This is a genomic window from Edaphobacter sp. HDX4, from assembly GCF_036877565.1.
Taxonomy (GTDB): Bacteria; Acidobacteriota; Terriglobia; order Terriglobales; family Acidobacteriaceae; genus Edaphobacter.
Map to the genome: position 1 here is coordinate 1 of NZ_JAEDXW010000032.1, position 49,296 is coordinate 49,296.

Here is a 49,296-nt window from a genome sequence, read left to right on the forward strand (position 1 = left end):
GCGCGCCCGTATGATCCCCCGGCTGCACAACCCTGACCTCTTCTCCCTCCGTCAGAGAATCCGGAGGATTGGCAATCACCGGCTGCCCCTCAGCCAGTCCGCTCAAAATCTCCACCGTGGCTCCGAAATCGCGACCCGGCGTCACCCGCAGAATGTGTGCGTGATGGCTGTCATCCACCGTGGCGATATGCAGCCCGTCCGGTTCCAGGATCAGCGCGCTCACGGGAACAATCAACGCGGGTGCCGCTCGTGACACATTCAGATGCACCTGCGTATAGCTGCCTGGCAGCAACTCTCCCGACCGATTCTCCACGTCAACCTCGGCCAGCAGAGTCCTCGTCGCCGGGTCCACCGAATCCGATGTGCGAACCAGCTTGCCCTTGAACACGCGTCCCGGATACTGCGGCAGCGTAAGCGTCGCGGTGACGCCCTTCTTGGCATCGGGAGCATAAATCTGGGGAACATTAACGAATACCCGGAGCGTATTGATCGCCGAGATATCGAAGATCTCCCGGTTGCTTCGCACCGTCCCCGCACCAGCCGTATTCGTGCTTCCATCCGCGCTGATCAGCTGACCGATGTCAATGTTACGAGCCGTAATCACGCCATCGAAAGGAGCCACGATACGCTCGAACGATACCAGCTCTTCCAGCCTGCGAACATTTGCCGCAGCGGATGCGACCTCTGTATTTCTCGCCTGCAGCTGGCTCACAGCATTGTCGGTATCCTGCTGCGAAACAGCACTGCTGCTCACAAGATCCTTGTATCGTTCAGCCGTCGTATTCGCCAGATGCGCATTGCTCGACGCCGTCGCCAGATCCGCCTTCGCCGACGCGAGCTGCTGATCCAGCTCAGGCGTCTCAATCACCGCCAGCAACTCGCCTTTCTTCACGCGCGAGCCGATGTCGTGGTACCAGACCTTTACGTATCCTGTGGTTCGAGCGTAGATGGGAGCCAGCGTAAACGCCTGCATGTTACCGGGCAGCACTATCTCCGAAGCATTCTGCTGCAGCTTCGGCTCCTGCAGCGAAACCGGAGGAGCGGCATTCGCCGTCGTGTACTTCGTAAGGTCTTCGTTGCTGTGCCTGCGTCGAACAATTCCGAAGACTGCCAGTGCGGCAGCAACCAGCAGGACGACAACGACAACTACCATCAGAGAGCCGCCGGAAGGCTTGTGCGCGTCCTGTCGCACAGCATCCGTGGCAGGCTCCTTCCCTCGCTGCGATTCAGCGTGGCCAGCCCGCCTGTTTTGGTCTTCGCTGCTCATCGATTCTCTCCCTCTATGCTCTCATCCCGAAAACCATCAAATCCCGCCGCCTCAAGCCTCATAGATAATCTTCACTTCCGTCAGTGCCCTGGTCTCTCGTCAGTGGCGCATCGTTGCGATGCATAAATGCGAAGAACGTCGGCACAAAGGTCAGCGTCCCGAAGGTCGCCAGCAGCAATCCGCCAATAACGGCCCGGCCCAGAGGAGCATTCTGCTCGCCACCGTCGCCCAGCCCAAGCGCCATCGGAACCATGCCGATAATCATCGCCAGCGCCGTCATGATGACCGGGCGGAATCGCGTAAAGCCTGCCTCCAGTGCAGCCTCTGTCGAGTTCATCCCCGCTTCCATCTGTTCTTTCGCGAAGCTCACCACCAGGATTGAATTGGCTGTGGCCACGCCGACGCACATAATCGATCCCGTCAGTGCCGGGACGCTGATATGCGTTCCCGTCAGAAACAGGAACCAGACGATACCCGCCAGTGCACCCGGCAGTGCCGCGATAATGATGAAGGGATCGAGCCAGCTCTGAAAGTTCACCACAATCAGCGCGTAGACCAGGACGATGGAGAACAGCAATCCCGAAACCAGCCCCACGAACGACGTCCGCATCGTGTCGATCTGTCCACGGATAAAGATCTGCGACCCTCGCGGGAGGTTCTTCTTGTTCGCCGCTACAATCTTGTCGATCTGCTTGGCTACCGAAGCCAGGTCCGTCCCTTCGACAGAACCGTAGATATCGATAAGTGGGCGCGCGTTGTAGTGGCTCACCGTACCCTGTTCGGAGCCCCTGTCGATTGAGGCTAGATTACCCAGAATCTGCGGCTCCGCCGGATTCGTCGAAGCGATCGGAAAGTTCTGGAGATCCTGCAGGCTCTTCACGTCATACTGGGGCGTCTGCACTGCGATGTTGTAGCTCACACCGTTCTGCGGATTCAGGTAGAACGTCGGCGAGGTCTGGAAGCTTCCACTCAGGGCAATCAGCACATTGGTCGCGACATCGCGCTGGCTGTATCCCACCTGCTGGGCTCGCGTCCGGTCCACGTTGATCGTCCACTTCGGCAGGTTGAACGGCTGCTGAATCCGCAGGTCGGTCGTTCCGGTGACGTGGCTGATCTGCTGCATCACCTTCTCAGCCAGATCGCGATTCTTCTCAAGCTGCAGCCCGATAAACTGCACATCGATCTGCGCAGGCAAGCCAAAGTTGAGAATCTGGCTGACCATGTCGGTCGGAAGATAATAGAACTGGGTGCCCGGGAACTTCTCCGTCAGCCTCTCCCGCAGCCTCGTTGTATACTCCGCCGTCGGCCGGTGCTTCTCTGCGAGGGATACGAGGATATCGGCGTCTGCCGTACCGACCGGAGCCGAATTCGAATACGAAAGATTCAAACCCGAATACGGAACACCGACATTGTCGATGATCGTACCCAGTTCGTTAGCCGGAACCTCCTCCCGGATCACATTCTCAATCTGATCGCATAGTCTGGCTGTATCTTCAATTCGAGTGCCCGTATGCGCCCTCACATGCAGCTTGAACTGTCCTCCATCGATCGATGGAAAGAAGTCCTGCCCCAGCCACGGATAAAGAATCGCAATCGAGAGCACCCAGAACGCGACGATCGACAGAAGAAACAATCCACGGCGCTCCAGGCAAAGCTGCAGCAGGCCGTGGTACCAGTTCCTCAGCTTCTCGAAATAGTGCTCGAACGCACGCTGAAAGAGGAGGAACGGATTCCGGCTCCTGCCCGCATCCGCGTCAGGCCGGTGGGGCTTAAGCAGATACTTCGCCATCGTCGGCACGATCGTTCTCGACAGCAGATACGAGGCCAGCATGGCGAAGACAACCGCTTCCGCCAGCGGCACAAACAGGTAGCGGGCCACGCCCCCGAGGAAGAACATCGGGACGAATACGATACAGATCGAAAGCGTCGAGACAAACGCCGGAATCGCAATCTGCGCGGCGCCATCCAGAATCGCCTGCTCGACCTCCTTGCCCTCTTCCAGATTGCGGTTGATGTTCTCAATCTCAACCGTCGCGTCGTCTACCAGGATTCCCACCGCGAGCGCCAGTCCACCCAGCGTCATAATATTGATCGTCTCACCCAGCGCCGCCAGCATCAGCAGCGAGCAGATCACCGAAAGCGGAATCGAGACCGCAATGATGATCGTCGATCGCCAGCTGCCCAGGAAGATCAGGATCATCGCCGCTGTCAGGCAGGCCGCAATCATGGCCTCGCGAACAACACCGCTGATTGCTCCCCGTACGAAGACCGACTGGTCGGCAATCGGTGCTATGCGAAGTGCAGCCGGTAGCTGCGCCGCAATCTGAGGAAGCTGCGCCCGCACGTTCGCAATAATGTCGAGCGTCGAAGAGTTACCCGTCTTCTGGATCGTCAGCAGCGAAGCTCGCTGCCCATCCACACGAACGATATTCGTCTGCGGGGGAAACCCGTCACGCACGTTTCCGACATCGTGGATATAGATGGTCGCGCCGTTCACCGTCTTGATCGGAAGGTCGTTGAGAGCCGCAATTGACGTCGGTGCACTGTTCGTCTCTACCGGATAATCGACATGCCCGATCTTGACATTGCCTGCAGGCAGAATGATGTTCTGGGCACTGATTGCATTGACAACATCCTCCGCCGACAACCCGAACGCCTGCAGCTTCTGCGTGCTGATATCGACCTGAACCTGGCGCTGCTTCCCGCCGTAAGGGAAAGGAATGGAAGCACCCTGCACCGTTGCCAGCTGGGTGCGGATAAAGTTCTGTCCGAAGTCATTCAGCTGCTGCTCCGTCAGTCCGTTTCCCGACAGGCCCAGCTGCAGCACCGGTACGCTCGATGCGCTGTACTGAATCACAAGCGGAGGTGTTGTTCCCTGCGGGTACTGCCGCAACGCCGTCTGTGCGATCGCCGAGACCTGAGCCACTGCCTGTGAGATATTCACCGATGGACGGAAGAAGATCTTGACCACAGAGACGCCGTTCAGCGTCTGCGACTCCGTGTGCTCAATGTCGTTAACCGTGGTCGTCAGGCTTCTCTCAAAGGGAAGCACAATGCGCTGGCTCAGCTGTTCAGGAGACAATCCCGCATAGTTCCACACCACGGAAACGACTGGAATATCGATGTTTGGGAAGATGTCAACAGGAGTCCGGAGCACAACGAGAGGCCCAATAATAAACAGAAGCAACGACAACACAACGAACGTGTAGGGTCTTCTTAATGCAAGCCGGACAATCCACATTGGAACTCCATCGAAAAGGTGTTGCAGAGAGCTGACACGCAAGGTCAGCCGCGTAGTCGCCCAGTGCCAGCCCTACTCCCTGGCGAAAATACTAGACAAGTAGTTTAGTATTGGACGTTAGAAATAGAGTGAAAGACTCAGGACTTTGTTGGCAGCATTCAGCGGGCGCGACCGCCAACCTTTTCCGAACGATCGTTCGCCGAAGGCCGCAAACCCCTGAATATAGTCTTTACCATAGCGCTGGACTCTTCGTTCGTTAAGGCCCCGTGTCCCGCCAGCAGCCGGAAGATCATCGGACCGTAGATAAGGTCCAGCACCATCTCCGGATCCACGTCGCTGGATATCTCGCCCCGATCGACGCCACGGCGCCACATGATCCGTGCCGCCACCCTCCTCGGATACAGAAAGCGGTCCCGAAACAGCGCGCTAAACTCAGGATCGCTCTGTCCCTCGGCGATAAACTGCCCAAACAGCCTTCCCAGCGGCGAACTGTAGAACGCCATCACCGAATGCAGCTGCTGTGTGAAATCCTGTTCCGCCGACCCCGTGTCCGGCATCGGGACTCGTTCCGTCATCCCCGCCAGGAAGGCATCCAGCGCCACCATGCTCTTGTTCGGCCACCATTTATAGATGGTCGCCTTACTTACCCCGGCCTCATCGGCAATCGCGTCGGCCGTCACCTTCCGCAGCGGCTTGTGCTCCAGCAGCCGCAGCGCAGCCTTCAGAATCGCCTCCTCCGCCTCGACGCTCCTGTGCCGTCCCCGTCCCCTCGGCTCCATCGGCGCCTCCTGCAATCTCGCCGGCAAACTCTCTGTGCGTATATCGTCCAAATCCAGCCCCCCCGCTCCAGCTTCCCTGCTTCCGGGATCTCCGCCGCCTCCCACCGAAGCGGCTGCGCTTCCCCGAAGCTGTGCCTCGCATACAAACTCTACACGCAGCAGCTTCTCCCAGAGGAGATGTCTCGCCCAGCCTGCACAATAAACTTGTCCCTCAAGTCTCCTGATAATTGTCGCCAGCAGCGGTAGCCACATCGCCAGCCGGTATCGACCGGTTCGCCAGTAAATAGTGAACTGTCGTCTGCCTCCTCGCAAAACGAACGCCGATGCCAATCAGGCACGCCATGTAACCGGCGATCACCACAAGATCCAGAACCCGCATCGCCTATACCCTTGCCGCTTGCGTCCACCGGTGATGCGCCATCGTGACCGCCATCCGGATCGCCGCCTTCATATTCGCTTCGCTCGCAAGGTTCTTTCCCGCGATGTCGAACGCCGTTCCATGATCCACAGAGGTGCGGATAATCGGTATCCCCAGCGAGACATTCACCGTCGCCTCAAAGTCCAGAAGCTTCATCGGGATATGTCCCTGATCGTGGTACATCGCCACGATCAGATCGTGCGATCCCCTCGCCGCCTTGAAGAAGATCGTGTCCGGAGCCACCGGGCCCTCGCACGCAATCCCTCTCGTCCTGCACGCCTCCACCGCAGGCTTGATAAACTCCTCGTCCTCCCTGCCAAACAGGCCATGCTCTCCTGCATGAGGATTCAGCCCGCACACCGCAATCCGTGGCGTCGCCCTTCCCAGCAGCTTCATCGCCTCATTGCCCAGCTCAATCGTCTCCACGATCCGTGTCGTGTCCAGATTGCAGGCCTCTCTCAGGCTTACGTGGGTCGAAACATGAATCACGCTTAGCTTCGTTCCCGCCAGCAACATCCGCGAGCCCTTCACGCCACACAGCTCCGCGATGTACTCCGTGTGGCCCGAGAACGCCATCCCATTCAGCGTCACCGCCTCTTTGTTCAGAGGCGCCGTTACCATAGCGTCTACTTCGTCATTCAGGCACATCATCGTCGCGTCGTGGACGTAGCGCACCGCGGCTCTTCCATACTCCGCACGCAGCTCTCCATACGCGATCGGTTCTTTCCCGAGCGCGCCGCACTCGCGCAGCTCCACACCCAACCCTTCAAAGCTCACGCCCGTGCTGGCTTCGGCTGCATCAATCGCCGCCCGGTCCCCGATCACAATCAACTCCGCAGACGACGCAGTCTCCGGATCGGCCAAAGCCTTCAGGATGACCTCGCCTCCCACTCCCGCCGGATCTCCCAGCGTCACAGCTATCTTTGGCAGACCTGTCTTCATAACCCCTCCCTGCCACCTGCAAAACGATCCGCCACTCCGCACAGAACGTCTTCACTTCCAAAGCCGCCCGACTTCAACACGACCGTCACACCATCCAGAACACCACCGACAGCAACGCCCTGCGGCAGCCCCGGCGCATACTCCTCGGTCAGACGCAGCGATCGCATCCCCAGTGCTCGGCATACCAGCGCAGCCGTGTCGCCCCCCGTCATCACACAGCATCCAATCCGTTCTCCCGCTGCGTTCGCGACCACTTGTCGTATCTGCTCCTCCGTCGTCAGCCCCCGGGTCACCTTCAGAATGACCGTCTGCGCTGCAATCTCATCGGTCGCTTCTTCCACCGCCATCTCCACCGCCGCCGAGCTTCGCTTCAACGCTGAAATCTGCCTCACCGTGACATCGTGATCGCTTCCCGCAAACAACAGAACTCTGCCACCCGTCTCCTTCGCCGGAGGCTTCGCTGTCACTGCCGGCATCTCCGCCGCAAGCGCATGCGCCAAACCTCCGGAACCGATCCAAAGCACACTTGCACTGGCCATCCGCACCGCCGCGACCAGCGTTCTCAGGTCTTCATCACATTCCGCGTCGCAGACCGCCAGCCTGCATCCCGTCCCCATCATCCGGAGCAACGTTTGGCTCAGTTCATCCGCGCCGCCCCCTGGGTGAACAACGGAGACATCCTTTACACCCGCCCTGCGCAACCCCTCGCGCAGATCAATCCTGCGCTCGCAGTCCTTAATATGCAGCCAGCCCTCCCTGACCGTCCTGCCCATCGCAGGGTACGCCGCACTCATCACCGCCAGCTCGCAGCCGGAACACTCTACCGCTGCACCAATCTCCGCGAACGTATTCCCCCGCATCACGGAGTCGATCTTCTTGAAAGCGACCTCCGCATCCCCGCACCTGCGCATCGCCGCGCGAACCCGCTCCACTGCCTGCGCCTCATCGATATCACGACTGTCTGTACTGAACGCACGCACCCCCGGCCCGAACGGATCTCCGCCCATCCCTATAGGAACCTCGACGGTCACCCCGCGTCCCGCAAAGGCGACAGCAGAATCACAGGCGCCCGTCAGATCATCCGCAACGATGAAGAATCGGGGCCCATCAGCTTGTGCACGGCTCGGCTTCATCCCTTCCTTTTCCTCATTGGCAGACACGTCCCCCTTTTAGAGGACTTCTGGAGACGATGCGGCAGCATACCCTCACCACAGATGCGAACGGAACATCGCGGATAACCGTGCGACCATACTCGCTTCCGCATCGCAGTCACGGCCACTATATATCGAATCGAATTCGAGATGAAAAAACGATAAAATTGAAATTGTTGCGAATTTTGCAAATTACCATCTCTTGCCACCTTCTCAAGTTCCTCACCTCAGCCAAAGATAAAAACGTGTCATCCTGAGCGAAGCGCAGCGTAGTCGAAGGATCTGCGGTTTGCCCTCGCGTCGTACCCCGCACGTCTGGAGTGCATAACTGGTTCCACTCAAGTCGTGTATCTCACATCTAATGCTCTCTGACATGTGGACTCATTTGAGCGCGGTTAGAACCCCTCCAACATCTCATCCTCAGCAGAGCAGATAAAAATACCGCGACATTCCTCACCGTTCGTGTTTATTCCATCAGTAGCATCCGGTAGCTTGGCGCTGCCGCAAGGAGTAAACGTCGACCATGAAACGCATCCTTTTTTCTTCAGCCCTGGCACTCTCGCTTGCCGCATCTACGGCCTTCTGTCAGCAGCAGTCGGCTCAGCAGCCTGCGAATGATGCCACTACACAGCAGCAGCCGGCCGCGAAGCACGGACGCCATCATAAGGACTTCGATCCGCACAAGGCCGCGTTGCGCCTCGGCAAACGGCTCAATCTCACCGACGATCAGACCGCAAAGCTTGAGCCAATCCTCGCCACCCAGCAGCAGAAGATCGCCTCGCTTCGTTCCGATACGACCCTGACAAAAGATCAGCGCCGTGAGCAGTTTCAGGCCATCCGTCAGGACACCAAGACTCAGCTCTCCACCGTTCTTACTCCCGACCAGCTACAGCAGCTCCAGTCCATGCGTCACCATGGCCGTCGTTCCCACCAACAGCAGCAGACTGATTCCGGCAATTCTCCTTCTCAAAGCTAACTGCCTTCGTTCTCTCTCAACCGAGGCCGCCCCTCTCCCAGGGCGGCCTCTCACTTTTTCGTACCAAGCTCAGCACTCATTTCCTCGTAACTCTTCCGTAAACTGGAAGAATGGATAAGTTCGTTGTACGCGGCGGGAACCCGCTCCTCGGAACCATCAAGGTTTCGGGAGCCAAGAACTCCGCCCTCCCCTGCATGGCCGCCGCCATCCTCACCGAGGATGAAGTCATCCTTGAAAACATTCCGCAGGTCCGCGATATCGAGACGGAGCGCAAGCTGCTCGCCTCGATGGGCGCCGAGGTCGAGCTCGGCTATGGCCGGGCCCAGCACCGCACTCGTATCAAGTGCGGAATCCTCTCCGATCCCGTCGCAAAGTACGAGATCGTCAAGACCATGCGCGCCAGCTCGCTCGTCCTCGGTCCGCTCATCGCCCGCACCGGCATGGCTCGCGTCGCCATGCCCGGAGGATGCGCCATCGGCGGTCGCCCCATCGATCTGCACATCAAGGGACTCGAGGCCATGGGTGCCGAGATCACCTATGACCACGGCTACCTCGAAGCCCGCAGCCCGAATGACGGAAAGGGCCGACTCAAGGGAGCTCACATCCTCTTCGACAAGATCACCGTCACAGGAACCGAAGACCTGCTCATGGCCGCCGTTCTGGCTGAAGGCGAGACCATATTTGAAAACTGTGCCCGCGAACCCGAGGTTACCGATCTCGCCGCACTGCTCATCGCCATGGGAGCAAAGATCGAGGGCGCCGGAAGCTCCACTATCAGGGTTCACGGCGTCACCAGCCTTCACGGCACTCGTCACCGCATCAATCCCGACCGCATCGAGGCTGGAACCTTCCTGATCGCGGGGGCCATCTCCGGCGGCGATCTCAACGTCGACTCCTGCGATCCCGCGCATCTCGGTGCTCTCATCGCCAAACTTGAGGGGTGCGGTGTCCGCCTCGACGTCGGCAAGGATTGCATCCGCGTCCGCTCCGGCGACAGTCCCCTCAAAGCCGCTGATATCTCTACCGAGGAGTATCCCGGCTTCCCCACCGACATGCAGGCCCAGTACATGGCCCTCGCCACCCAGATGGAAGGCACCTCCGTCGTCAGCGAGAACATCTTCGAGAATCGCTTCATGCACGTCGGCGAGCTCAACCGCATGGGAGCCAACATCTCCGTCCAGGGCCGCACCGCAACCGTACGCGGCAAGTCGCCCCTGCAGTCCGCGGCCGTCATGTGCTCCGATCTCCGCGCCTCCGCCTCACTCGTTCTCGCTGCTCTCGTCGCCGATGGCGAAACCATCCTCGATCGCGTCTACCACATCGATCGCGGTTACGAACGCATCGAAGAGAAGCTCCGCGGCGTAGGCGCTCAGATCCGACGCATGGGAGACGTCTTCGGCAGAAAGTAATCCCGTCCGCTCCTCAACCTGAAAATCTCGACGAAAGCTTCGCCGGGATCTTCACTGCTTCGTCATCGTCCTTAAGCGGACACTGTTCCGGCCAGCATTCTCAGCCTCGCCTCATTGCCAGATCCTTCCAGTAGATCGCGGCATCCAGGCCTGCTCCGTAAAACTCTCGCTGCACATCCAGCCTGCGATAATCCCGGTTTTCGTAGAACTGCACGGCGCGTTCGTTCTGTGTAAACGTGTGCAGCAGCATGCCTGCACCCTTCCAGCTCCGCACCCACATCTCGGCATCGCCCAACAGCTTCTTGCCGATCCCCTCACCTTGCCGCCGTTCGTCCACGTCAATCGTCACCACGTATCCGATCTCGGTGCCGTTCGTCTTCTCACGATGCACGATGCAGAATCCTACAAGTCCTTTTCGATCCGCTGCGACCAGCACCCACGCATTCTCCGCCTCCACAAATCGGCGCATCGCCTCTCTGCTGAACCGGAACGGCGCTTCGAAGCACATAGCATCCAGCTCCACCATGGCATCTAGGTCGGTGGGGCGGTAACTTCGAAAGCCCCTTGTTTTGCGTGTCATCTTGTCAACCGCAACTATGATTTGCTCTTCAAGCATCGACCTGTTTGCCCTTTATCTTTCCCTGTCTACTCTTCGTGCTCTGGCATCGTTCCCGACCGTGTAAAAATGTTGCATTCTTTCCCGTTCCTCCGGAGCTTCATGGCCACTCGAAGAAAACCGCTTCCCGACATAACCAGACCCATCACACTCAAGATCCTTGCTGACTACCTGGACCTCTCCCCGGCCACCGTCTCCATCGTTCTCAACAACTCTCCAGTCGCCAAATCCATCTCGCCGGAGACAAGGCAGCGAGTCGTCGATGCCGCCCGACAATTCAACTATCGGCCCAATCTTCACGCCCGCATGCTTCGAACCCGCCTTACCAATACCGTCGGCGTCGTGGTCCCCGAACTCAGCGAAGGCTACTTCACCGGCGTCATGCTAGGAGTCGAGGAATACCTCCTGCAAGCCGGCTACCTCTACTTCACCGTCAGTCACCTCTGCCATCCCGACCTCATCGAGGAGTATCCCGACCTGCTCGTCAGCCGTTCCGTCGATGGTCTCCTCCTCGTCAACACCGAACTCCGCAAGCGCCTTCCCCTCCCGGTCGTGGGAGTCTCCTCCCACATCAACATGCCCGGCGTCACCAACCTCATGCTTGACCACGACCTCGCCACTCGGCTCGCCCTTCATCACCTCTATAAACTTGGTCACCGGAGAATCGCCTTCATGAAGGGACAGACCTTCTCTCTTGACTCCGAATCGCGCTGGCAATCCATCCAGGCCATCGCTCAGGAGATCGGAATCACCATCCAGCCCGAGCTCTGCATCTACCTCGAAAAAAACTCCTGGTCTCCCGAACTCGGATATCCTCCCGTCCGTGAGCTTCTCAACCGCACCCGCGACTTCACTGCCATCTTCTGCTTCAATGACACCTCGGCCATCGGCGCCATCCGTGCGATCGAAGACGTCGGACTCTCCTGCCCGCGGGATATCTCCGTCATCGGCTTCGATGACATTCTCGTCGCCGAATACACAAATCCCAGGCTTACTACAGTGCGACAACCACTGCACAAAATGGGAAAAAGCGCCGCGGAGCTGCTCGTTAAACGCATCCAGAGTCCCGATCAACCCTTCTCCGACACCGTCTGGTTCACACCAGAACTCGTCGTGCGTGAGTCGACCGCACGCGCATCCACTCTGATCGACCGTCGCTCCAAAGCCTCCGGTTTGCGCTGACGGTCTTTCGCTTTCAACTGATACTCTCGAGTCTCGGATGCACTCAGCCCCCGACAACCTCTCCCACAATAACCCGGCTGTAATAATCTCGCGTCGGCTATCGCCGCTCTTTGCCTGTACATCTGCGCTGGGACTCATAACAGTAATGCTTGGGCCGGTCCTTCCCGCCCTCATCACCCGCTGGAGCATTCAGGACTCCCAGGCAGGAACCCTCTTCACCGCATCCTTCCTCGGCCAACTCATCGGAGCCTGGTTCGCCACCCGGAACCTCCGCCTCAGCCTCCTCTCCGGTGCCGCCCTCGCCGCCGCCGGAACCGCCGCCCTCGCCTGGGCCAGCTTTCCCATCGCCCATCTCGCTCTCTTCGCCTCTGGCCTTGGGGTCTCCGCCGGCCTCACCGCCGGCAACGTTATCGCCGGACTCTCCACCACCCAGCGCGCCCGTGCCCTCGCTCTCTTCAACGTCAGCTGGAGCCTCGGAGCCATTGCCTGCCCTGCACTCGTCCGCCTCTGCGGTCCCTCCAACACTCCGCTCTTCTTTCTCCTCGCCACCGCAATCGTCGTCATCGGAGGCCTTCTGGCCTCTACTCTCCCTCGCCAGCTCACCGATCTTTCGTCGCCGCAGTCCCCCTCCGCCGTCACTACCTCCATGCCGCTCTCCCGCGGCTCCATCCTTCTGTTCGCCTGCTGCATGCTCCTCTACATCGGCAACGAGAACGCACTCGGAGGCTGGCTTCCCAGCTTCGCTGTCCGCAGCAACGTCGCCGTCAGCGCCTCTACCATCGCGGCGCTCTACTGGATCTCTGAGCTTCTCAGCCGTCTCGCCATGGCAGCGCTCCTCTCCCGAATCTCCGAAGCCGCGCTCTATCGCTTCTCACTGGCGCTTCTGCTGCTCACCCAGCTCGTCCTTCTTCTCGTTCCCCACCCATCGCCTCTCCTGCTCTTCAGCGGTGCCATCATCAGCGGAGCCGCCATCGGTCCCGTCTATCCGCTCCTCATTGCCTTTCTTCTCGCCCGTTCCGCCAATCACCCGCGCCTCGGCCGACTCTTCGCCTCAGCCTCGCTCGGCGGAGCCACCCTCCCCTGGCTCACCGGCACCGTCTCCACTCACCTCGGAGGTCTCCGCGTCGGCCTTCTCGTTCCCGCCGCCGGAATCCTCCTCCTTCTGCTCCTCGCTCCCGCTCTTCTCCGCTCTCCAGCCCCCAGCATTGCGCACCCATCCACGCCCCGACCACCGCAGCCCGCGCTGTAGCTGTATTCACGAAGCGAATCCTGCTTAAACAGGAAAAGGTCAGGCACTCGCGGCCTGACCTTCCGTCGTCAACTCGCGCTGACGCTTAAAAAGAGAAAGAGAAGTTTACTGCTGTACTTTGAATTGGAACTGGTCCTTCAGGGTTATGCAGCCGATGACGATAAGTCCGACCAAGGACGGAAGAAAGAAAATATACATAAAGCCTCCACAGGCATATTTAAAAAACGGGCCCAACTCACCTCTGCAGAGCTCCGGTCTATTTCCGGAAAACTGCAGCGTGCCACAACGTTCGGTGAAACACTCGGCCTGCCTCTCCGCATCTCCTGTCGCACCTCCACGAAAGGAGAAGTACGAATACGGCAGGCCCATCGTGAGTCCGTCTGCAATACACACGTACTTTGCAAACGGATTGCCAATCCTTCGAAGATTCGAATCGCTAAAAAACAGTCAAAATACGCATAAATTTCGTGCAGAGGGTAAAAAGTTTTCCCAAAGAGGGAAAAACTTACCCATTTTCCCCAGCAAACCTTTTCACATACATATGCATCAGCAGCTGTTGCTCCAGCGACAACCCTCACGCCTGAAATGCATCTACTTCGTCAACATCCTCATAGAAACAGAACTTCCCTCACGCGCGAATCGGCATAAGACGACGTCTGGTCGGCGATAGACAACACTCACGCAACTCCACGTCTCTTTCTGTCAACAAATAGGCCAACTGCTATGCTTCCTGCATGCGTTCGGCTCTCTGCATGGCCCTCTTGTCATGCACCCTCACCGCTCACGCCCAGTTCCAGATCCAGGACTCTCACTCCACCGCCAGCTTTCGCGGAGTCCACTCCCTCGGCAACGGCATCGCCTGGGTCAGCGGAACCGAAGGCACCGTCCTCCGCACCACCGACGACGGCACCACCTGGCAGCGCTGCGCCACACCACCTAACGCCGACAATCTCGACTTCCGCGGAATCCAGGCCTTCGACCAGAACACCGCCATCGTCATGTCCTCGGGCCTTGGCGACCTCTCCCGCCTCTACAAAACCACCGACGCCTGCAAGACCTGGAAGCTCGTCTTCACCAACCCCGACAAAGACGGCTTCTGGGACGCCATCCAGTTCTCCGACAAAGACCACAACTTCGGCGTCCTCCTCGGCGACCCGGTAAAAGGTATCTTCGTCGTCCTCGTGACCTTCAATGGAGGAGAAAGATGGGAGCGGCAGACTCTCGAGGCGACACAGGATATCAATGGAGAGAGCGTCTTCGCCGCCAGCAACTCATCTCTTCTTATCTCGCATCCGGGCTATCGCAGGTTTTGTACCGGCGGCTCCGGAGGTCCGCGCGTGATCCGTCTGGGCGCCGGTTCCTCCAATACAAGCGGACCCATGCCGGAAAAATCAAAGTGGGATGCAGGCCTTCTTGCGGAACGATTGAAGAGCTTCAAACAACGTCCGTCGAGCGGATGCTTCTCCATCGCCGAAGATCCGAGCGGCGTCACAGTTGCCGTCGGCGGGGATTACATGGAGCCCAACGACAGCCGCTATACAGCCTGGACCAGCTCACGTAGAAAGAGCCAGGAAGTCGACGAGAGGTTTGAATTCCATCTGGCGAACTCCCCACCCCACGGCTACCGCAGCTCTGTAGCCTACGATGCCTCCACCAGAACCTGGATCACCGTAGGCCCCAACGGCACCGACATCTCGCGCGACGACGGCAAAAATTGGAACGCCCTCAAACCCGCTGCACAAGACGCTCCCGACGCCGACAAGAACTGGAACGCGCTCTCCCTCCCCTTCGTCGTAGGCCCCCACGGCCGCATCGGCAAGCTCCGCCCCGAAACCCTCAAGCCCTGACGACATCTCCGGGTACCGAGCGAGAATTCGCACACCGGCCCAATCCCACGTCACCGCCGCATGATCCGTCATCATGATCCGTCATTCTGAAGCGCAGCGAAGAATCCCTGTATTCCTCTCCCCCGCCACCGAGTCCCCAGGACAGCCCCAGAACGTGTCATCCTGAGCGAAGTCGAAGGATCTGCGGTTCACCCCGGCCACATTTCCACAGAAATCCTTGACACCCCTGATAACCTTTAATCAGGTAGAAAAGAAAAGCCCGGCTCATCGAGCCGGGCTTTCCCTTTTAACCCGCAAAACAGCAGAGACGAGACCCGAAGTCCACCCTCATTTCTTCTGTTTCGAATACTTTGCACACTTTTCATGGGAGGGCACCATCATGCAGTCCGCCGCCCGAGATGATCGAGGAAATCCGCCAGACAGGCCCCAAAACCGAGGCACGCACCTGCCGTCACAGCACTCCCGAAGGCGCTCCCTGCGGAAGCCCGGCGATGCGCGGAGAAAAATTCTGCCACTACCACCACGCTGCCCGAACCCCGGTCGCCAGACTCCGCGAACGCCGAGCCCGACAGAACCGATCCTCCCTTCCCGACCTCCAAAGCCCCGACGAGATCCAGTACGCTCTCGGCCGTGTCCTCCAGAACGTCGCCGCCAACAACATCGACCTCCGCCGCGCCGGTCTCCTCCTCTACGGTCTCCAGATCGCCACCACCAACCTCTCGCGAACCCAACAGCACAACCAGACGACTCAAACGCACCTCCAAACCTCCGACGCCAACACATCCGCTCAGAAAATCTCAAACCCACCCCACGACTCCACTCCCTGCAACCCCACATCTTCTTCCTCCACCCCTGAAGCGCCACCCAACTCCAGGTCACTGCCCGACTCCACAGCAGTGGCAGACTTCACCGACACAGTCACCCTCCGTCGCCCCGTCTTCAACGCCATCATGGAAGGCCTCGCCCGTCACCGCGGAGACCTCCCGCCCGTCCTTCACGAACCCTCCTCCGATGAAAGCCGCGACGATCACCCTGACCCGACCGCACTCCCCCACATCCTCCCCGACCTCAGCGCCGAAGCCGATCCGAACCTTCAACGCAGCTCACCCGCTCTTGGGATCGATACAAAACCCCGCGCCCGGCGCATGTCGAGCCGGTGTCGCCATGAGCTACTTCGAAAGCAAGCCTCCGCAGGCAGCCTCTCTGAGGTGTTGCAAGACTCCTCAACGCGACCGGGCGAAGAGAAAGAGGAGGATAGGCGACGAGCGTGTGCGCGGGTGGATATACTGTGGCGAACGCGGAGAGGAAAGGGCTCAGAAGGCATTGATTTCGAGAACACCGGGAACTTTACTGGCGATCGGGAGCCTGCTGTGCTTTTCCTCAGCGATAGCGATCTTTCATGGGCGACCTGTGCTGGCGGCAGTTCAGGAGCCGGAGCTGCAGTCACAACCCCAGCAGCAGACCGGCCGCCCGACGGACCGTTCCCATCTGTTTCTGGGGCTGGGCCGGGTGCCGGATGCGGCGGCGGCGAAGCGAGGCGAGGGTCTTTACCAGCAGAACTGCCTGGCCTGTCACGGAGCCCAGGCTCGCGGTGGCATCGGGCCAAACCTGGTGCGTTCGGTGCTGGTGCTGCATGACGACAAGGGCGAAGAGATTGCCCCCTTTCTGAAGGAAGGTCGACCGCAGAGTGGAATGCCTTCGTTTGCGCAGTTGACCGACGCGCAGCGCTACGACATCGCCGAGTATCTGCACATGGAGATCGAGCTGGCGGCGAATCGCGGACTCTACAAGCACAGCGGCGAGATGACCAGCGGCGACGTGAGCAAGGGCAAGGAGTTCTTTGTCGCGAACTGCGCAAGCTGTCACTCGGTAACGGGGGATCTCGCCGGGATTGGGAAGAAGTTCGCGCAACCGTCGGCGATGCTGGCGAGGATCGCATGGCCGAGCAAGCGAGGCGCGCGCCAGGCGACCGTGACGACGCCGGATGGCAAAGAGCTGACCGGAACCCTGGAGCACTATGACGACTTTGAGACGAGCTTGAAGACGAGCGATGGCAAGACCCTGACTTGGCCGACAGCTAAAGTGCTGGTTGCGATTCCGGACAAGCTGGAAGGACATCGCGCACTGTTGTCGAAGTACACGGACGACGATCTGCATAACCTGACTCGATACCTGCTGACACTGAAATGACCTGGTCCCTTGTTACAAAACTTGCCGCGCTTGCCATAGTGACGACCGTTGGGTTGTCGGCGCAACAGATGACGAAGCCGGAGGGTCTTGATCCGAAGGCTCTCTCCCTGTTCCACCAGCCTGCCGATGTGTGGCCGACGTATAACGGCGATTACTCGGGAAGACGCTTCAGCGCGATTACGCAGATCAACCAGAAGAACATCGGCGAGCTGAAGACGAAGTGGAAGTACAGAATCACCGGGATCCCTCCGCTGCGTGGAAGTGGACCGCTGATCATCAAGTCGACTCCGCTGATGGTGGATGGTGTTCTCTACTTCACGATTCCGGACCACGTGTTCGCCGTCGATGCACGAACAGGCAAGGAGAAGTGGAGATTCGACTTCGAGGACCATGGTGGTCATGTGCTGGGCCAGCGCGGCGTGGGGATGTATGGAAAGTGGATCTACTTCCTGACTCCGGATGGATGGTTTATCTCGCTGGATTCGGCGACGGGCAAGGAGCGCTGGCGCAAGAAGGTCTCTGACGAGAAGCTGCAGTACTTCACGACGATGGCCGCGGTGATTGTGAAGAACCACATCATCATCGGAGTCGGCGGCGATGCGATGGACGTCCCGGGATATCTTGAAGCGCGCGACCCGGAGACGGGCGAGATGCAGTGGCGCTGGTGGAGCGAGCCCAAGAAGATGGGCGATCCGGGATCGGAGACGTGGCCGAACGAGCAGGCAATGCGTCATGGCGGCGGCATGACGTGGCTGCCGGGAACATACGATCCACAGCTGAATCTCATTTACTGGGGCACGGGAAATACGAATCCGGTCTTTGCAGGTCAGGGACGAAAGGGCGCGAATCTGTATACGGATTCCATCGTGGCGCTCAATCCTGACACGGGCAAGATGGTGTGGTACTTCCAGGGCTCTCCGCATGACACGCACGACTGGGACAATGTAGAGACGCCGGTGCTGTTCGACATGACGATCGACGGCAAGCCGAGAAAGCTGCTGGCGCAGGCGGCGCGCTGCGGATACTTCTTTGTGCTGGATCGCACCAATGGGAAGTACCTGGTCTCGAAGCCATTCACGAAGACGGGAGACTGGTCCAAGGGTGTGGATGAGCGAGGGCAGCCGATTCCCGATCCAGACAAGGAGCCGAAGGTGGATGGCTCGATGGTGGATGTAGCAAGCAATGGAGCGACGAACTGGCCTCCGCCAAGCTACAGCCCGCAGACCGGCTTGTTTTATGTGAATGCGACCGAGGGCTACAGCGTCGCGTACCTGTACGACACTTCTGCGGAGCCGGAGGGATATGGCGGAGGAAGTTCGGGAGCGTTCGATACGCACTCATCGCTGATTGCTCTGGATGTGCGCAATGGCGATTTGAAGTGGAAACATATTCCCAAGGGTCAGGGTGCAGAGGGTGGCGGGATGTCAGGAGGGATTCTGACGACCGCGAGCAATCTGCTGTTTACGGGAGATTCAGACAGGCTGGCCGCGTTCGATGCAGCAAGCGGGAAGATCGTCTGGAGCGAAAAGTTGGATGGTCACGTGAGCAATGGGCCGTCCACGTGGGTGCTGGATGGCAAGCAGAACATTATTGTCGGTGTCGGGGATACTTTGTACGCACTGACGCTAACCGGGGAATAGAATTGCCCCAGATAAGCACGTCAACTTCGAAAATACACTTGCATTTGGATTACCAACAGAGCACGAAAGACGGTAAACCTTTGTAACAGAGGATGTACTAAGTGCCTCCGTTCGAGGCAGATGAGTGGCCGAAAGGTGGTATGGGCCACCGTGCTCACAGCCGCTAGGATTTACTCAGTCACGAGGTCAGGTTCACGTTTGAGTAAACGGCATGTTTGGTATGTTTTGGTCAAAGATTCCCGTATCTACTTGTTTATAAGTGTGATACAAGGTACAAAGATTTTACTTGCTTTCAGGCAACCTTTAACTGTTCTATACTTGTGTTGTTGCCCTTCGGCTTCGCTTGTGTGCTGGAAATTTTTTACCTTCCCCCAGCTTCTCAGCACAGGCGTGTTTGCCTTCCTGCCAAAACTTGAAACCAGCTGATTGCCCATCGGCCTTTGCAACCCATTTCCGAAGAGGTTTTGTACCTATGCGCATCGCATCTATCGGCACGGCTTATCCTCCCCATCGCTATCCACAGTCCGTCATCACCGAAGCTCTCAAAGAGCGGCTACAGGACAAACTCGCCACCCCTGACATTGTCGATCGTCTTCACCGCAACTGTGGTGTGGATTATCGCCACATCATGTTCCCGCTGGATACGCTGGGAACGCTGTCGGGCTTTGGACCAACAAATGATCTATGGATAAAGGGCGCGGTAGAACTAGGCCAGCAGGCGATTCAGAAAGCCTTGGACCAGGCGGGCCTGGAGCCGGAGGATATTTCCGCGATCTTCTTCACCTCCGTAACCGGAATCGCTTGCCCGAGCATCGATGCACGTCTCGTAAACCTCATGGGCTTTCCGAAGAACATCAAGCGCACACCGATCTTCGGTCTGGGATGCGTGGCAGGTGCAGCGGGGATCTCGCGGACGGCGGACTATGTACGCGCGTATCCGAAGCAGTATGCAATTTTGCTGTCGGTCGAACTGTGCTCGCTGACCTGGCAGGAAGATGATGCTTCGATGGCGGCGATTGTAGCCTCGGGCCTGTTTGGCGACGGTGCGGCCGCAGTGGTTCTGGCCGGCGAAGAGACGCCGCACGGACAGCGCCCCACCAGTGTTGACGAGCCCTGCCCACGCGTTGTGGCAACGAAGTCGACCTTCTATCCCAATACGGAGCACCTGATGGGTTGGAATATCAACCACAGCGGGTTCAACATCGTGCTTTCGGCAGAGGTTCCGGATCTGGTGACGTCAGAGCTTCGGGCCACGGTAGAGGATTTCCTCGACGAGAACGATATGAGCATGAACCAGATCTGCAGCTACATTATGCATAGCGGCGGACCGAAGGTGCTGCAGGCGATGGAGAAGAGCCTTACCCTTCCCCCTGGAGCGCTGTCGGCCTCGTGGAACAGTCTGCGCCAGCGCGGGAACCTGTCGTCGGCGTCGGTTCTAACGGTCATGCAGGACTTTCTTTATAACCGTCCCGGCAGCCCGGGGTGCTTCAGCATGATGGGGGCGATGGGACCGGCGTTCTGCTCGGAACTGCTTCTGCTTCAGTGGTAGCTGCAAGTTAGAAGGGATAAGGAAGTTCTTTAGAGGGCCTGAGGGGTGATGGCGAATGCTATCTCTCAATTCCTCTAAAGGACTTTTCTTTCCCATAATTTGCCCGAAACAGGGTAAAAAAGTACCTACGTACTCGAAAGTGAGTGCAATAGTTTGCAGACAAAGCTCCTGAGTATTCAGGGGCCTTGTTGTTTTTGGGTGCTAAATGCTTGTAGGTTGAGAGCCGTAGGATTGTGGAAAATTGAGACTTATCTGGCTATCTAAGTGCATATATGGGAAGTGGTCGCTCGATGCCGCACTTTTCTTTTGGAGGAACCTTTTCCTATGCTTAGACCGCTCGCCCTTCTCGCGCTGGCTGCTTCTTTTGTAGCACCCATCGCCGCTAAAGCCGCTCCTATCACTGGTACCCTGTCGTCCTTTGGTACTGACACCTTCACCACCAACACCCTTCAGTTCCTGGGTGGCCAAGTAAATGGTGGTCCAGGAGCCACGACAGGTACGTTTGCTCTGTACCTGACCGATGGCAATACGATCAACTTCCTTACCGGTGTTCTTCCCTATACCCAGGGCCAGAACATGGTTCCGCCTGCAATCTCTCCGGTGCAGCTCTTCACCGTTACCAACGGTGGTGAGACCTTCGCCTTCTACATGACCGACTATAACGCGATGTACGTTTCGAACATCCCGGGATGCACCGTTGGAAACTGCCTTGACATAACCGGCAACGGTTTCTTCACGGCAAATGGCGTAGTTGCTTATGACAACAGCCCCGGTAGCTTCACCTTCACCTCGCAGCTGGTCTCTGGTCAGAGTTCGACGACCTTCTCGGCCTCTGCGTTCGCGACCCCGTCGGCTGTTCCTGAGCCTTCGAGCCTCGCTCTGATGGGCAGCGGCGTTCTCGCGCTGGCCGGTATGGTTCGCCGTCGCATCACGCGCACGGTCTAACTTGTTTTGAAAGAATCCCTCCACTGCTACTTGCACGATAAAGGCGGTAGTGGAGGGGTTCTCTAGATGTAAACGCAGCGACCAATTTACTACGAAGACGGAAGACCAGCACAAAGTGCTGGTCTTCCGTCTTTTCTATTTTGGCCTTCATTTTGGGAGGGAGCTCATGGGAGCCGCCGGTCTTCGGCAGCCATCCCAGGCTTCCCCTTTGAGGGCTTCGCATCCGACTATCGTCGCCCGCTTCGAGAGAGCAAGCAGGTTGGATCCACGATTCCCGGAGTTGCTTGTATACGGATCTTCCACAGCGATCTTGGAACCTTCAGTTCGAGTTTGCGGGAAGCGCGACGGTGCCTTCCGGAAGGAAGTAGAAGACGATGGCGAGAATGAGATAGACCGCCAGAAGCTGTGACCCTTCCAGCCAGTTTGTCTCCCCGTCGGCAGCGACCTGGCCGGTGATCAAGACCGAGAGGAAGATCGCCAGTACTTCGGCGGGAGAGAAGGCAAGGTTCATGGGTATGGGGCCGATGAAATGGCTCAGGATGACGAGGAGCGGCGCCACCAGCAGAGCGATCTGGAGGCTGCTGCCAACTGCGATTCCGAACGAGAGCTCCATTCGGTTCTTCATGGCGGCAAGAACGGCGGTGCTGTGTTCTGCGGCGTTGCCGATGATGGCGACGACGATGACGCCGACGAAGATTTCGGTCATGCCGAAGGCCTTGGCCGCCTGTTGCACCGAGCCGACGAGGATCTCGCTGATCCAGGCGATGAAGGCTGTGGCGACGGCCAGTATCAGGATGGCTTTGCCGAGAGGCCAGGTCTCCTGATCTTCTTCCTTCGCATCGGGCGATTCCCCCTGAAACAGGCGCTTATGGGTGTAGAGAGAGAAGACAAGATGAGCCCCGTAGGCGAGAAGAAGGACGATCGCGATATCGAGACCAAGGGCATCTTCCGGGAGCGTGTCGCGGGGCCCCTGAAGGTGGTGAAACGCCGCGGGAACGATGAGACCGATGGCGGCGAGGGTAAGTAAAACCGCTTGGGCGCTGGCGGCGGTTGCGTTGAAGCGCTGAATTTTGTGACGAAAGCCACCTGCCACTGCCGAGAGACCAAAAACGAGCAGAAGGTTTCCGATGATGGAGCCGGTCAAGGAGGCTTTGACGACGTCATAGAGCCCCTTTTGCAGCGCTGCGATGGCGATGATCAGCTCAGCCGCGTTTCCGAAGGTGGCGTTGAGCAGGCCACCTACGCCCTCGCCCGCATGATGCGCCACCTGCTCGGTGGCGTGGCCGAGGATGCCGGCGAGCGGCACGATGGAGAGGCAGGCTGCAATGAAGATGTAGGTGTGAGCGTCCGGTTTTAAGAACTCAAGTCCGATGGTGACCGGTACGAAGATCAGCAGCCATTTGAGCATATGTTGTATGAGAACATAGACGGCCCTGAAGGCCTGCCCAAACGGTTGCGGGTGAGATTCCGATGTGCGATTCAGGAGAGGTCTGTCACCGTGTGGGACGATTCTGTCGATGAAGGTGTTGTGAGCAGCGGACTCGGATGCCTCTGAGCCGAAGGTGATTCGACGCTATCGGTGGCTTAGCCGAAGGGACTGCCAGGATCCATCGGCGGTCCATCCGCCATCGACGGTGAGGGTATGGCCGTTGATGAAGCCGCTGTGGAGAGGGTCGGCGAGGAAGAGAACGGCGCGGGCGATGTCGTCGGGTGTGGCGAAGCGGCCCATAGGGACGCGATCGATGATGTCTCCGTCGGTATAAGCGGCGCTGGCCTGATCGACGTGGTCCATCTCGGTCTTGACCCAGCCGGGACAGACGGCGTTGACGCGGACTCCGCGCGCTCCCCACTCGGCGGCGAGGGTACGGGTGAGACCGACGAGACCGTGCTTCGATGCGTTGTAGGCTGAGCGGTCGGCGATTCCGGTGAGTCCGGCAATCGAGGCGATGTTGACGATACTTCCCTGCCGCTGCTGGAGCATGAGAGCACCGACGTCGCGCGCGAGCAGGAAGGGGGCGACGAGGTTGACTTCGAGGACACGGCGGAAGGTTGCCATCTCGACGGTCTCGGCGGGAGCGATGCTGCTGATCCCCGCGTTGTTGACGAGGACGTCGATGCGTCCGAAGCGCTGGTGGATGGTGGAGATGGAGCGAGCGATGAACGTCTCGTCGGTTATATTGCCGAGAAACTCTTCGCGGTCGGCTGTGGGAGCGACGTGACTGCAGGACTGGAGGTCGATCAGAGCGATCGAGTAGCCTGCCTGGGCGAAGAGCTCCGAGGTGCGGCGACCGATTCCCTGCGCGGCTCCGGTGATGATGGCGACCCGGGCGGGACCTGCAACGGGAGAGGAATTCATAGAGAGATGATACGAGGGCCACAATGACAAATTGCCTGTGCGAAATCCGCCCCTAACAGACAAGCGACAAAAGACTTCACCTTTGCTCATGAGAAGTATAGGATTTGCGCGCAATGGAGGAGGGCTCGTATGGTGACGCCTTTTTTCTGCTGGACGTTGCTTCTAGCTATATATCTTCTGCAAGAACCGCCACCTTCGCCCACGCCGATGACACCGATCCCCGCTGAGGCGGCGCGTCAGGTAAATCCATTCAAACCGACACCCGAATCCCTGGCTCACGCCAAGAAGATTTACGGATACGACTGTGCTGTCTGCCATGGGGAAAACGGCAATGGCAAAGGGGACGCGGTTGCTGACATGAAGCTGAAGATGAAGGATTACACGGATCCGAATGCGCTTGAAGGTCTGAGCGACGGCGAGTTGTTCTACATCATCCGACATGGCAAGGGCGCGATGCCTGCAGAAGAGGAGGCACGGGCAAAGCCGGAAGATGTATGGAATATGGTTGTGCTCATGCGATCCTTCGCCAAAAAATGAGTGCGGCTGTCTCGCTTGTTTGAGTATCGACGTTGGCGAAGGCTTGACCAGACGGGGAAGAGCAGCGATAAGGACGACAGAGTTCCTCTCTGGACGGCCGTGCTTCATCTGCGACTGATCAAAGACAGGGGAGCACTGTGGGTATTCGGTCGCCGGGTCTGATGGCTCAAACGAAGCAGCCATCCCAGTAGGGCGCATAGTCAGCTTTGAAGTTATTTCTCGCTTCAGCGCTCGAAGCTTTGCTCCTGACGAGTGTCTTCCAAGCACACAACTGTACGTCAGGAGTCACCCTAAGCATCCCTCGGAATACCGATGTGAAGAAGCACGTTGCTCGTTCCGTCCCTCGCTTTATCGCCCAAGACAAAGACAGCAATCAGCCCGCACCAGCGCGATGACCGCGTCTTCACATCGCAAGACTGACCGCGCCGACTGGATGAACGAGTAGGATGAACCGATGCCGCTAAACTACAGCATCCTGCAACAATCGACGGAAGAGTTACGGGAGACGGAAAACTCTCCATCGGTGAGCATGTGGCCTTACCTGGTCGACTCGGCTCAGACACAGTTGATCAACAAGATCAGCATCTACGCTGAAAAAGGCGACACGGCGGAGCGGGCACGAGTGCTGTATATGAACGCACCCGCTCTTGATGTGTGGAAGAAGATGGACAAGGCAACGGAAGCAGTTGGCGAGGTTCATCGACCACCAAAGTCGGCCCTTTTACTCTTTGGCATGCCGTTCAGCGAATAGCGGAGTTTTGCGGGATTCGAGGAAATCCATCGTTATCTCGCAGGCATGTCTTCGGTGCGGGGATAACGGGCTTCGACGATCGTCGAGATGCCTCCGCGCGGGCGGAAGTCGCCTACGATGATGGCCCAAACGGGATTGGTGGCTTTGACGACGTCGTCAAGGACCTGGTTGACGATGTTTTCCTGAAAGATTCCAAGGTTGCGGTAGTTAAACAGGTATTCCTTGAGGGACTTGAGCTCCATGCACTTTTCACGGGGCATGTAGCGAATGGTAAGACGGCCGAAGTCGGGCAGGCCCGTCTTGGGGCAGACGGAGGTGAACTCAGGGTCGTCGATGAGGATCTCGTAGGACTTGAACTGGTTCTTCCACGTCTCGATCTCAGGGAAGCTAGTGTCGAGGCCGGCTGCGGCGTGATCGTCGGTGTAGCCGGTGGTCTTTTTTCTCTTGTTGCTCATGGGGATATTTTACCGGGTTTGCTGCGCACCCAGTGGAGAAGGGGCTACGGGATACGGGCATACTATTGCGACGAGGAGGACGAATGAAGAGGAGCAGGACGTGGATGTGCGCAGGGATGATCTCGGGGGTGCTTGCTTCGTCTTCGTGCTCCCAGATGACAGCCAAAGCGCCGGTGAAGCATGAGGCCAGGGAGTCTGCGCCGGTGTACGAAAACCGGGCCTATGGGTTCCGTTTCGATCTTCCTGAGGACTGGAAGGGCTACCAGGTGGTGTCGGAGCAGTGGGAAGGGACGACGCAGGCTGAGCCGAAGCGGAAGGAGCATGGACCGAAGATCCTCCTCCGCGATCCACGATGGACCACGGCGCAGCCACGCCAGGATATTCCGATCATGGTCTTTACGCTGGCGCAGTGGAACGAAGACCTGGTGGTAAGCGCGGCTCCGATTGGACCGTCGGAGTTGGGGAGGAACTCGCAGTTCGTTTTTGCGCTTCCGCCGCGATACAACTACGCATTCCCGGAGGGCTATGAGGAGGTCGAGAATATCCTCAAGGGCAAGCCGCTGCACACATTCGCACCCGGGAATGCGGAGATCGCCAAATGAAAGTGACCACTCACTGGCCGCAGATCCGGGGCAGCGCAGATATGGCGTGACCCCGATGCTCCGGAAGCCGGACTAGAACTTGCGGAGGGCAAAAAAGCGTCCGCAGCAATTGACGACCAAATTGGTCCTCATTAGACTGAAAGATGAGCCGGAAGCTTTGGAATGGAACCCGGCGATGGCCGGGGTTCGCATCGGAGCAGTTCGCGGTGGACCCTTTGAGGGAGAGAACCACCTTATGTTGCAGGCATTTATCATCACCCTCCGCGAAGGCGTGGAAGCTTCGCTGATCGTCGGGATCGTGTTTGCCTATCTGACGAAGATAGGCCGGTCGGAGCTGAAGCGAACGGTCTTCTGGGCTCTGGGCGCGGCGGTTGCGGCGAGCGTCGTGGGAGCGGTGATTATGGCCCGCACCCAACTGAACAGCGACATCTTCGAGGGATGGGTGATGCTGGCCGCGGCGGTCTTTGTGATCAGCATGATCTGGTTCATGCACAAGGCGGCCCGGACCATGAAGGGCGACATCGAGGAGAAGATTGCCCGCTATACGACGGAGGCAGCGGGGGTCTCGAAGATTGGACTGTTCTTCTTCGTGTTTCTGCTGGTGCTTCGCGAGGGCGTGGAGACGGTTCTGATTTTGTCGGCGGTGACGCTGAACTCCACCGAGCTGCTGAGCTTTATCGGAACGCTGCTGGGGGTCGCGGTTGCGGTGGTGTTTGGGGTGCTCTTTATCCGGGGCAGCGTGAAGATCAACCTGCAGCGCTTCTTCCGCGTGACGACGGTGATTCTGTACTTTGTGGCGTTCCAGCTGGTGGTGAGCGGACTGCATGAGCTGAGCGAGAACGGCGTGCTGCCGTCTAGCCAGGCGGAGATGCGGATGATCGGCCCGATCGTACGCAACGACCTGTTCTTCTTTGTGACGATGCTGGCGCTGGCGGGTTTGATGGTGCTGATGGAGTATCGGCGCAGAGGCCCGGTGGCTCTGCCCGACAATGCCACGGCGGCGGATAAGCGACGCGCGGAGTGGACCCAGCGACGCGAGAAGATGTGGGCGAACGCGGTGGTGGTGACGAGCTTCCTGTTTATCTTTCTTTCGACGGCGGAGTTTATCTACGCGAAGAGCTCGACGGCGCTTTCACCCACGTCAGCGGTGACGCTGGTGGGGAGTCAGGTCACCGTGCCGACGACGCAGATCAACGACGATCAGCTGCATCGCTATGGCGTGAACATGGACGACGGCAAGGGCGGCAACGTTCAGGTCCGCTTCCTGCTGTTCAAGAAGCCGGATGGAAATATCGTCTCGGTGGGCGATGCGTGCAGGATCTGTGGACCGGTGGGCTTCTATATCGGCAGCCAGGGGATTACGTGCAAGATGTGCGCCTCTCCGCTGAACCCGTCGTCGATGGGCCAGCCGGGCGGCTGCAATCCGATTCCTCTGAAGAGCTCGATTGCCGGCGGACAGGTTGTGATTCAGGCGGCTGATCTGAAGACGCTGGTTCCGGTGTTTGAGCGGTAAGAGTTTGAGCGCGAGATTTTCGAGCGCCAGGTTTTGAGCGATAGAGGAGAGGGATGTTTCTTCGGCTTCTGATGGAGAGCTTTCGCCGGCAGCGACGGCGAAAGGCGCTGGCGGGGCTGGCGATCCTGCTGGGAACGACGGCGGTGACGGCGATGTTGGCGCTGGCGACGACGATCGGAGACCGCATCCATAAAGAGCTTGCGACCTATGGCGCCAATATCGTGGTGTATCCGGCGGCAGATCAGCTGGAGGTCAAGATCGGCGGGGTGGATGTAAAGCCCGTCTCCGGCGGAGCCTTCCTGCATGAGAGCGATCTGAAGAAGCTGCGGGGAATCTTCTGGGCCAACAATATTACGGGCGTGAGTCCGGAGCTTCCTGTACAGGTGCTGGGAAAGACGGGCACGGGCGCCGATGTGGATGCGGCGGGGACTGGGCTGTGGTTCGACCATGCGCTGAGCAATGGGACATCAGCCTCGGGAGAATCGGCCCTGAAGACCGGTGCAGTGACGATGCATCCCTGGTGGAAGATTGCAGGAGTATGGCCTCGCGAGGACCATACGACAGCGGAGAACGCGGAGGTCGTGGTGGGCTCGGCGCTGGCAGAGCGGTTGAAGGTTGGAGCGGGAGACGTGATCCAGGTAGCAGGGCAGCCGGGGAATACATCGCGGGCGATGACGCTGCACGTGGTGGGCGTGGCTTCAACAGGGGACAGTCTGGATAACGGCCTGCTGCTGCCGTTGAACGCGGCGCAGCGGATTGCGGGAACCCCTGATGCAGTGCGGAGGATCGAGGTCAGCGCGCGCACCAAGCCGGAGGACGCGTTTGCGCGGAAGGATCCGGATTCGCTTTCGCCGAAGCTGAAGGAGATCTGGTACTGCAGACCGTATGCGAACTCGATTGCGTACCAGATTCGTGAGGCGATTCCGGGCGCCCGGGCGGAGCAGATTCGCCAGGTGGAGCAGAGCGAGGGCACGGTGCTGAAGCGCATCAGCGGCCTGATGTGGCTGATCAGCGGAGCCGCGCTGCTGGCTGCCGCCTTCGCGGTGAGTGCGGCGATGGCGACGACGATCCTCGAGCGGCAGGCGGAGATTGGCTTGATGCGATCGCTGGGCGCAAGCAAGACGACGGTCGCGATGCTGTTCTATGCCGAGGCCGGATTGCTGGCGATCTTTGCCGGAGGCCTCGGATACCTCGCGGGATCGGGGTTGGCGGCGTGGCTGGGAGCGCGCATCTTTGAGGGCGATGGAGGAGTGGCGCTGCACTCCCTGCTAATTCCTGTTCTCTTCCCTGTCGTGGTGGCGCTGGCGCTGGTGGTGGCGATAGCGGGAAGCACACCGGCGATACGCCGGGCGCTGACCACGGATCCTTCGGCGATCCTGAGAGCGAACGTATGAGCCGATTGAGCATGGGGGCGATGCTGCGCCGCTCGCTGGTGCACCGAAGAGCGCGCAGTCTTTCGGCGCTGGTTGCGCTGACAGTTTCGGCAGCGGTAGCGACGGCGTTGCTGACGCTGTATGCGGATCTCGACTCGAAGCTGCACCACGAGTTTCGGAGCTTCGGCGCGAATGTCGTGGTGACCGCCGCGGATACGAGCAAGGGTCTGCCGGCGGATGCGATGGATCGTGTCCACGCTGCGGCAGGAGCGGATGCGCAGGCAGCGGAGTTTGGCTATGCAGTGGCCACGACCGATCGCGGAACTCCAGTGGTGGTGGCAGGAACGGATTTTGCGGCGGTGCGCGGGCTGAATTCGTGGTGGAAGGTGGATGCATGGCCTTCAGCAGCGGATGCGACTACGGCGCTGCTGGGCCAACGCGCGGCGCAGTTTGTCGGCAACGAACGCAATGTCGAACTGACGTTTGCAGGGCACCCGATGACGCTGCATGGCGTGGGCAGGCTGCATACGGGCGGAGACGAAGATAGCCGCATTTACATTCCAATGACTGCGTTTATGACCTGGACCGGAGCAAAGCCGAGCATTGTAGAGGTGCAGGTTCCTGGAGGATCGGCGCAGGTCGAGGCGGCGATTGCGCGGTTGCAGCAGACGATGCCGGGGGCGAAGGTTGAGCCGGTGCGCCAGCTTGTCGAGGGCGAGAAGAAGATCGTCGATAAGACGCATGCGCTGATGTATGGCGCCGTGCTGCTGATTGCGCTGACGGTAGCGGTAAGTGTGCTGGCGACGCTGTCAGCCAGCGTACTGGAGCGGAGACGAGACTTTGCACTGATGAAGGCACTGGGAGGATCGCAGTCGACGCTGATGGCGATGTTCCTGCTGGAGGCTCTGGTGCTGGCGCTGGGAGGCGTGGTCGGGGGATATGTGATCGGTTCCGCCGCCGCGTGGACGATCAGTCAGCTGGACTTCCACACGGCGACGCTTCCGCGACTGGGAGTGGTACCGCTGGTGCTGCTGGTGAACCTGTCGATCGCGGCGTTTGCGGCCCTGTTTCCCGTGCGGGTCTTGCGTCGTCTGGAACCGGCGGCATTGCTGAAGGGCGAGTAGCAGAAGTGATAGAAAAGAGTTCTGTAATGGACAATCCGATCGATCTTGAGACACGGCCTGACTGCGCGGTGATTGCGCTGCACAAGGTAACACGCGAATATACCGGGCATGCGGGGACGGTTCGGGCACTGGACCATGCCTCGTTTTCGATCGTGGCGGGAGAGTGGGTCGCGATTACAGGTCCTTCGGGTTCCGGCAAGAGCACGCTAGTGAACCTGATTGGATGCCTGGATCGACCGACAGACGGCGAGCTCCGGATTGACGGAGCGAACGTGGCGACGATGTCGGCGACGGAGCTGGATAGTTTTCGCGCGGACAAGATCGGTTTCATCTTTCAGCAGTTTCACCTGATTCCTTATCTTTCAGCGCTGGAGAATGTAATGCTGGCGCAGTACTTCCACTCGATGACGGATGAGAAAGAGGCGCGGGCTGCGCTGGAGCGGGTTGGACTGGGACATAGAGCGGAACATCTCCCGAGCGAGATGTCGGGCGGCGAGCAGCAGAGGGCGTGCATTGCGCGAGCTCTGATCAACAATCCGCCGATTCTTCTGGCGGATGAGCCCACCGGCAATCTTGATGCGGCGAACCAGAAGATTGTGGCAGAGCTTCTGCAGGATCTGCACGCTCACGGCCATACAATTGTGATGGTTACGCACGACCCGGAGATGGCGTCTCTGGCTCAGCGCAGGATTGCGCTGAGCCACGGTAAGGTATTCTGTCATCCGGTAGGGGGACCTGTAGTCTCCCTGAAGAAGTAAGCCTAGTTCTCAGTCATGACCCTTTCGAGCCCGTTCCAACGTTTCAATCGGCAAGAGTGGAGCGCGCTCAGCGCCGGCCAGAGCCTGCCCCTGACCGACGAGGATATCCGGTCTCTTCGAGGTCTGTGCGACCGGCTCTCATTGAATGAAGTTGCCAAGATGTACCTTCCGCTGTCCCGGCTGCTGAAGCTGCGATTTGAGGCGGGACGAGAGCTGTTTCTCGCGCAGAATGCGTTTCTGGGACGGGAGAACGAGCGCTGTCCGTTCGTGATTGCGGTGAGCGGAAGCGTAGCGGTGGGCAAGAGCACGTTCGCACGTACGCTGCAGGCCATGCTGACACGGTGGCCGGGACAACCGAATGTATCGCTGATTACGACCGACGGCTTTCTGTACCCGAATGCAGTGCTCGAAGAGCGAAACCTGATGCGGCGGAAGGGGTTTCCAGAGAGCTACGACCTGCCGCGGCTGCTTGGGTTTCTGCATGCGGTGAAGTCGGGAGAAGAGGAGATCGCGGCTCCGGTGTATTCGCACCTGAGCTATGACGTCCTCCCTGGCCAGGTGCAGATGGTGCGGCATCCGGACATCCTGATCTTCGAGGGATTGAACGTGCTGCAGGCTCCGCATGGAGCTTCAGTGATCGCGTCGGACTTCTTCGACTTTTCGATCTTCCTGCACGCCGACAGCGACGACCTGGAGACGTGGTACGTAGAGCGCTTCCTGGCGCTGCAACGTACGGCATTTCAAAATCCTTCGTCGTACTTCTACCGCTATCGCACACTGGAGCAAAGTGAAGCGGTGGAGACGGCGCAGAAGATCTGGCAGGAGATTAACCTGCCGAATCTGATGGAAAATATTCAACCGACCCGGCAGCGGGCGGACCTGATTCTGCACAAGCGATGCGATCACGAGATTGAGTCGGTGTGGCTGCGGCGTTGAGTCGTACGTGGATTCCCGCAGATCCTTCGACTTCGCTCAGGATGACACTCGTTCCGGTGTTGTTCAGGCTTCTAAGAGTTGCGTTGGGATCGGTCGCCTCGGGGGCTGAATTCCCCATTCGACGGGATATATTGCGGCACGCTGAAGCTGTGCCATTACGCTCCGATGCTGCGGAAGCGCTGGAAGGGCGCTGATCTTGACATCCGATCTCGCCGCTGGTGGAAGCCGCACCTATTCGCCGCTTGCCTGCGAGATGTTCGAAACCCATTAAGAGGTTAGTGGCATTATGCGTTGCCGCAGCGACTCAGCGTTCTCCCCACTTTAGCTTGTTCCGTAGAACGCTGAAGAGGCCATTACGGCGTGGGCGGAGGAGACGGACGCTGTGGTCGGAGCGGCGGCAGTGTACCTCGTCGCCAAGTTGAAGCTCGACGGCTTCCTGACCATCGACGGTGAGATAGGTGAGGTTAGGTACACCTTCGACACGGATGTTGACCTCTGCATCGCCGGGAACGACGATGGGCCGAATGGTGAGCAGGTGCGGGCAGATAGGAGTGACCACCAGAGCGTTGACGGAGGGCATGACGATGGGACCGGCAGCGGCGAGGTTGTAGGCGGTGGAGCCGGTGGGGGTGGAGATGATGACTCCATCGGCTCGCATGGTGGCGACAAACTGCTTGTCGATCTCGACGGTGAACTCGGACATGCGAGCGATGGCGCCTTTGGAGACGACGATGTCGTTGAGGGCGTCCCAGTGCTTGAAGACCTGGCCTTCGCGAATGAGCTCGGTGTGCATCATGTCGCGGACTTCGATGCTGGCGCAGTTGTCGCACCAGGCGTCAAGCGTGGTGTAGAGGTCGGAGAGCGGGATCTCGGTGAGAAAGCCGAGGGAGCCGAGGTTGACGCCTATGATAGGCGTCGGCGAGTGCGCGAAGGCCCGCGCAGCGGCGAGCAGGGTGCCGTCGCCCCCGAGGACGATGACGAGATTGGGATGCTGCTGCGCCATCTCCTCGCGCGGCGTGGGAGGTACGGAGTCACCGAGGTAAGCAGCGCTGGAGGGATCGAAGATCGGGATGTAGCCGTGGGATTCGAGCCAGGCGACGAGTTCGCGCAGGATGGAGGCGAGCTCGGGCTTTTGCGGCTTCGAGACGATAGCTGCCTTGAACATGATTGTTAGTGTACCGGCTGGCCCACCCAATCAGACTGCGCCGAAGTCCCCGCGAAGGAGATATTCATGATTCCCCTCCATGCCGTGGATGGGAGAGTCGATGACGTCGAGGCGCGCTCCGCCAAGCTCAACCACCGCTTCGGTGACACGCTCGATTGCCTGACGGCGGGCCTCGGGATCACGCACGATACCTCCTTTGCCGACGTTGTGGCGACCGGCCTCGAACTGGGGCTTGATGAGGATGACGGCGGTTCCTTTCCAGGGATCATCTTCACGGCTGAGGGCGGCGAGGACGGCGGGAAAGACGAGGGTTGCGGAGATGAAGGAGACATCCATGGCGAGGAACGCCGGGACAGGCTGGCCGGGCAGGAGCAGTTCGGCTGGGGCGAGCTTGCGCGCGTTGGTCCGCTCGCGGAGAGTGACCCGGGGATCGTCACGGAGCTTCTGGGCGATCTGGCCATAACCGGTATCGACGGCTAAAACGGTTACGGCTCCGGACTGGAGCATGCAGTCGGTGAAGCCGCCGGTCGAGGCACCGATATCCACTGTGTGGAGCCCGGCGAGGGAGATGTTCCAGTGGGCGAGCGCGTGCTCAAGCTTGAGGCCGCCGCGGCTGACGTATTTGAGGTCGGAGCCGAGCATACGAATGACGGCGTCTGGAGCCACATCGGCGCCTGGCTTGTCGATCTTCTGCTCGTTGACGAGAACGCGGCCGGCGAGGATGAGGGCCTGGGCGCGTTCCCGGGAGGCCGCATGGCCCTGGTCGACAAGCAGTTTATCGAGTCGGTTCTTCATAAGGGAGTAGTTCCAAAGTGGCACACGGGCCGCTACTCATTAAGGTACATTGTGCGGCGACCTACGTTAGAGTGGCTAGGAAAGACGAAAACAAGTCCACTCCCGAAGAAAGAAAACGGGTGCAAATGGTGACCGCTAAGGTAATGGAGATGCCCGCTGCAATAGCGCGGGAGGTTCGCGATGACGCTACGCTGCTGATGCTGATTCGTCGCGGAGACGAAGCGGCGATGACGTCGTTTTACGATCGCTACGCGAAGGTAGTGTATTCGGTGCTGCTGCGGGTGCTGCACCATGTCTCGTTCGCGGAAGAGATTCTGGAAGAGATGTTTCTGGAGATGTGGCGCACTCCCGAGGACCTGCTGGAGGTTCGCGGCAGCGTGGGAGCGTGGCTGGCAGTGAGAGCTCGAAACCGGGCGATCGATGCACTGCGTCGCCGAGGAACACGGCAGAGCTTTGCCGATGTCTCGATGGCCACAGTGTATGACCTTGCCAGCGAAGCGGAGCGACAGGTGGTGGCAGAGAACATTCGCGCGGAGGTCGGGCGGCTCGCCGTCGGGGAGCGGAAGATCTTCGCAATGGCGTTCTTCGACGGGCTGAGTCACACCGAGATCGCCGAGATGGTGGGAGAGTCGGGGGCGGTGGTAAAGATGCGGATCCGTGACACCCTGCTGGCGCTGAGAAGGGCGGCACGTGCATGAATGTGATGGCCCACTATGAAGATACGGATCTGACGCTGTTCGCAATGCAACTGCTGGAGGAGGAGGATCACAGGACGGTCGCGGAGCATGTGGGAGCCTGCGCGTTCTGCCGGCAGGAGCTGGCTCGTCTGCAGGGCGATCTTGCAGCGTGCGCCTATGGGGTAGAGATGTATAGCCCGGCCGGAGTGGTTCGCGAACGGGTGATGCACCAGCTAGCGCGAGAGAAGAGAGCGGCTCCGGTGGAGGAGGTTGTGCCTCCGCAGCGCGCGAATGCCGTGACGCGCGTCCAGGAGATGGAGGAGCCGACGCTCGAGTTTCGAAGACGAGGCTCCAATCCGGCCGCGACGCGGCGACCCAGCGAGGCCAGGAGCGCCAGGAGTTCCAGGAGCGCGAGAGAAGACGAGGACGAGGCCCGTCCCCGCAACGGCGGCAGGGCCAGAGGGGCATTCCTGTGGCTGGGATGGGCGGCAACGGCTGGATTGGCCGTGTTCGCAAGCGGACTGTATATCCAGGAGAAGAACGACAGGATGGAGTTGGCGGCAAACACAGGCGAGGTGGCGCAGTTGAGAGGCGATGCCGTTGCATCGACGCGGCTGCTAACCACCATGACCGACGCGCACGCGCACAGAGTTGTGCTGTCGGGGGCTAGTGCGGCGGGGGGAGAGAGTTCAGCGGGAGGCCGAGTGATCTATGTCGCCCGAACGGGTTCCCTGCTGCTGCTGGCGGACCATCTTCCGGCTCTCGATGCGGAGAAGACCTATGAGCTGTGGCTGATTCCGGCGGATGGGCGGGATCCGATTCCCGCGGGGACATTTCGCCCGGACGACCAGGGGAATGGAACGGTAGTTCTGCCGCCCCTGCCGCGAGCTGTCGCGGCAAAGGCATTCGGGGTAACGGTGGAAGACGGGGCAGGCTCACAGACTCCCACGATGCCGATTGTGCTTGCGGGCAGTTGAGGATGAAGTCGACGGAAGAACAAAAGAGACCTTAAAAATGAAGGCCCCACCCGGAGTGTGGATGGGGCCCAAAGTCAGAGAGCGTCAGGGAAGCTGGGTGCGGACCATGACTCCCTTGCCCTGCAGCGGAACGGTGGTCTCTACGACATCGGTGTCAGTGCGGATGATGGTCATCTGATCCGACTCCGGAGAGGTGACGTACACCTTGCCGGTAGGCGTGCCGCTGATGCAGGCGATGAAGGTGGGGTGAGGCGTCGCCGGGAGCGGAATGGTAGCCGTAACTGTGTTGGTGGTCAGATTGACGACCGAGACGGTGCTGTCAGCCTTGTTGATGACGTAGGCGCGAGAGCCGTCCTGCAGAACGGCGACCATCTGGGGATCGACTCCTACGGGAACTGTGGCGAGGACCTGGCCGAAGCCATTGGCGTCGATGGGGTTGTTCGCGTCGCAGTTGGGGTTGCCGGGAAGAGCGGCTGTCGAGCAGAGTGGGATGTTGATGATGCTGACCGATCCCTTGGAGACGCCATCGCCTTCGTTCGCGACGACCAGCTCGTTACGGGTGGGAACGAGGTCGGCCCACAGCGGCGCAGTTCCTACCGGGATGGGGTTGACCGCTCCGGGAGCGGGAAGGGACGGTACAACATCGAGCTGGTTGGTCTGGGCGTTGATCACCGTGACCGTGTTGTCGCCCTTGTTCATGATGAAGGCACGCTTGCCGTCGGAGGTCATGACACCGTAGACGGGATTGCTGCCGACGTCGATCTTGGTGGAGATGGTGCTGCTGGCCATCTCGATGGCTGAAACCTCACCGGGACCGCCGCCCGTCTTCTGGCTGATGACGTAGGCGCGAGGCGCTCCTGAGTATCCCGCGATGTAGACCGGGGAGTAGGCAGGATCGATGGGAAACTCCTGGTTGAGAGACGGAGGCGGAGGCGACTCTCTGAGCTGCGCGACTGCGTTGCGACCGGGCTCGGTGATAAAGAGAGCGGTGACGTCGGAGAAGATGCTGTTAGGATTTGCGTTGTTGAGCAGCGTCGTCTGGATGACGTCACGAGTCTGCAGCGAGGTGGAGATATCGAAGCTCGTGAGTGTCTTATCGGTGTTGAGCGTGTAGCCGGTGGTTCCGGAAGCATTGAGCCAGAGGAAGTATGGCGCTACACCAACGTTGGCGGTAACCAGCACGGAGTCGCCGGAGAAGTCGACGATAGTGATCAATCCGGGAAGGTTGGGCCCGGGACTGGAGGCCACGATCGCGAACTTTTGCGGCTGGGCGGCCGGCCCGACTGGATTGATGCTGCTCACAACGGGGCGGTATGTATTTCCGCAGCCCAGGAGAGATCCAAAAGCGACCGCAGCGAGGGCAAAGTTGGAGATGGCCTGAATACGTGACCGTCCGGATGGGCGGTTGATACGAACCTCAGGGGTTCCTTCTGCTTCAATTCTTCCTAAACGCAAAACTGCTCCCGCGGTGGTGCTGATGTTGGCTATGCTCTAGATGAGATTGTAAATCACCATGGATGCAAAACCCGTCATCAGTGACGAAATGCCGGGGTGGCGAAGACCGATCACTCCGTCGCGGGATCGAGCACAATCAACGATATTGACCTGGGTGGTTGGCGCACTCTTGCTGCTGGGAGCCCTGGCTCCACCGTTAGGGGCGCTGCGATTCTCGCTTCCCTTGTGGCCGATGTTAGGACCTCTGCTGGTGAGCGCGGCGTTTGCGGGACTCGTCCTGCTGTTGCGGGCGGCCACCCCTGCAGCCGCTGCGATGGGGTTCCTGGTCTGCTTTATTCTGGCGCAATCCCCTGCCGCATGGTCGCACTACGGCCTGGAGATGGCGGAACACTGGCTGCTGCCGGCACTGATTGTCTTGTTTGCGCTGACCTTTGCGGCGACACGGTATGGAAGGACCAGGAAAGAAGCCCGTGGATTGTCAGAGTCCAGAAGAGGCCGAAGTGCGTCGCAGATCATAGCGAACCTCGGTGTCGCAGGATTGTTTGCCGCCGCCGGACGCTATGAGGGTTGCGTTGCCGCCTTGGCTGAGGCGGCCGCAGATACGGTTTCGTCGGAGATCGGGCAGGCTCTTGGCCATCCGGCGAGGCTGGTGACGACAGGTCGCGCGGTCGCTGCGGGAACCGATGGAGGCGTGACGCTGGCGGGGACTGCGGCGGGAATGATTGCAGCCGCGATCGTCGTTGCGGTAGGGTCGGCGCATCATTCTCTGTGGCCAACGCAGGGCGTCACCTGGATTGCGGCGGCCGCAGGGCTGTACTTCGACAGCCTGCTGGGCGCGACTGTCGAGCGGAGGGGATGGCTGGGAAATGATCTGGTTAACTTTGCATCGACCCTATTCGCGGCACTGATCGCAAGTTCTCTGCACTAGACGCGTGAAGAGCGGATGCTGCCCTGGAGAGGGCAGACTGTCTATCTCATCATCCTGGTTTAACCGTGATGGCTTTCTAATCGTCCTGGCCAAAACCGCCACGCAGCCAGTCGAAGTCAAGATGCAGCTTCCAGGCGGTGTAGCTGAGTATCTCGTGGGCGTATCGCATGGAGAGATCCCACCAACCGAGGTGGCCGATGGTAGCTCGCGGCGAGGTGTAGACCTCGAGGCCGATGTCCTGGCAGAGCTCGCGGATACGGAAGAGATGCGTGCCGTCGGAGACGACCACGATGCGATGGAGGTTGAAGTCGCGGGCGATGGCGGCCAGGCGATGGACCTGCTGCTCGGTGTCGGTTGAGGTCGTCTCGGCGATGATGTTGCCAATGGGAATCCCATGGGCGAGGAGATAGTCGCGTCCTACCCCCCCTTCGGTGTTTCCGGAGTCCTTGTCGCTCCCACCCCCTAGGGTGATGACAACGGGAGCGATCTTCATGCGATAGAGATCGACCGCGTGATCGAGACGAAAGTGAAGGGTGGGAGAAGGTCGGCCGGAGTATTCGGCTGCGCCGAAGACTGCGATCGCATCGGCCGGCTCTGCCTGATCTTCCGCAGCGACCCCGGAGATCTGATGGACGACATAGAAGCACCACGCGACCGTGATCAACAGAGCTGTCAGCACAACGGAGCGCAGCAGGTTGCGGCCCGTGGTGGATCGCTGGGCACGCAGATTGTTGCGAGAGACGATCATGACCGGTGGAGACTACGAGTGTACGGCATTCCCTTGAAAAAGCGTAGGATCATGCAGCCTAATGGCTTAGAGTAAGGGCGATCTCGTGCGTCGGTATGGCACCTTCGCGGAGGATCATCCATGAATTGCCGCCGCCGGAGATATCGACGATGGTAGTCGGGATTGCCCGCGCGGTCGCACCCCCATCGACGATGAGGGGTATCTTGTCGCCGAGCTGATCGCGAACTCCGTTAGCGTAGGTGCACTCAGGCATGCCGGAGAGGTTGGCGGAGGTTGCGGTGATGGGCAGACCGAGACTGGCAACGACGGCGCGAGGGATGGCGGCCTCGGGAACGCGGAGAGCGACGTTTCCGGTGTTCGCGGTGACACGCAGGGGGAGTTTGGATCCAGCACGAACGATCAGAGTAAGGGGGCCGGGCCAGAAGCGCTCCGCAAGCCGGTCAAAGGCAGTATCGACCCCGCGAGCGAGTTCATACGCTTGGGCGACCTCACAGATGAGCAACGACAGGGGTTTATGCCGGGCACGGGATTTGAGCTCGTAGATGCGCTCCACGGCGCGCAGATTGACCGGATCGACGGCCAGCCCGTAGAAGGTGTCCGTGGGCATGGCGACGACCTGGCCGGAGTGGAGGCGGTTGGCTATCTGGGAGATGAGCTCGGGTTCGGGTTCGTCCGGATGAATACGAAGTGTCTCGGCCGTCAAAGTTTAGAAGCTCCCTGTGCCGCATGCGGCCTTCTCGGAACATAGCATATTCCCGACGAACGCTGAAAGCGATACGGCAGTCAGCGACGGCGTAAACTCTTGAGGATGGCAGCAATGGCAACAGCGATTTCGAGCCGCACCAATGCACGAGTCAAGCAGCTGCGCGCAGCGTTTGCCGGGCAGGACCGGCTGTCTGCCGGATTGCTCGGGATCGAAGGCGAGCACCTGCTCGAAGAGGCGATACGCAGCGGGATCGCGGTGCGAACCATCTTTCTGACAGAGAGGCAGGCGGTCCCTGAGGTCGCGAGCCGCACAGGCGCGGAGGTGGTTTGGCTGACGCGCGAGGTCTTCGCCAGCGCTGTGGAGACGCGGTCCCCGCAGGGCATCGCGGCGCTGATCGAACCGCCGATGTTCGAGCTGACGGATATCCTCAAGCGACAAGAGGTCCCGCTAGTGGTGGTGGCGGCGGGACTGCAGGATCCAGGAAATCTGGGAACGATTGTGCGTTCGGCGGAGGCCTTTGGGGCGAGCGGGGTGATTACAACCGTGGGAACCGTGAGCGCATGGAATCCGAAGACCGTCCGCGCAAGCGTGGGCAGCGTCTTCCGCATGCCGGTGGTAGAGGCGACACGCACGGAGCTGGGGCAGCTACAGAAGACTCACGGAATCCGCCTGCTTGCCGCGGTTGGAAGAGCTGAGGCGGGTGTACGGAGCGCGCATGACGTCGACCTGACTCGGCCGAGCGCATTTCTGATTGGCCATGAAGGCTCCGGGCTTGCAGAGGAGTGGATGAAACTGGCCGAGGGGCGTATCACGATTCCCTGCCCCGGACCGGTGGAGAGCCTGAATGCGGCAGTGGCGGCGGCGCTGCTATTGTATGAGGCTTCGCGACAGCGTTCCTCGAGCGAAACGACGGTGAAGGAGGAAGTTGCGACTCCGAAGATCCCGGGACCGTTGCGCAGGCGTCCCACGGTGGCGACGCGATGAGCCTGTTCGACACTACTCCGCTTGCAACAGCATCGAGCGCGGCCTCGCGACGGGCTCCGCTGGCAGAGCGTATGCGGCCGCGAACGCTCGAGGAGTATGTAGGACAGGAGCATCTGTTGGGACCGGGAAAGCCGCTCCGGGTAGCGATCGAGAATGATGATGCGACGTCGATGATCTTCTGGGGTCCACCGGGGACCGGAAAGACGACGCTGGCGAAGATTATTGCGGCGCGAACGCAGTCGTCATTTATTGAGTTTTCTGCCGTGATGAGCGGGATCAAGGAGATCAAGCAGGTGATGGCCGATGCGGAGAAGGCCTCGCATCTGGGTTCACGCACGATCCTGTTTGTCGACGAGATTCATCGCTTCAACAAGGCGCAGCAGGATGCCTTTCTGCCTTATGTGGAGCGCGGGACGATCCGGCTGATCGGCGCTACAACGGAGAATCCTTCGTTTGAGATTATCGCCGCACTGCTGTCGCGGTGCCGTGTTTACACGCTGAAGTCGCTGACAGAAGAGCAGGTGGTAGAGCTGCTGAGCAGGTCGCTGAACGATGCGGAGCGCGGGTTGGGATCGTCGGGAGTTTCGGCCGACGATGAGGCGTTGCGCACCATCGCTTCCTATTCAAGCGGAGACGCACGGAATGCGCTGAATGCACTGGAGGTTGCGGTTCGTCTGGCGCAGGGACGCAAGGAGAAGGTCCTGACCAAGGCGATTGCCGCGGAGGCGATGCAACGCCGGGTGCTGCTGTATGACAAGAAGGGCGAGCAGCACTACGACATCATCTCTGCGCTGCATAAGAGCGTGCGGAACTCGGATCCGGATGCAGCTCTCTACTGGCTGGGAAGGATGCTGGAGGCGGGCGAAGACCCGATGTATGTGGCTCGGCGCGTGGTTCGCATGGCGGTAGAGGATATCGGGCTGGCGGCTCCTGAGGCTTTGAATCTGTGTCTTTCTGCGAAAGACGCGATGCACTTCCTCGGGCATCCGGAGGGCGAGCTGGCACTGGCGCAGGCTGTCGTGTATCTGGCGCTGGCTCCTAAGTCGAACGCGGTGTACATGGCGTACAACACGGTGTGCGGCGATATCGAAGCGACAGCGGCAGAGCCGGTTCCACTGCATCTGCGGAACGCTCCGACGAAGCTGATGAAGGAGTTGGAGTATGGCAAGGGCTACCAGTATGCCCATGACGAGGAGGGGCGCGTCGCCGATATGGAGTGCCTGCCTGCCTCGCTGAGAGGGCGGCGCTACTATCAGCCCACGAATGAAGGACGCGAGAGGCTGCTGGCGCAGCGTATGGACGAGATTGCGCGCCTGAAAGCGGAGAAGCGATCCAAGGAGCCTGCGAGCTAGTCCTTATATTTCACTGAACACCCGTAAGGACGCGTGCTGGCGACGGCGACCGATTTGCCCGCCATGGCAGACTGGAGCGCCGCATTGAGGTAGTTATGGGCGGTCTTGATATCCGCGTGATCGGTCGTCGGCTTGTCATCGATTGCGCCCTGGTAGATGAGCTTGCCCTGCGGGTCGATGACAAACATGTGCGGTGTGGTCTTGGCCTGATAAAGTCGCGCGATGGTCCCCTGTGGATCGAGCAGCGCGGCGGTCGGGGCCGCATTCATCTTCTTGAGGTATTGATTTTCTTCTACCGGAGTTACGCTTCCCTGCTCGCCGGGGGCGGAGGAGAGGACGGAGAGCCAGATTACTCCCTTGGCCGTCCACTGACGTTGCAGCGTCTCCATATTTCCGGTGAGATAGTGCTTCTGATCGTAGGGACAGCCCTGGTTGGCCCACTCGAGCACGACATACTTTCCGTGGTACTCAGAGAGCATATGAGTGACACCATTGGAGTCAGTTCCCTTGAAGTCGGGCGCCTGCGATCCAGGTGTGATGGCAAAGAGAGGTAGAGCTGCGAACGACAGGAGAACGGGAGGAAGACGCAGGAACATAGGTCACCTCGACACGTGCCTTTACCCTATTTTGCTGCCAGACGCAGGAACCCGCAACCCTCGTTTCGTGCACGAAGGAATCGTGGATACTTGCTGATGTAGAGGGCGTCCCGAGATCTCGTAAGTCGCATCGGATCTTCCCGCATGCGACGTACGGCACCACGAAGGTCTTTCGATTACCTGCGAATCTGACTCCGAATCACTTTCTACCCTTTTTCCTCTTCTTTGTTCCGATCTTTTACACCTACGTGCGGGGTAAGGCGTCGGGTGCGGCAACGCGGGCAGCGGGACAAACCCTTCTGCTTGCTTCGATGTTTTACCTTGCGAGCTGGGTACTCGTCGGCAGGATAGCGGAGGTTCGTATCTTTATCCCCTTCGCCTTTGCGCTGATACCACAGACATCGAATGCGCTGGCAGATGGGATGGAGCTGCCTGAGGCTTCCTAGGGTTAAGGCGTGGAGGGGGCGAGAAGATTGGCGTCTCGCCAGAGCCGCCAATGACCGTCCGCACCACGTCGAAAGACTGAGAGTACGTTTCCGGCGTGCCGGATCGGGGCTGCGCCCTCAGGGGTGATCGTAATCTCGAGGTAGTTCCAACAGACGGCCATGTCGCCGTTTACCGTGATCTCCCTCACATCGGACTTGCCTTCAATGTGTACCTTGCCTGCCATAGAACGGTAGCGCGCCTCGAACTCGAGCCGATGCATGGGTGGATTGCCCGGCGTGAGGAAGACGATGTCGTCTGTCATCAGGTTCGTAAGCGTGGCAAGATCCCCTTCATGGGAGGCGGTCAGCCATCGATCGATGGCCTCCCGGATCTGCTGTTGATCATTCTGTGTCATCGGCTGGTGTCTTTTTTGAGAGCGTTGAGAACGATGTCCTTGGTGAGGAGCTCAGGAAGGACGTCGGGAGCACTCTTTCCGAGGGGGTAGATGACGTAGGTAGGCACTCCGCTGCGTCCCACGGAGGCGAGCTCCCGGGTGATGGCGGAGTCGTACTTGGTCCAGTCGGCCCGGATGAGGATTACCTTGTTGTCGACGAGCTCACGCTGTACTTCCTTCGAACGGAGCACCAGCCGCTCGTTGACCTGGCAGCTGAGACACCATGCAGCGGTGAAGTCGATGAAGATGGGCTTGCCCTGGGATCGAGCCTGGCTGAGGGTCTGCTCGGAGTAGGGCTGCCAGGCGAGGGTGGTGTCTTTAGGGTGGCGAAGAGCGACCCCCAGCGCAACTGCCACGATGAGGAGAGCAGAGATAGCGCTAGCCCAGCGAGCCGGCCATCTGCCCAGAGCCCAACCCGCGATGGCGATGAGCAGCAGACTGACCAGCAGCCAGGCGACACGGTCTACGCCGTCTGCTCCGAAGAGATGTCCATAGACCCAGAGCAGCCAGATCACTGTGCCAAAGAGTGGAATTGCAGTGAGCTGCTTGAGGATCTCCATCCATGCGCCGGGGCGCGGAAGCAGTCGGGTCCATGCGGGCTGAAAGCTGAGAACAAGGTACGGCGTGGCGAGTCCCAGGGCCAGGGCCGTGAAGATCGCGAAGGTGATGAGGGTCGGCTGAGCCAGCGCGAAGCCGATGGCTGCTCCCATCAACGGCGCCGTGCAGGGGGTAGCCACGATGGTTGCGAGAACGCCGGTAAAGAAGCTGCCCGTGTAACCCTGCTTGTTTGCAAGATCTCCACCCACGCTGGTGAGCGAGAGTCCAAGCTCAAACTGTCCGGCGAGAGAGAGCGAGAAGAAGAAGAGTCCTAGGGCAAGGACGGCGACAAAGACAGGCGATTGAAGCTGGAATCCCCATCCGGCCTCGCTACCCCCGGCACGCAGGGCGAGCAAAGCGGCGACGATGATCCAGAAAGAGACCAGGATTCCGAGCGTGTAGACCAGCCCGTGCTTTCGCAACCGGCCGCGCTCTTCATTGGAAGACTGCACCAGCGCGAGCCCCTTGAGGAACAGGACAGGAAAGACGCAGGGCATGAGGTTGAGGATGATTCCGCCGAGGAAGGCAAGCCCAAGTGCCGTTGCGGCCGTGAGATCGGCGGCTCCGGCGGGTGTGGCTTTGCTGCCCGGCCGGCGGGGAACCTCTCCCGCTATGACAGGAGCGCTGACGTCGTACGCGGTTTCATCATCGAGCTTGACGACGCCACGCAGCTTCGAGGGGAGCTTTGTAAGCTCGGTGGAACGAGGGACGCGGATGCGAACGCCGTCCGGCAGCGGTTCAACCTCCTGATCGCCCGCGTTTTCAATCTGCTGCTGGTCGTAGGGGTAGAACTCCGCATCGGTGGTTCGCTCGCCGGTGATGAGGTCGATTACGAACTCGTTCTTGCCGCCTGTGACGGTGGCCTTCATGTCCGCATCCAGCGGCTTGGGAAGAAGGCCAAGCGCTTCACCCAGTGCACCCACGGGTTGCGCGGGAGCGGTGGCTTTGGGATCGACGTTGAGGTTGAGTCCCAGATGGGCCTTGCCGGGAATGCAGACCTCGCGGCAGACCAGCCAATCAACCTTGGCGTCCAGATGGATGGGGCCAGGCTTCAGATTCTTAGCCGCGGTCAGTTTGACGGGAAAGGCGACCTCGTCCTCATATCCGAAGTCCATGAGAGGACCGAGCGGCAGGCGGCTGGGGATAGGAAACTGCATCTTGCCCGCAGTGATTCCATGGGGCAAGGTCCAGTTGATGCGCGGAGGCTCACCGGAGTCTCCGGCGTTGATCCAGTAGACGTGCCACTTGTCTTCGAGAGTGATGACGAGGCCGACGTCAAGGGTGCCGCCGGGAGCGATCGCCGGGGCCAGCGAGACCATCTCAACGGTGAGATGCTGGGCCTTTACCGGACCGGGACCTCCGTCGCCGACGACCTTGAGCTGCCCAAAGACCGAAGGTGCTGCGAGAAGGCAGACGAGTGCCAGGAACCAGTCGAGATGGCGTCGAATGTTCATCAACCTCCATTGTAGGCTGCGTGCGAAGGGTTCCATGGCTTCAGGACAGATCAGAGAAGCGATGTTCGACCATAATGCAACGGTCCATCACGACCCAGATCCCACCCGCTTCTGCCTTTAGAGCCGCTTCCCTATGGATGATTCCCTGCTGGACCCAGAGATTCTTGAAGCCGAGCTCAAGCATCTCGTCGACAATTGCTGGAATAAATTTTGGCAATCGAAAGACATTTACGACATCCGGCTTTGTGGGGAGATCGGCGAGCGAGGCGAAGGATCTCTCTCCCAGGACGGACTCGACCAGCGGATTGACCGGGATAATGCGATATCCATGCTGCTGCATGTACGACGGGACGTAGTTGCTCGGCTTGTCGGGATTAGACGACAGACCTATCACGGCAATCGTACGAGGGTCCGATGGAGGACGGCCAAGCATGGCGCGAATGACTTCAGGTTCATTCATCGGATAGCGATTTCCTTTGCCCAGCGGCAGTTTACTTGTGCCATATTCCGAGCAGCCGGCGCAACATGATTAGCTCACCGACATGATAGGCGGTATGGTCGGCAATCAGCAGGGCTTCGCGCAGAAGATTTTGTCCTTCGCCCCAGCGGAAGGGCTTGTAAAGATCCGCCTCTGGTTTAGAGATAAGCTCTTCGAAGGCCTCTCGATCTTTATGGATAGCGGCGATGGAAGCATCCCAGGCGTTAACGGAGGATGGGCCGGAAGACTGGGGCCAATAGGCTGCGGGCCACTCGATGGGCTGGTAGCCGCCGGTTGGAGGTGCACTGAATTGCAGGATGTCGTGCTGGGTGATGCGGATATGCTCCAGCAGCTGCCAGGCGGAGTACGGCAGACCGTCGGGGACGGTGCCCCGATGCACTTCCGGGAAGTCTTTCACGGCCTCATCAAACGTAGCGTGGGCCTGCCCTCCGTTGAGCAGGGCCAAAAGCTCCTTGCGAAGCTCGTCTATTCCGTTGCTCTTTTCCCCGCTCGCCATTCATCCTCCTTGAAATGCTGAGATTTGGATGCACGACGGCGATCGCCGGTCACACAGGCTTTCGCGCCCACGACGACGGTAAGTGGAGAAAAGGTGGTCCATAGGCCGCCCCGGCGCCTGCGGACCTCGAATCCGCGATCCACGTGAAGCGAGCACTTTCGATGGGTCCCTCAATGTCAGCAGACACCTGCTGTTACAGATCGTCGTCAACGGCAACGGCTGCCGGTACTCCCCCCTCACGCCGCATCTTCAGATAGCCACGGATGAAGGGCTCGAGATCGCCATCGAGCACACGGTCTACATCGCCGACTTCTACACGGGTGCGGAGGTCTTTGGCCATCCGGTAGGGCTGAAGGACGTAGCTGCGGATCTGCGAGCCGAACTTGATGTCCAGCTTTGAATCCTCGAGCTTCTTGCTGATGGCCTTCTTCTTCTCCAGCTCATACTCGTAGAGACGCGAGCGAAGGAGCTTCATCGCCCTCTCTTTGTTTTTATGCTGCGAGCGCTCGTTCTGACAGCCGGCGACGAGCCCAGTTGGCAGGTGGGTGATGCGAACGGCGGAGTCAGTAGTGTTGACGTGCTGACCGCCCTTGCCGCCGGAGCGATAGGTGTCGATCCGCAGGTCTTCGGGCTTGATGTCGATCACGATGGTGTCGTCGATCTCCGGCGAGACGAAGACGGAGGCGAAGCTGGTGTGGCGTCGCTTGGCGGAGTCGAAGGGAGAGATGCGGACGAGGCGGTGCACGCCGGTTTCGCCCGAGAGCAGACCGAAGGCGAAGTCTCCGCTGATGGTGAAGGTTGCCGACTTGATCCCGGCCTCATCCCCGTCCTGAATTTCGTTGATCTCGACCTTGAAGTTCTGACGCTCGCCCCAGCGGATGTACATACGCATGAGCATCTCGGCCCAGTCCTGCGACTCGGTTCCGCCAGCGCCTGGGTGAACGACCACGATTGCGTTGAGCGGGTCGGTCTCTTCGGAGAGCATGGTCTTGGATTCGAGCTTGTCGGTGAAGTCGATGAGAGCAGGTATCTCGCGGGAGAGATCGGCCTCGGTGTCCTCGCCTTCCTTTGCCAGCTCGAAGTAGGCTTCTATATCGTCAGAGCGACGGGCCAGCTCTGCGTCATCCGCAAGCAGATTCTCGATACGCTTGCGCTCACGCATGAGCGGCTGCGAACGCGCTGGATCGGTCCAGAGGGAGGGGTCGGCGGTCTTTTCTTCTATGTCGGCTAGTTCACGCTTCAGACGGGGCGCGTCAAAGATACTCCCGCAGATCGCGAACCTTGTCGCGCACCGGGGAGTACGTGTATTCCAGATCACTCAGCATCGTTTTAGTTTACGGCAAAGCGAGGACGAAGACTTAAGCCAAGCGCCACAGCGGTTACCACGGCGCAGAGCCAGGCGAACCAGTCTCCGTGGATGGTATAGAAGGTAAGGTCGTGCTCGTAGCCGAAGCTTACGCGGATGCTGGTGCGAACGTGGCGTGGCGCGGCTTCCACCACCCTGCCGTAGGGATCGATCGCGGCGGTTACGCCGGTGTTGGTGGCCCGCAGAACCCAACGATGATTTTCAATTGCACGCATGCGCACCATGTTGAGGTGCTGCCAGGGAGCACTGGTATCGCCGTACCAGCCGTCGTTGGAGATATTGATCAGCACATCGGCTCCGTTGCGGACGAACTGCCGGACCTCGTCGGCGAAGATCGACTCGTAGCAGATGAAGGTGCCGTAGCGATGACCATTGATGGAGAAGAGGCTGCGAGTCTTACCCGCGTCGAAGGTTCCGGCTTCGTGCAAAAGATTCTGGGCGAAGAAGAAAAGATCTTTGAAGGGGACGTACTCGCCGAAGGGAACGAGATGCATCTTGTCGTAGCGGCCGACGAACTCGCCCTGCGGGGAGACAAAGGAGGCCGAGTTGAAGAGGAAGTAGCCGCGGGCGTTGGAGATGGTGCGATCGATAGCGATGTTTCCGACGATGACGGGAGCATGCGCCTGCCGTGCCAGAGAAGACATGGCGGAACGGAACGCCGGATCTATCTCTTCAAACGGGGCGGGTGACTCTGGCCAGACGATGAGGTCGGAGTCGCGAGGAGCCGCTGATGGAGCGAACTGAAGCCGAGGAGTCGAACGCCGGTCGGGCATGCCCAGGTACATGCGGTCGCCGGGATGGCGGCTGAGATAAGAGAAGGATTCAAGCAGCTGCTGTGTAGAGGGCTCCGGCTCTTTTGCAGCCGCTCCAACCTCCAGATTCTCCTGCACCAGGGTGGCGGTCGCGTCGGTACGGTGTCTCCGAGGAAAGGCGATGCGACGAATTCCGACGACATAGGCGACGACGAGAACGACTCCCAAGCCTGTGAGGATGATTCGCGTATAGCGCCGCTCGCGAATCTCGAGGCGGACGAGCCACAGCGCATTGACCAGAGCGATGACGAAAGAGATCCCATAAGCGCCGGTGATAGGCGCCAGCCGCGTGAGGGCAGAGTTGCCGATCTGCGCAATTCCGAGGAGATCCCACGGCAGGCCGGTGATTCGCGCTCGACCCAGCTCGACCGCAACCCAGAGGAAGGGAGTCAACAAAAGCGCATACTGCCTTCCAGCGTAGGAACGCACGGCGCCGAAGAGCGCGCCGAAGAGCGCATGATAGAGCCCGAGATACAGGCAGAAGAGGAGGAGTATTCCGACTGCGACCGGCTTATCCAGGCCTCCGTAGAGGTACATCGTCTGATAGATCCAGTAGCAGTTACCCAGGTACCAGACGAAGCCACAGACGTAGGCAAGAGCCGCAGTCTGAGTCGGCTTCAACGCTCTTCCCTGGCGATCGTTACCGGTAAGGGCCCAAAGGAGCGGGGTAAGGGCCACCCAACAGAAGGCGGCCCGCCAGAGTGGGACGGGACCAGCAATCGGAAAGGGCACAATCTGCAGAACGCCAGAGAGCACTGCCAGAGCCCAGAGCCGTCCAGGGACAAGTCGCATCGGGGTTGAGTCTACCATCCGACTCAACGGTGGATGGTTCTATAATGAAACGGCGCTATGGATCCTGTTATCCACTTTCTGAGCGAAATTCTGGTACCGCTTTTCTTTGTCGGAATCGGTGGATCGCTGCTCGTCGTCGTCTTTACGGTCATCCAGGACGTTCAGCAGATCTTTAAGAGCGACGAAGAGGAAGAAGATTGAAGCTGGTTTT

Annotated in this window: 46 protein-coding genes; 22 read left to right on the top strand and 24 right to left on the bottom strand. The window is 59.6% G+C overall.

Annotated features, from left to right (window positions below; genetic code table 11):
• The 6 genes from JAO29_RS21135 to JAO29_RS21160 all read right to left on the bottom strand — a co-directional run.
• Window positions 1-1,267: efflux RND transporter periplasmic adaptor subunit (locus tag JAO29_RS21135; RefSeq protein ID WP_334270261.1), on the bottom strand; the 1,267-nt coding region annotated here is incomplete at its 3' end.
• A gap of 58 nt (window positions 1,268-1,325) precedes the next feature.
• The gene (locus JAO29_RS21140) at window positions 1,326-4,508 is read right to left on the bottom strand and encodes an efflux RND transporter permease subunit (RefSeq protein WP_334270262.1); all 3,183 of its coding nucleotides are present in this window, start codon (window positions 4,506-4,508) and stop codon (window positions 1,326-1,328) included.
• 158 nt (window positions 4,509-4,666) lie between these two features.
• The gene (locus JAO29_RS21145) at window positions 4,667-5,287 is read right to left on the bottom strand and encodes a TetR/AcrR family transcriptional regulator (protein ID WP_334270263.1); all 621 of its coding nucleotides are present in this window, start codon (window positions 5,285-5,287) and stop codon (window positions 4,667-4,669) included.
• A 211-nt stretch (window positions 5,288-5,498) separates the two neighbouring features.
• Complete coding sequence (locus tag JAO29_RS21150; protein WP_334270264.1) at window positions 5,499-5,666, bottom strand: hypothetical protein; 168 nt, start codon at window positions 5,664-5,666, stop codon at window positions 5,499-5,501.
• 3 nt (window positions 5,667-5,669) lie between these two features.
• On the bottom strand, window positions 5,670-6,647 hold the full coding sequence (gene pdxA / locus JAO29_RS21155; RefSeq protein WP_334270265.1) for a 4-hydroxythreonine-4-phosphate dehydrogenase PdxA: 978 nt from the start codon (window positions 6,645-6,647) through the stop codon (window positions 5,670-5,672).
• Window positions 6,644-7,780: a four-carbon acid sugar kinase family protein gene (locus JAO29_RS21160; protein ID WP_334270266.1), complete on the bottom strand. Its 1,137-nt coding sequence runs from the start codon at window positions 7,778-7,780 to the stop codon at window positions 6,644-6,646. Before JAO29_RS21160 ends, pdxA begins: the two co-directional genes overlap by 4 nt.
• Before the next feature lie 541 nt (window positions 7,781-8,321).
• On the opposite strand from JAO29_RS21160, the gene JAO29_RS21165 reads away from it, so the two are divergent.
• Window positions 8,322-8,774, top strand: a complete 453-nt coding sequence (locus JAO29_RS21165; RefSeq protein ID WP_334270267.1) for a hypothetical protein — start codon at window positions 8,322-8,324, stop codon at window positions 8,772-8,774.
• A 110-nt stretch (window positions 8,775-8,884) separates the two neighbouring features.
• Window positions 8,885-10,183: a UDP-N-acetylglucosamine 1-carboxyvinyltransferase gene (murA, locus tag JAO29_RS21170; RefSeq protein ID WP_334270268.1), complete on the top strand. Its 1,299-nt coding sequence runs from the start codon at window positions 8,885-8,887 to the stop codon at window positions 10,181-10,183.
• Window positions 10,184-10,283: 100 nt separating this feature from the next.
• Here the strand turns inward: murA and JAO29_RS21175 are convergent, their stop codons facing one another.
• On the bottom strand, window positions 10,284-10,763 hold the full coding sequence (locus JAO29_RS21175) for a GNAT family N-acetyltransferase (RefSeq protein ID WP_334270269.1): 480 nt from the start codon (window positions 10,761-10,763) through the stop codon (window positions 10,284-10,286).
• Between the two features lie 138 nt (window positions 10,764-10,901).
• Here JAO29_RS21175 and JAO29_RS21180 point away from each other — a divergent pair, with 138 nt between their 5' ends.
• The 3 genes from JAO29_RS21180 to JAO29_RS21190 all read left to right on the top strand — a co-directional run bounded on the left by JAO29_RS21180 (window position 10,902) and on the right by JAO29_RS21190 (window position 15,077).
• Window positions 10,902-11,981 carry a LacI family DNA-binding transcriptional regulator gene (locus JAO29_RS21180; RefSeq protein ID WP_334270270.1) on the top strand — a complete coding sequence of 360 codons (1,080 nt, stop codon included), beginning with the start codon at window positions 10,902-10,904 and terminating at the stop codon, window positions 11,979-11,981.
• A 37-nt stretch (window positions 11,982-12,018) separates the two neighbouring features.
• Entirely contained in the window at window positions 12,019-13,230 is a 1,212-nt protein-coding gene (locus tag JAO29_RS21185) for an MFS transporter (RefSeq protein WP_334270271.1), read from the top strand.
• Between the two features lie 752 nt (window positions 13,231-13,982).
• The gene (locus tag JAO29_RS21190) at window positions 13,983-15,077 is read left to right on the top strand and encodes a WD40/YVTN/BNR-like repeat-containing protein (RefSeq protein ID WP_334270272.1); all 1,095 of its coding nucleotides are present in this window, start codon (window positions 13,983-13,985) and stop codon (window positions 15,075-15,077) included.
• Between the two features lie 377 nt (window positions 15,078-15,454).
• Here the strand turns inward: JAO29_RS21190 and JAO29_RS21195 are convergent, their stop codons facing one another.
• Window positions 15,455-15,829 carry a hypothetical protein gene (locus JAO29_RS21195; protein WP_334270273.1) on the bottom strand — a complete coding sequence of 125 codons (375 nt, stop codon included), beginning with the start codon at window positions 15,827-15,829 and terminating at the stop codon, window positions 15,455-15,457.
• Window positions 15,830-15,952: 123 nt separating this feature from the next.
• Window positions 15,953-16,174 carry a hypothetical protein gene (locus JAO29_RS21200; RefSeq protein WP_334270274.1) on the bottom strand — a complete coding sequence of 74 codons (222 nt, stop codon included), beginning with the start codon at window positions 16,172-16,174 and terminating at the stop codon, window positions 15,953-15,955.
• A 226-nt stretch (window positions 16,175-16,400) separates the two neighbouring features.
• On the opposite strand from JAO29_RS21200, the gene JAO29_RS21205 reads away from it, so the two are divergent.
• The 4 genes from JAO29_RS21205 (at window position 16,401) to JAO29_RS21220 (ending at window position 21,401) form a co-directional block, all read left to right on the top strand.
• On the top strand, window positions 16,401-17,267 hold the full coding sequence (locus JAO29_RS21205) for a c-type cytochrome (protein WP_334270275.1): 867 nt from the start codon (window positions 16,401-16,403) through the stop codon (window positions 17,265-17,267).
• A complete protein-coding gene (locus JAO29_RS21210; protein WP_334270276.1) occupies window positions 17,264-18,907 on the top strand; it encodes an acido-empty-quinoprotein group A in 1,644 nt (547 codons plus the stop codon). Before JAO29_RS21205 ends, JAO29_RS21210 begins: the two co-directional genes overlap by 4 nt.
• Before the next feature lie 472 nt (window positions 18,908-19,379).
• Entirely contained in the window at window positions 19,380-20,456 is a 1,077-nt protein-coding gene (locus JAO29_RS21215; protein ID WP_334270277.1) for a type III polyketide synthase, read from the top strand.
• Between the two features lie 324 nt (window positions 20,457-20,780).
• Window positions 20,781-21,401: a PEP-CTERM sorting domain-containing protein gene (locus JAO29_RS21220; protein ID WP_334270278.1), complete on the top strand. Its 621-nt coding sequence runs from the start codon at window positions 20,781-20,783 to the stop codon at window positions 21,399-21,401.
• Window positions 21,402-21,720: 319 nt separating this feature from the next.
• Here the strand turns inward: JAO29_RS21220 and cax are convergent, their stop codons facing one another.
• Both cax and JAO29_RS21230 read right to left on the bottom strand, forming a co-directional pair.
• Window positions 21,721-22,818: a calcium/proton exchanger gene (gene cax, locus JAO29_RS21225; RefSeq protein WP_442886458.1), complete on the bottom strand. Its 1,098-nt coding sequence runs from the start codon at window positions 22,816-22,818 to the stop codon at window positions 21,721-21,723.
• A gap of 156 nt (window positions 22,819-22,974) precedes the next feature.
• On the bottom strand, window positions 22,975-23,757 hold the full coding sequence (locus JAO29_RS21230; protein WP_334270279.1) for an SDR family NAD(P)-dependent oxidoreductase: 783 nt from the start codon (window positions 23,755-23,757) through the stop codon (window positions 22,975-22,977).
• Window positions 23,758-23,886: 129 nt separating this feature from the next.
• Between JAO29_RS21230 and JAO29_RS21235 the strand changes: the two genes are divergently transcribed.
• Both JAO29_RS21235 and JAO29_RS21240 read left to right on the top strand, forming a co-directional pair.
• Window positions 23,887-24,294 (top strand): c-type cytochrome, encoded by a 408-nt coding sequence (locus JAO29_RS21235; RefSeq protein ID WP_334270280.1) that lies wholly within the window; start codon window positions 23,887-23,889, stop codon window positions 24,292-24,294.
• A 454-nt stretch (window positions 24,295-24,748) separates the two neighbouring features.
• Complete coding sequence (locus tag JAO29_RS21240; RefSeq protein WP_334270281.1) at window positions 24,749-25,045, top strand: hypothetical protein; 297 nt, start codon at window positions 24,749-24,751, stop codon at window positions 25,043-25,045.
• 32 nt (window positions 25,046-25,077) lie between these two features.
• Here JAO29_RS21240 and queF read toward each other — a convergent pair whose 3' ends face one another.
• Complete coding sequence (gene queF / locus JAO29_RS21245; RefSeq protein ID WP_334270282.1) at window positions 25,078-25,500, bottom strand: preQ(1) synthase; 423 nt, start codon at window positions 25,498-25,500, stop codon at window positions 25,078-25,080.
• Window positions 25,501-25,583: 83 nt separating this feature from the next.
• Here queF and JAO29_RS21250 point away from each other — a divergent pair, with 83 nt between their 5' ends.
• The 6 genes from JAO29_RS21250 to coaA all read left to right on the top strand — a co-directional run bounded on the left by JAO29_RS21250 (window position 25,584) and on the right by coaA (window position 31,806).
• Window positions 25,584-26,102, top strand: coding sequence for a hypothetical protein (locus tag JAO29_RS21250; RefSeq protein WP_334270283.1), 519 nt, complete (start codon window positions 25,584-25,586; stop codon window positions 26,100-26,102).
• 109 nt (window positions 26,103-26,211) lie between these two features.
• Window positions 26,212-27,615 carry a Fe-S-containing protein gene (locus tag JAO29_RS21255; protein WP_334270284.1) on the top strand — a complete coding sequence of 468 codons (1,404 nt, stop codon included), beginning with the start codon at window positions 26,212-26,214 and terminating at the stop codon, window positions 27,613-27,615.
• Between the two features lie 53 nt (window positions 27,616-27,668).
• The gene (locus tag JAO29_RS21260; protein WP_334270285.1) at window positions 27,669-29,009 is read left to right on the top strand and encodes an ABC transporter permease; all 1,341 of its coding nucleotides are present in this window, start codon (window positions 27,669-27,671) and stop codon (window positions 29,007-29,009) included.
• Window positions 29,006-30,112 carry an ABC transporter permease gene (locus JAO29_RS21265; RefSeq protein ID WP_334270286.1) on the top strand — a complete coding sequence of 369 codons (1,107 nt, stop codon included), beginning with the start codon at window positions 29,006-29,008 and terminating at the stop codon, window positions 30,110-30,112. The genes JAO29_RS21260 and JAO29_RS21265 overlap by 4 nt, the downstream gene beginning before the upstream one ends.
• A gap of 26 nt (window positions 30,113-30,138) precedes the next feature.
• Window positions 30,139-30,870, top strand: coding sequence for an ABC transporter ATP-binding protein (locus JAO29_RS21270; protein WP_334270287.1), 732 nt, complete (start codon window positions 30,139-30,141; stop codon window positions 30,868-30,870).
• A 15-nt stretch (window positions 30,871-30,885) separates the two neighbouring features.
• Entirely contained in the window at window positions 30,886-31,806 is a 921-nt protein-coding gene (gene coaA / locus JAO29_RS21275; protein WP_334270288.1) for a type I pantothenate kinase, read from the top strand.
• A 304-nt stretch (window positions 31,807-32,110) separates the two neighbouring features.
• On the opposite strand, the gene JAO29_RS21280 is transcribed toward coaA, so the two are convergent.
• Together JAO29_RS21280 and JAO29_RS21285 are read right to left on the bottom strand one after the other, a co-directional pair.
• The gene (locus JAO29_RS21280; RefSeq protein ID WP_334270289.1) at window positions 32,111-32,971 is read right to left on the bottom strand and encodes an NAD(+)/NADH kinase; all 861 of its coding nucleotides are present in this window, start codon (window positions 32,969-32,971) and stop codon (window positions 32,111-32,113) included.
• Between the two features lie 30 nt (window positions 32,972-33,001).
• On the bottom strand, window positions 33,002-33,766 hold the full coding sequence (locus tag JAO29_RS21285; RefSeq protein WP_334270290.1) for a TlyA family RNA methyltransferase: 765 nt from the start codon (window positions 33,764-33,766) through the stop codon (window positions 33,002-33,004).
• A gap of 149 nt (window positions 33,767-33,915) precedes the next feature.
• Here JAO29_RS21285 and JAO29_RS21290 point away from each other — a divergent pair, with 149 nt between their 5' ends.
• Both JAO29_RS21290 and JAO29_RS21295 read left to right on the top strand, forming a co-directional pair.
• Complete coding sequence (locus JAO29_RS21290) at window positions 33,916-34,464, top strand: sigma-70 family RNA polymerase sigma factor (protein WP_334270291.1); 549 nt, start codon at window positions 33,916-33,918, stop codon at window positions 34,462-34,464.
• The gene (locus tag JAO29_RS21295; protein WP_334270292.1) at window positions 34,461-35,420 is read left to right on the top strand and encodes an anti-sigma factor; all 960 of its coding nucleotides are present in this window, start codon (window positions 34,461-34,463) and stop codon (window positions 35,418-35,420) included. The genes JAO29_RS21290 and JAO29_RS21295 overlap by 4 nt, the downstream gene beginning before the upstream one ends.
• An 84-nt stretch (window positions 35,421-35,504) precedes the next feature.
• Here JAO29_RS21295 and JAO29_RS21300 read toward each other — a convergent pair whose 3' ends face one another.
• A complete protein-coding gene (locus JAO29_RS21300; protein ID WP_334270293.1) occupies window positions 35,505-36,875 on the bottom strand; it encodes a YncE family protein in 1,371 nt (456 codons plus the stop codon).
• 58 nt (window positions 36,876-36,933) lie between these two features.
• Here JAO29_RS21300 and JAO29_RS21305 point away from each other — a divergent pair, with 58 nt between their 5' ends.
• Entirely contained in the window at window positions 36,934-37,803 is an 870-nt protein-coding gene (locus JAO29_RS21305; protein ID WP_334270294.1) for a DUF92 domain-containing protein, read from the top strand.
• Window positions 37,804-37,879: 76 nt separating this feature from the next.
• Here the strand turns inward: JAO29_RS21305 and JAO29_RS21310 are convergent, their stop codons facing one another.
• Together JAO29_RS21310 and JAO29_RS21315 are read right to left on the bottom strand one after the other, a co-directional pair.
• Complete coding sequence (locus JAO29_RS21310; RefSeq protein WP_334270295.1) at window positions 37,880-38,551, bottom strand: YdcF family protein; 672 nt, start codon at window positions 38,549-38,551, stop codon at window positions 37,880-37,882.
• A 58-nt stretch (window positions 38,552-38,609) separates the two neighbouring features.
• The gene (locus JAO29_RS21315) at window positions 38,610-39,254 is read right to left on the bottom strand and encodes an L-threonylcarbamoyladenylate synthase (protein WP_334270296.1); all 645 of its coding nucleotides are present in this window, start codon (window positions 39,252-39,254) and stop codon (window positions 38,610-38,612) included.
• Between the two features lie 114 nt (window positions 39,255-39,368).
• On the opposite strand from JAO29_RS21315, the gene JAO29_RS21320 reads away from it, so the two are divergent.
• Window positions 39,369-40,241 (top strand): TrmH family RNA methyltransferase, encoded by an 873-nt coding sequence (locus JAO29_RS21320; RefSeq protein ID WP_334270297.1) that lies wholly within the window; start codon window positions 39,369-39,371, stop codon window positions 40,239-40,241.
• Window positions 40,238-41,593, top strand: coding sequence for a replication-associated recombination protein A (locus JAO29_RS21325; RefSeq protein ID WP_334270298.1), 1,356 nt, complete (start codon window positions 40,238-40,240; stop codon window positions 41,591-41,593). The genes JAO29_RS21320 and JAO29_RS21325 overlap by 4 nt, the downstream gene beginning before the upstream one ends.
• Here the strand turns inward: JAO29_RS21325 and JAO29_RS21330 are convergent.
• The 7 genes from JAO29_RS21330 to lnt form a co-directional block, all read right to left on the bottom strand.
• Complete coding sequence (locus tag JAO29_RS21330) at window positions 41,590-42,189, bottom strand: redoxin domain-containing protein (protein WP_334270299.1); 600 nt, start codon at window positions 42,187-42,189, stop codon at window positions 41,590-41,592. The two genes, JAO29_RS21325 and JAO29_RS21330, sit on opposite strands and share 4 nt — an antisense overlap.
• 448 nt (window positions 42,190-42,637) lie before the next feature.
• Entirely contained in the window at window positions 42,638-43,030 is a 393-nt protein-coding gene (locus JAO29_RS21335) for a YybH family protein (protein WP_334270300.1), read from the bottom strand.
• Window positions 43,027-45,120, bottom strand: a complete 2,094-nt coding sequence (locus JAO29_RS21340) for a protein-disulfide reductase DsbD family protein (protein ID WP_334270301.1) — start codon at window positions 45,118-45,120, stop codon at window positions 43,027-43,029. The genes JAO29_RS21335 and JAO29_RS21340 overlap by 4 nt, the downstream gene beginning before the upstream one ends.
• A gap of 40 nt (window positions 45,121-45,160) precedes the next feature.
• The gene (locus JAO29_RS21345; protein WP_334270302.1) at window positions 45,161-45,580 is read right to left on the bottom strand and encodes a CoA-binding protein; all 420 of its coding nucleotides are present in this window, start codon (window positions 45,578-45,580) and stop codon (window positions 45,161-45,163) included.
• A 31-nt stretch (window positions 45,581-45,611) separates the two neighbouring features.
• Window positions 45,612-46,115 carry a DinB family protein gene (locus JAO29_RS21350; protein WP_334270303.1) on the bottom strand — a complete coding sequence of 168 codons (504 nt, stop codon included), beginning with the start codon at window positions 46,113-46,115 and terminating at the stop codon, window positions 45,612-45,614.
• Window positions 46,116-46,308: 193 nt separating this feature from the next.
• A protein-coding gene (prfB, locus tag JAO29_RS21355; RefSeq protein ID WP_334270304.1) for a peptide chain release factor 2 occupies window positions 46,309-47,440 on the bottom strand; the annotation gives its coding sequence in 2 pieces (ribosomal slippage) (window positions 46,309-47,370 and window positions 47,372-47,440; 1,131 coding nt in all).
• A gap of 4 nt (window positions 47,441-47,444) precedes the next feature.
• Window positions 47,445-49,085, bottom strand: a complete 1,641-nt coding sequence (lnt, locus tag JAO29_RS21360; protein ID WP_334270305.1) for an apolipoprotein N-acyltransferase — start codon at window positions 49,083-49,085, stop codon at window positions 47,445-47,447.
• Between the last annotated feature and the right edge of the window lie 211 nt (window positions 49,086-49,296).

Excerpts from the sequence above, each read along its gene's own strand:
- JAO29_RS21140 (WP_334270262.1), bottom strand. The coding sequence starts at position 4,508 with ATGTGGATTGTCCGGCTTGCATTAAGAAGACCCTACACGTTCGTTGTG.
- JAO29_RS21145 (WP_334270263.1), bottom strand. The coding sequence starts at position 5,287 with ATGGAGCCGAGGGGACGGGGACGGCACAGGAGCGTCGAGGCGGAGGAG.
- JAO29_RS21150 (WP_334270264.1), bottom strand. The coding sequence starts at position 5,666 with ATGCGGGTTCTGGATCTTGTGGTGATCGCCGGTTACATGGCGTGCCTG.
- pdxA (WP_334270265.1), bottom strand. The coding sequence starts at position 6,647 with ATGAAGACAGGTCTGCCAAAGATAGCTGTGACGCTGGGAGATCCGGCG.
- JAO29_RS21160 (WP_334270266.1), bottom strand. The coding sequence starts at position 7,780 with ATGAAGCCGAGCCGTGCACAAGCTGATGGGCCCCGATTCTTCATCGTT.
- JAO29_RS21165 (WP_334270267.1), top strand. The coding sequence starts at position 8,322 with ATGAAACGCATCCTTTTTTCTTCAGCCCTGGCACTCTCGCTTGCCGCA.
- murA (WP_334270268.1), top strand. The coding sequence starts at position 8,885 with ATGGATAAGTTCGTTGTACGCGGCGGGAACCCGCTCCTCGGAACCATC.
- JAO29_RS21175 (WP_334270269.1), bottom strand. The coding sequence starts at position 10,763 with ATGACACGCAAAACAAGGGGCTTTCGAAGTTACCGCCCCACCGACCTA.
- JAO29_RS21180 (WP_334270270.1), top strand. The coding sequence starts at position 10,902 with ATGGCCACTCGAAGAAAACCGCTTCCCGACATAACCAGACCCATCACA.
- JAO29_RS21185 (WP_334270271.1), top strand. The coding sequence starts at position 12,019 with ATGCACTCAGCCCCCGACAACCTCTCCCACAATAACCCGGCTGTAATA.
- JAO29_RS21190 (WP_334270272.1), top strand. The coding sequence starts at position 13,983 with ATGGCCCTCTTGTCATGCACCCTCACCGCTCACGCCCAGTTCCAGATC.
- JAO29_RS21210 (WP_334270276.1), top strand. The coding sequence starts at position 17,264 with ATGACCTGGTCCCTTGTTACAAAACTTGCCGCGCTTGCCATAGTGACG.
- JAO29_RS21215 (WP_334270277.1), top strand. The coding sequence starts at position 19,380 with ATGCGCATCGCATCTATCGGCACGGCTTATCCTCCCCATCGCTATCCA.
- JAO29_RS21220 (WP_334270278.1), top strand. The coding sequence starts at position 20,781 with ATGCTTAGACCGCTCGCCCTTCTCGCGCTGGCTGCTTCTTTTGTAGCA.
- JAO29_RS21230 (WP_334270279.1), bottom strand. The coding sequence starts at position 23,757 with ATGAATTCCTCTCCCGTTGCAGGTCCCGCCCGGGTCGCCATCATCACC.
- JAO29_RS21235 (WP_334270280.1), top strand. The coding sequence starts at position 23,887 with ATGGTGACGCCTTTTTTCTGCTGGACGTTGCTTCTAGCTATATATCTT.
- JAO29_RS21240 (WP_334270281.1), top strand. The coding sequence starts at position 24,749 with ATGCCGCTAAACTACAGCATCCTGCAACAATCGACGGAAGAGTTACGG.
- queF (WP_334270282.1), bottom strand. The coding sequence starts at position 25,500 with ATGAGCAACAAGAGAAAAAAGACCACCGGCTACACCGACGATCACGCC.
- JAO29_RS21250 (WP_334270283.1), top strand. The coding sequence starts at position 25,584 with ATGAAGAGGAGCAGGACGTGGATGTGCGCAGGGATGATCTCGGGGGTG.
- JAO29_RS21260 (WP_334270285.1), top strand. The coding sequence starts at position 27,669 with ATGTTTCTTCGGCTTCTGATGGAGAGCTTTCGCCGGCAGCGACGGCGA.
- JAO29_RS21265 (WP_334270286.1), top strand. The coding sequence starts at position 29,006 with ATGAGCCGATTGAGCATGGGGGCGATGCTGCGCCGCTCGCTGGTGCAC.
- JAO29_RS21270 (WP_334270287.1), top strand. The coding sequence starts at position 30,139 with ATGGACAATCCGATCGATCTTGAGACACGGCCTGACTGCGCGGTGATT.
- coaA (WP_334270288.1), top strand. The coding sequence starts at position 30,886 with ATGACCCTTTCGAGCCCGTTCCAACGTTTCAATCGGCAAGAGTGGAGC.
- JAO29_RS21280 (WP_334270289.1), bottom strand. The coding sequence starts at position 32,971 with ATGTTCAAGGCAGCTATCGTCTCGAAGCCGCAAAAGCCCGAGCTCGCC.
- JAO29_RS21285 (WP_334270290.1), bottom strand. The coding sequence starts at position 33,766 with ATGAAGAACCGACTCGATAAACTGCTTGTCGACCAGGGCCATGCGGCC.
- JAO29_RS21290 (WP_334270291.1), top strand. The coding sequence starts at position 33,916 with ATGCCCGCTGCAATAGCGCGGGAGGTTCGCGATGACGCTACGCTGCTG.
- JAO29_RS21295 (WP_334270292.1), top strand. The coding sequence starts at position 34,461 with ATGAATGTGATGGCCCACTATGAAGATACGGATCTGACGCTGTTCGCA.
- JAO29_RS21305 (WP_334270294.1), top strand. The coding sequence starts at position 36,934 with ATGGATGCAAAACCCGTCATCAGTGACGAAATGCCGGGGTGGCGAAGA.
- JAO29_RS21310 (WP_334270295.1), bottom strand. The coding sequence starts at position 38,551 with ATGATCGTCTCTCGCAACAATCTGCGTGCCCAGCGATCCACCACGGGC.
- JAO29_RS21320 (WP_334270297.1), top strand. The coding sequence starts at position 39,369 with ATGGCAACAGCGATTTCGAGCCGCACCAATGCACGAGTCAAGCAGCTG.
- JAO29_RS21325 (WP_334270298.1), top strand. The coding sequence starts at position 40,238 with ATGAGCCTGTTCGACACTACTCCGCTTGCAACAGCATCGAGCGCGGCC.
- JAO29_RS21330 (WP_334270299.1), bottom strand. The coding sequence starts at position 42,189 with ATGTTCCTGCGTCTTCCTCCCGTTCTCCTGTCGTTCGCAGCTCTACCT.
- JAO29_RS21335 (WP_334270300.1), bottom strand. The coding sequence starts at position 43,030 with ATGACACAGAATGATCAACAGCAGATCCGGGAGGCCATCGATCGATGG.
- JAO29_RS21340 (WP_334270301.1), bottom strand. The coding sequence starts at position 45,120 with ATGAACATTCGACGCCATCTCGACTGGTTCCTGGCACTCGTCTGCCTT.
- JAO29_RS21345 (WP_334270302.1), bottom strand. The coding sequence starts at position 45,580 with ATGAATGAACCTGAAGTCATTCGCGCCATGCTTGGCCGTCCTCCATCG.
- JAO29_RS21350 (WP_334270303.1), bottom strand. The coding sequence starts at position 46,115 with ATGGCGAGCGGGGAAAAGAGCAACGGAATAGACGAGCTTCGCAAGGAG.
- lnt (WP_334270305.1), bottom strand. The coding sequence starts at position 49,085 with ATGCGACTTGTCCCTGGACGGCTCTGGGCTCTGGCAGTGCTCTCTGGC.